The following is a 57,671-nucleotide window of genomic DNA, read 5'->3' on the forward strand; positions in this document are numbered from 1 at the left end:
CAGCTGACCAAGCTCACCCAGCAGGCGGACAAGGTCAAGGAACAGATGACGGCCGCCGGCTCGAAAGCCGACGCGGACTTCGAGCAGCTTGCCGAGCTGAACAAGAAGCTGCAGGAGATCAGCGCCGAGCAGGAAGAACTCGAGATGGAGTGGCTCGAGGCGTCCGAAGTCCTCGAGTAGCTTCCGCCCAGGAGCTAGGCGGGCTGGTTTGTGTGTGCGCGGCTTGCATAGGCCTGGACTTCAGCCCTGGTGGTGAGCCCCAGTTTCGCGAGAATACTCCCTACATGGTGTTCCACCGTGCGTTTGCTGATGAATAGCCGCGCCGCGATCTGGCTGTTGGACAAGCCGTCGGCGATAAGTTGCAGCACCTGGACTTCCCTCGTGGTCAGCTGGCCGCCGGCCCGGGGGGAGGTGCGGTAACGGTGCCCCAGGGCGCGGAGGACCTGGGCTGCTGCATCGGCGTCGTACCGAGCGCCAAGCTGCTGGAAGTCCCGCAAAGCGGTGAGCGCTTCCGCGGTGGCAAGCTCTGGTTGGTCTGCGGCCACGGCCCGGGCCAGGGCCAGGCGGCAGCGGGCCTGTTCGAGCGGCAGGCCGGCGGCACCGAAAGCCACCAGCGCCTTCTCCAGATGCTCGCGGGCAACAGTGCTCGCCCCGGCACCGGCGCCGTTAGTACGTTCGGTGGCCAAGCGGCACAGCCCCACGGTGTACTCAGCCAGCGCGACGTACTGGCCAAGGCCGGTCGCCGCGGCGATAACGCCCAGTTCGCAGCCGAGACCGGATGCTTCGTCCGGACGCCGTGCAGCCAAATGGACTTCGGCGAGGAGCGCTATTTCCGGTGCCACCAGGACAGATCCGGCGGCCGCCTGGAGACGCCGGCGCAGGACGGCCGCCGCGGACTCGGCATCGCCGTTCATCAGCCGAAGCCGGGCCAGCGGCTGGACCGCGGCGGGATCCGATTCGTAGCCGCGCAGCAGGGTTGCCGCTTCCGCGGCTCTGCCCTGGCGTAGCCGCAAATCAGCGAGACGCACTACCGCACCGCCGCGCAAAGCCCGGAAGCCGCCGTCGTAATCTTTGATGGCGCGCTCCAGCCGGTCCTCAGCCTCGGCCCAGCGGCCCGCGGCGGTAAGGATGCCGCCGTAATGCATTCCGCAGATTGCCGGTACCCAGGCCGCGTGCTGGCGGTGGCCGAAACCGGCAGCAACCTCCATCCATTGCTGGGCCCGCCTAACATCGAGGGTCAGCTCCGAGCAGAGCAGCATCTTGCAGTAGATTTCGCCGGCGGCTTGGTAGTCGCGGACCTCGCCGCTGGTGGCAGCGGCCGCGGCTTCATCAATGAGCCGCAAGCCCACGGCGATACGCCCGCCGAGGACCAGCGCCAGGCCCTCGTAGCTGCGGGCGCAGAATTCCAGGTCCGGGTCGCCCAAACGCCGGCCCAGTTCGGTGGCGGCCGCGGCATGGGCGCGCATCTCGGCAGGGTCGAGGGTGCCAAGGCACTGGGCCAGATGCACCCAACCGGCCTCCACGCAATCGCCCGCCTCGCTGATCAGGGAAGTAGCCCGCGCCAGCCAGCCGTCCGCGGCAGCCGCATTGGCGTAGACCGCATCGTAAAGGAAGCTGAGCTCGCGGGCGGCGATCAAAGCCGGAAGACGGGATTCACCGCGCCGGCGTAACAGGGTGAAGGCCTTTTCGTAGAGTCCGATGGCGGTCCCGAAGTCCCCGGCCCATTCAACGGCTTTGGCCAAGCCGTATGCGGTCTCGGCAGTCACCCCGTGCTCAAGCGCCTGCCTGAAGAATGACTGCGCTTCCCTCCAGTCCCCGCCGTTGAGTGCGGCGCGGCCGTCCTCAAGAAGCTGCTCCAGGGTGGAAGCCATGACCTATTTTACGTCCGGCCGGCGGAGAGGAAAGGGCTGGAAGATAGGTGCACGCACCGATGCAGGCGCGCCCGGATCGGCCGATCCTTAGAGCAATAAGGCTGAGCAATAAGCCAGACCAGACGAAAGGGTGAGGGTTATGGCCCATACAGAAAGCTTCCAGCTGGAAGAAGCAGCGGCCGAGGCTTACGAAGCAAAGTTCGTTCCGGCGATGTTCACGGAGTGGGCCCAGCGGATGGTGACCGTGGCTGGAGTATCGCCTGGCCAGCGGATTCTTGACGTTGCCTGCGGTACCGGCATTGTGGCCCGCACGGCGGCGGAGATAGCCGGTGCGGAAGCGGTGACCGGCGTGGACATCAACCCCGCCATGCTCGCCGTGGCTGCCAGAGTCCGGCCGGAGATCAGCTGGCTACAGGGTGATGCGGCCGCGCTGCCTGTGCCGGAGGGCGCCTTTGACGTCGTGCTTTGCCAGATGGCGCTGATGTTCTTTCCGGATGCTGTGGCGGCGCTGCGGGAGATGTGCAGGGCGGCGGTCGACGGCGGAACAGTTGCGGTTGCGGTGCCCGGGCGCCTGGCGGACCAGCCGGGCTACGGACCTTTCGTGGAGCTGGTCTCGCGCCATGCGGATTCCGGTGCCATGTCCCTCCTAGGCGTTTATTGGGCCTGCGGGAATCTGGAAAAGCTTGAGCGGCTCTTTGCTGAGGCGGGTTTGCACGGGGTGGAATCCCAGACGCACATCGGCGAGGCCAAGTACTCCTCGGCCGCGGATTTCGTGGCGGTTGAAGTAGAGAGCACACCGCTGATGGCGCGGTTGACCGAGGATCAGTTTGCCCGCATCCGTACGGAAGCGGCTGCCGTCCTGCAACCGTTCGCCGCGGCTGACGGTGCCCTGACAGTGCCGTTGCAGGGACACATTGTCGTTGGCCGCAAGGCTAAGGAGCGCAAGCGCTAGCAAGCCGGGAAGCCGCGGCGCGCGTTACGCCTACGGCGCGTGCCGCTACCCCTTTGGCGCGCCGCGGTTCTCCCAGAGCCCGGCCGACCGGATTGAAGCCTGGATCTTGGTGGCCGCGGAGTGCAGGGCGTCGCGCTCTTCGTCGGTCAGCGGGTCGAAAACGTTCTCGCGGACAAAACTTACGTGTCCGGGCGCGGCCTGCACAATGGCCTTGTGTCCGACGTCGGTCATCGAAATGTTGAATCCGCGGGCATCGGACTCGCATTCCGTCCGCGCCACCAGTCCCTTGGCCTCCATCCGCTTGAGCAGGTGGGAGAGCCGGCTTCGCTCCCAGTCCAGCGCCTGGGCGATGTCGCGAGCCCGCATGATCCCATCCGCGGCTTCGGAGAGCGCGGCGAGTACGGAGTACTCCACGCCCGAGAGTTCAGAGTCGCGGATCAGCTGGCGGTCCATGGCGGATTCGAAACCCCAGATCAGTTCGCGCAGCGCGCGCCAAACTTCCTGCTCGTGTCTATCGAGCCACCGCGTGTCCGAGCTCACTAAACTTCCCCCTCCAACTATGGTTGACAATTCAAGTGTCCCCTGTGCATGATTGACATGTCAACAAATCAATGACGTGTCAACAACCTGAAGGGGTTATCCACATGACCAAGATTGCAATCGTCACCGGCAGCACCCGTCCGGGCCGCAACAACAAGGGCGTTGCCGACTGGGTTCTGTCCCAGACCGCAGGCCGCACCGACGCCGAATTCGAACTTGTCGACATCGCAGACTTCAACCTCCCCTTGCTGGACGAGGCCTACCCGGCCATGTACCAGAACTACCAGAATGACCACACCAAGGCCTGGTCCGCCAAGATCAACGAATTCGATGGCTTCATCTTCGTTACCGGCGAGTACAACCATACTCTGACCCCGGCCCTGGCCAATGCACTGTCCTACCTGAACGTGGAGTTCAACAACAAGGCAGCCGGCATCGTGTCCTACGGTTCCATGGGTGGCGCCCGCGCCGCCGAGCACCTGCGCAACGTGCTCTCCGAGCTGCAGATCGCCCACGTCCGCAACCAGGTCATGTTCTCCCTGTTCACCGACTTCGAGAACTTCTCCGAGTTCAAGCCGACCGAGCAGAACGCCGGCACCCTGGCCCCGATGCTCGACCAGCTCATCCCGTGGACCCGCGCCATGGAGGCCGTCCGCGCCGAAGCAGCCGTCGCCGCCAACTAAGGCAAACCGCCCTCCGCACTGCCGGCCCTCTGGCCGGCAGTGCGGACCCCTTAAGCCGCAAGCGCTCCATCCCCCACCTGCCCATGAGGGGGAACGGAGCGCTTGTTCTTTTACTTGCCCCTTCCGGCGATCCGCGGCGCGGGTGCTGCCCGTGTCTTCATGCCCGCCGATTGGATACGATCAATGCATCAGAACGGGTAACGTCATGGTCGGGGAGGGCCGTGCCGCTTGCCGGCGGGGCTGAGGAAGAATCTGACGGGGAGGAACCACGCATGGGGCAAGGACCAGGACGGGGCGGTCCCGGACCGGCACCGGTAATCGACGCAACCGGGGCAACCCGCGCCAGCGGGCCAGCGGCGCGCGCGGCAGGGAAGGTGTCCCTGTGAATGAGCGGCAGGAAGCACGGCGGCGGCTGGTGCTGGCCGTGGGGGTGGTTCTGATCGTTTTCGGTATCGCGGCATTGGCCTGGGCCTTCGTGCTGCTCGGGCGTTGAGCCACCATGGAACTACCACGTGGAATTGGCCAACCGGCTACCCGCGCGCTGAACGGTGAGGGCATCACGAGTCTTGAGCAGGCGGCCACGCATACGGAGGCCCAATTGCTGGCACTGCACGGCGTGGGGCCCAAGGCCATCCGAGTGCTCCGCGAGGCATTCGCGGAGCACAATCTGGACTTTGACTAGTCCAGCGGCTCGGGGTCGCCCACGCCCAGCAGGTAGGACGCGATGGCCTCGTGGAAAACGTCCACCCGCCGGCTGCCCGGGACCAGGGATGAATTCCCCTCGAGCAGGCTGCGGAAGGCGAGGCCCTCGATCAGCGCCGTAAAGCCGCTGGCGAGCTTGGCCGGTTCCGTGGATCCCAGCGCTTCGAAAAGCTCCAGCGCCCGCGACTGCGAGAACAGCGCGTCCGAAATTGTTCCCCGGAAATCTTCGCGCTCGGAGAGCTCCAGGGCCAGGGCCACGCGCGCCTTGATGTGGTGCGGGCGGGTGGTCAGCTGGATGTCGAGGTACTGGGCAATCCGGGTGGCCACATGCTCAATGTCCATGCCTTCTTCGACGGTCCGCGGCGCTTCCAGGTTCGCGTTCTCGAAGTCCGCCACCGAACGCTCGCGCAGGTACTCCAAGGCGCCTGCCAGCAGTTCGTCCTTGGTCCGGAAGTAGTAGCTGGTGGAGCCGGTCGGCAGGTTCAGGTGCGCGTCCACGGCCCGGTGTGTCAGGGCCCGTAGGCCCTCGTGGGCGATAATTTCCGTGGTTGCTTCTGTCATCAGGGTCCGGCGCTGCGCCTTGTCGTCGTGCGCGGAGGTCGCCGGGCTGTGATGGACCTGCGGTAATGCTGCTTCCACGGGGGAGGCTCCTGATCGTTCGATGTACTCTACAGATGTAGAGTACCTTGTCTGAAGGGAAAGGAATGACGTGTTGAGGGGCAAGTCGCAGACCAAGCAGGAAATTCTGGCGCACTTTGCGCATCGTGCGGCAGCGGCTGGTTTCGCTCTCGACAAGTACCAGCTCCAAGCCATTCAGCAACTGGCGGAGGTGGCCGCCAGAACAGTTAATGCTTCCACCGCACACGCTCCCAACGTAGCCCTCGCACCGGCCTCCAGCAATAAGAGGCGCCGGAATCTCTACCTTTGGGGCCCAGTTGGCCGGGGCAAGAGCTGGCTGGTCAACGAGTTCTTCGCAGCGCTCCTGTTGGAAGGCAAGAAACGCTGGCATTTCCACGACTTCTTCCGCGAGCTGCATGCCCGCCGTCGCGAAGCGCAGGATTCGCCGTCGCGGCCGGCCGGTACCAGCGCCGTGGACGTGGCCATCGACTCGCTGCTGCAGGACTGCACCCTGCTGGTCCTGGACGAATTCCATGTGCACGATCCGGGCGACGGCCAGCTGCTGGCCCGTTTCCTGCGCGCACTTTTCTCCCGCGGCATCGCCCTGGTCACCACCTCCAACTACCCGCCGGGTTCCCTGATGCCCAACGGACTCTTCCACGATCTGTTCGCCCCCACCATCGCCCTGATCGAAAAACACATGCAGGTTGCCGGCGTCGCCGGTCCGGTGGACTACCGCTCCTTGCCTTCAAATAACGACGGCGGCCGTGAAGGTCCGCGGTTCAGCGACGGCAGCGTGATCAGCGCCGGAACCGACGACCTGGCCCGCGCGCTGGACGGCACAGGCCTGTCCATGCCGGAACCGCACGAGGCAGTGGAGCTGCGGCCTACCACGTGGCCGCTCCCGGCGCTGCGCGCCACGGAGGCGGAACTCTGGTTTGATTTCCGGCAGCTCTGCGAGACGCCCACCGCCACCCAGGACTACCTGGCGTTGGTTGAGCAGAGGCGGCACTGGGTGATCACCGCCGTTCCGTCCCGCGAGGAGATCAGCATGAACGGCTGGCAGCGCTTCAGCAACATTGTGGACATCCTCTACGACGCGGACATTCCGCTGACGCTGATCAGCGAAGCACCCCTGGATCTGAGCCCGTCGGAGAGTCCTTCCGCCGTCGATATCGCCCGCATCGCCAGCCGCCTCGGCCAGCTGAAGAGCGCCGTGACGACCAACTGAAGGCCGCAGCGTCAACCAGCTCAACGCCACGGCCCGCACGGTTGCGTAGACCGTCCGTTGCGCCGTCTGCTCATTCCAGCGATTCCTGGTTCACGTCCTCACGACGTCTGATCCCGGATTCGGGGCTCCGCGCTGCGGCGGCGCGAGAGTGCAACGCCGAACAGGCACACCGCCCCGCCGACCACGGCGATAAGCGTCGGCACTTCGCCCAGGAACAGAAGCCCGAGCACAATGGCGGCAGGCGGCACAAGGTAAGAGGAAACGATGAGCTGCCCGGCCGGCATCTTGGTCAGCGCGTACCCCCAGGTGCTGAACGCGAGGGCCGTCGGCACCACGCCGAGGTAGACGACGCCAAGGATGGACGCGGACGAAGCATCCTGCAGGTCAACAATGAGCTCACCGGTGAACGGCAGGGCGGTCACGACGCCGATCGCACAGGCCAGCCAGGTCACCTGCGCCGCGGGCACTCTGCGCAGGGCAGGTTTCTGGAGCAGCACGCCTACCGAATAGGTCAACGCCGCCACCAGCGCCCAGATGACGCCGGTTCCGCTGCCCGCTGCGCTGTCCGCACTCGTGCCGAAGCCGATCAGCAGTACTCCGATGAACGCGACGCCGGCGCCGATCGCGAGCCATTTCGGAATGCCTTCCCGAAGGAAAACGCCGGCACCCAGGGCGATCAGGATCGGGGCGAAGTTCACGATCATGGCAGTGGTTCCGCCGTCGAGCGTCTGTTCCGCAGTATTGAGGGCAACGTTGTATACGCCGAACCACATCACGCCGCAACCAATGATCAGCAGCCATTCCCGCGGACTCGGCTTCACCCACGCCCTGCCGATCAGACCGATGGCCAGGACGGCCGCGCCGACGCCCAGCCGCAGCAGGGTGAGGGAGCCGGGCGTGAAGTCCGTGCCCACACCGCGGATCACAATAAATGCGCTGGCCCAGGCGAGCACGGTCACCGCGACGGCAACCAGGACGAGCGGGGTCAGCGTTTCCGTCAGCGGTTTGACCGGCACGAAAGGCGTAGGGGAGCTCACGCCGTCAGGTTATCCGACTCCTCGGGACGGCACACCGGCCGGCGGCGAGGATGGCGGTTCCTTGCCGATAGTTGTCAGGTTGTTGCCGGGATTTCTTCGACCACGCTGGTGCCTCGTTCCGGGCGTGATTCCCACTGCCAAGTTTCGTGCAGCCGGATGCGCCCGTCGTCGAGTACTTCCAGCTTGCTCGCGCACACTCCGTTGGCGGTCTGCAGGTTGATGTTCAGATGCGAGTAGCGGAAATCCAACCGGTCGCCGTCGCGTGTTCCCACCAGATAACCGCGGACGACGGCGCCGCCGGAGTATTCCGCCCAGATCATCCTGCCGTCCTGGCGGTAGTGGAAGCTCGTGGTGCGCCCGACTTCGCCCGATGCGGTGTTGGCCACGGCGGCGAAAACTTTCCCGTCGATGACCGCCTCCACTGCCGCAGGATCGGGAGCCTCGGCCTCGTCGTCCTCCTCGGTGCCTTCCCCGGCCTCGCTGTCATCGCCGGCGTCGCTGTCTTCTCCGGACCCGGCCTGGGTGTCCTTCACCGCGTCGGCCGCTTCAGCGGGCTCGACCTCCGCGGCTCCGGCGTCCGGCACGGCGATGGCCGGCGGGTCCTCGACCGGAAAGAATCCTGCGTCCGATTCCATCTGGCCGTCGGGCAAATCCGAAAAACTGGTCGCTGAGACTGATTGAGACATGGATACAGAGTAGAGGTCATCACGAAAAGGTCACAATGACCGGGCGTGTTGAATCCCCCTAGGAATGGAATGTTTCACCTGATCTGGTCATCGGCAGCGTTCAAACAGTACTGTGCTTGATCACCTTCACTCCTACGGCCAAACCAACGACGGCGGTAATCACCGCCGCGACGACGCCCCACAAGGTGTCCCAGCCGAGCCCGCCGGCGAACAGTTCCCGCTCGGCGTTGACCATGTAGGTCAGCGGGTTGAACAGGCTCAGCACCTGCATCCAGCGCGGACCCGCTTCGATAGGCAGCATGATGCCGGAGAGGATCATCAGCGGGAACAGCAGTGTCTGCTGGACGCCCCAGAACACCCACTCCTTCCCCTGGGTGACCAGCGCCAGCGCGTAGGAGAGCGCGCCGAGGCCGATGCCGAAGACCCCGATCACCACCAGCCCGAAAAGCACGTGCAGCGGATAGAACACGAACCCGAACGGGATGGAGGCCAGCGCGATCACCAGGCCCTGCAGGACCAGCGGCGCCCATTCCTTCAGCGCGCGGCCGATCAGCAGCGAGGAACGGGACAGCGGCGTGGCCAGGATCCGCTCGTAGGAGCCGGTCATCAGCTCGTACTGCAGGTTCGAGCCGGTCATGGAGGTGCCGAACAGCGCGATCATGACGACGACGCCGGGCAGGAACCACTGCAGCGAGGACTCGCCGCCGAAGGCCTGCGCACCTACGGCCGCCCCGAGCAGCGGTCCGAAGAGGGCCAGGAACACCAGCGGCTGCACCAGCGAAAAGATCAGGGAGAACGGATCCCGGATGACCAGGAGCATTTCCCGCCAGAACACGTATTTGGTGTCCTGCAGGATCCGCCCGATCCCTGGTTTCCTCACGGCGGTGCCGGCTGCGGTGGCTTGCTGGAGCTGCATCAGACTTTGCCCCCTTCGCGCAGGCTGCGGCCGGTCAGTTCGAGGAAAACATCGTCCAGCGTGGGCGGTTTCAGCTCCAGCCGCAGGGCCGGCGCACCGGCATCGTTCATGTCCTTGAGCAGTCCTGGTGCCAGCCGTGCGCCGTCGGGGATCCGAAGGCGGAAGCGGATGACGCCGACTCTTCTATGTCTGTCAAGCGCTCTTCAGGCACGGGCTCGCGGCGTTGAGCGTGCGGTGGACGCGTCGGGCTAGGTAGCGTTTGATGCATCGGCGGATTTCCCGGTCGGTGCGTCCTTCTGTTCGCCGTTTCTCCACGTATCTCCGGGTCTCCTCGTCGTGGGTCATCTTGGTGAGAGCGACCATGTGGAGAGCGCGGTTCAGGTTTCTGTCTCCGCCTCGGTTCAGGCGGTGCCGGACGGTGTTTCCTGAGGAAGCGGGGATAGGATTCACGCCGGCCAGGGAGGCGTAGGCCGCCTCGTTCCGAACCCGTCCCTGATGGGACCAGGCGGTGAGGCAGGTCGCTGCAGTGACGGACCCAAAGCCCTTTTCATGCAGCAGGGGTGCGGCCTCGCTGATCTGTACCAGCTCGGTCACTTGCTTGTCATTGGCTTTGAGCTGGTCATCGAGTTCGAGGACACGTTTGGCCAACCGCGTTGCCTCGGTCCGGGCGATGGTCAGGGACAGTTCCTCCTCTCGGGCGCGCCACCGCGACGCTTCAGCGATCTGAGCTGCTGAGAGTGCCCTGCGGGCGTCCAATCCCAGATCATTGGTGCGCAGCAGTGCGGTGAGCGAGTTGACCGAACGGGTGCGCTCGGCGCTCATGGCGTCGCGGGCCGTGACCAGGATCCGCAAGGCCTGGCGCACCCCCTCGTTGAGCCTCGGGCGGCATAGCTTCGCCTGTGGCAGCGGCAACGCGGCTGCGGCAATGTGGTGCGCATCGAGGGCATCGGATTTGCCGACGCCGTGGCGTTTCTTCGCGTCCATTCGCGGAGCCTCGGCCACCGGGTAACCCTCGGCGGCGACAGCGCCGGCCAGGACGGCTCCGTAAGATGCGGCGCCTTCGATCACCCACAGCGTGTCAGCGTCTGCGTCGGTGCGGCGGGCCACCCACGCGATGGCCCTGTTGATGCCGGCAGACGTCGTTGGGAAGTCTCGGGTATCGATCAGCTCGCCGGTCCTGGCTGCAAGGATCGCGTAGACGTGATTGCGGGCGTGGGTGTCGACGCCCACGACAAACGGGTAGGAATGCGCGACGATAGAAATGGCGGTCACGGCACCTTTCCTCAGTGATGGAGATGGTCAGGCCGCTGTCGGCCGGTACCAGTCCGGGTAGGAAACACATCGGAACAGCACTGTGACGGGTCACGCGCCTCAAGGCGGCGGACAATCTTCTGATCAAGCTACCGAGGTGGGCCGGACAGGTCCGGCCGGCCCGCGCCACGGATGGACAAGTCGGCGGCAAGACACTTCATGGTCAACGTACGCTCGAGTCACATCCATGGCCGGCGGAACGGCCAGTACCCATCCTGCCAGCCAGTCCCAGACCAGCTACAAGAAAGTCTCACAGTCGTACGCTGTTTCTTCCAGCTCGCCTGCGGCCGCCGCCCGGCCGAGCAGTCCCCGCACCTCCGGCGCCGCGGCCGCCGAAACCTCCACGGCCAGCAGGTCGCCGGCCAGCTCCGCCTTGAGCCGGCCGGCCGTGTTGTCCGCAATGATCTCGCCGTGGTCGATGACGATGACCCGCTCGGACATCGTGTCCGCTTCCTCAAGATAATGCGTGGTGAGCACGATGGTGGTCCCGTGCTCATGTCGCATACGCATAATGTGCTCCCACAGATTCGCGCGGTTCTGCGGGTCCATGCCGGTGGACGGCTCGTCGAGGAACAGCAGTGTGGGGGAGTGCATCAGCCCCAGCGCCACATCCATGCGCCGCCGCTGGCCGCCGGAGAGCTTGATGACGGTGCGCTTCTTCAGGTCCTCGAGCTCCAGCGATTTGAGCAGCTGCTCCGCCCGTGCGCGCGCGTCGCTGGTGTTCATCCCGTAGAAGCGGCCCTGCATGATGAGCTCGTCAATGACGCGGTAGCTGTGCCCGCCGCCGTTGCCCTGCCCGATGTAGCCAATGCGCGAGCGCACACCTGCGGGATCGGCGATGACGTCAACCCCTGCCACCCGCGCTGTTCCCGAGGTAGGCGCCAGCAGTGTGGTGAGCATGCGCAAGGTGGTCGATTTACCCGCGCCGTTGGGCCCGAGGAACGCGACCAGTTCGCCGCGCTCGACGTCGATGTCCACGCCCTTGACGGCCTGGATCTTCTCTTTCTTCACGGTAAAGGTCTTGGTGAGCTTGCTCGTGTGGATCATTGGCGACCCCTGGTCGGTGTCATTCGCGATGTGAAAACGCTACGCCTGCGGCAGGAGCCAGTCCATGGGGTTGCCGCGTCATGTGGACATCTTCGGTCCGTGCCTCTGGCTCCGGCTGTCTGTGCAGGGCGATTAGAGTTGAACACCGTGATGCCCTTTCCGCACGCATCCATCCCTCTCCGCGTCCACCTCACCACCTATAAGGAACAGCCATGCCCGCCCCGGCCCCTGCCACGAAGCCCGCACCGACTCCCGATGAGCGGCAGTCCGTACTGCGCACGCTGAAGTCCCCGCGGCTGCTGAAGACCGAGGTGCTCGCCGGCCTGGTGGTCGCGCTCGCGCTGATTCCCGAGGCCATCGCGTTCTCGGTGATCGTGGGCGTGGATCCGCGCATGGGCCTGTTCGCGTCCTTCATCATGGCGGTGACCATCTCGTTCGTCGGCGGCCGGCCGGCGATGATCTCGGCGGCGACGGGCGCGGTGGCCCTGGTCATCGCCCCGGTGATGGCCAGCCACGGCGTGGAATACCTGATCGCCACGGTGATCCTCGGCGGCATTTTCCAGGTGCTGCTCGGCGTGCTGGGCGTGGCCAGGCTGATGCGCTTCATTCCGCGTTCGGTCATGGTCGGCTTCGTGAACGCGCTCGCGATCCTCGTGTTCGGTTCCCAAGTGCCGGAGCTGCTGGGCGTGCCGTGGCTCGTCTACCCCATCACCGCCGTCGGCCTTCTGATCGTCTTCGGTCTGCCCAGGCTAACGACGGCGGTGCCCGCGCCTTTGGTCGCGATCGTCGCCTTAACGCTGGTGACCGTGCTGGCCGCCATCCAGGTGCCCACCGTGGGAGACAAGGGGCAGCTGCCGGACAGTCTGCCCGGCCTGTTCATCCCCGACGTCCCGCTCACGCCGGACACCTTCCGGATCATCGCGCCGTACGCGCTGGCGATGGCCTTCGTCGGGCTGCTCGAATCCCTGCTGACCGCCAAGCTGGTGGACGACATCACCGACACCCGTTCCAGCAAGACGCGCGAGTCCTGGGGCCAGGGTGTGGCGAACATCGTCACAGGGTTCTTCGGCGGGATGGGCGGTTGCGCGGTGGTTGGCCAGACCATGATGAACGTGAAAGCGTCCGGCGCCCGCACCAGAATCTCCACCTTCCTGGCCGGCGCGCTGCTGTTGCTGCTGGTGGTCGTGCTTGGCGACGTGGTGGCGCTGATCCCGATGGCCGCGCTCGTCGCTGTGATGATCTACGTGTCCATCGCGACCTTCGACTGGCACTCCATCAAGCCGTCCACGCTCAAGCACATGCCCAAGTCCGAGACGGGAGTAATGGTGAGCACCGTCGTCGTCACCGTGTGGACGCACAATCTGGCCATCGGCGTCGGCGCCGGCGTGCTGGTCGCCATGGTCCTTTTCGCCCGCCGGGTGGCGCATTTCGTGACCGTGGAGCGGACCGTGCTCGAGGTCAACGGGGAGGAGACGGCTACCTACCGCGTGGACGGCGAGCTGTTCTTCGCTTCGTCCAACGACCTCTACACACAGTTCAACTACGCCACCGATCCGCAGCACATCATCATCGACATGCACGCCTCGCATCTGTGGGATGCCTCCACCATCGCCGCACTGGATTCCATCGCGGAGAAGTACCGCACGCTTGGAAAAACCTTGGAGATCATCGGGCTGAACGAAGCGTCCGTGCTGATGCGCGAGCGTCTGGCAGGCAAACTGAACGGCTAACGTCCCCGACGGCTGAGGCGCTACAGCCGGTGACCAGACCGTCGCATTTCGGAACGGTGCGTTTATCCAATAGTTATTGGCCCTCGTCTGCGGGCAGGAGTATTCTTTTCCTACCGGAAAGTTGCTTATGTACAACGTTCCGCCAGTGTTTTTTCTTTGGGGTTAAGTAATGTGCGCCGGCGGCTAATGCGCGCCCGTACATTCCAGACGTGGCCGGGTCCGATGACTACCCGTCCCGAAAAGAGGAATCCGCTTGCTTCAGCGGAATCAGTTCCTCGCACCGTCCGGTGCCGCATCCTCGGTGCGGCGCCGGACTTAATTAGGCACCGGACTTAAATAAACGAGAAGCCTCCAGCCAGTTGCGCTTCAGCCCGCGCTCCGGCCCGCGGCCCCAGTCCCCGTCTGTCGCCCGCGGCCCGCCCGGGACCCGCCCAGATGACCCGCGCGACTAATCTCGAAAAATGCCTTAGTCCCGGCGTCGGGGTATGGGTTTTTGATACGGAAATTGATAGCTTTAACCCCACAGGGCACGGCCCGTTTCAGCACTCCTGAATTGCGCATTGTTCGCTGCTATTACACCGCCGTGGGGCTGGCACCAGTCGCGCAGCCAGATCGGGATCCGTCCGCTGCTAAGCAGCCGGGCGTTATTACCGCGTTACAGCTTTTTCCAAAACACTGGTTACTTCTGTCTGCCGTCAGTATGCTGATTCTCAATGCAGGAACGCCGACGTTGGGGAATGTGTGGCAGGTGTGAGGCGTGAACCAGTTAAAGGATCTGTGCGCGGTCGTGTCTTGGGGGCGGCTGCAGTGCCTCCGGGCGCCAGGATCGAGCGGGCGTCGGAGCAGACCGGCCATCTTCCGGAGCCAGCAGGGCACGTCGTAGGAACGGTATCGGCTATCGGCCTGGCGCGCGACGGCGGCAACTCGGTTTCAGCTGTCGGCCTCCCGCCGCCGGCCAATGTTTTTGTGGGCCGGCTGCGCGAGATCGAGGAAGTCCGTTCCGCACTGCAGGACAGCCTGCAGGTGGGCGCGATGCTCGTGGGGGAGCCCGGCGTAGGCAAGACCGCGCTGGCACTGGAAGCGCTCAAGACCTTCGATGGCAACCACCATATTGTCCCGGTACGCGGCAGCGCCATCTCCGCCAACGTCCCCTATGCGGCACTGGGCTATCTGCTCAGTGAACTGCCCGAACACGTGCTGGACCACCCCGTGCTGGCAATGCAGGGGTTGTCCCGGCTCCTGACCGAACAGGCCGACGGCCGGACACCGGTCCTGCTGGTTGAGAACGCCCATGAACTGGATCCGATGTCCGTCATGGCCGTGACCCAAATGGCGGTCTCCGGCCAGGCGAAGGTGCTGATTCTCGCGCGCGAACTTACCGGGGCAGCCGAGGAGTTCATCCGGCTCTGGGCCGATGGCCATGTCCGGCGGATCGACCTTGCGCCCTTCACGTTAGAGGAGAGCGCCGGCTACCTCGAGGCCCTGCTCGGCGGGCGGGTGGCTCGCACCGCCGTCGCAACTCTTCACAGCTACACCTCCGGGAGCCCGGGATTCCTGCGTATGCTCGCGTCGGAGCAGCGCCACGCCGGCACCCTCGTTGAGCAGGACGGTAGCTGGGACCTGGTGGCGCCGCTGGTCAGCTCGGGCGAGATTGCGGAGGTCATCCGTGCCCGGCTGAACCGCTATGGCCCCGAGCAGCGCCGCATCATCGAGTTGCTGGCCTTCGCGGTGGAACTGCCGCTCGCGGCGCTGCAGCGGCTGGCCGCCCCGGAGGACCTTGACGTTCTGGAGGAACATGGCGTGATGCGGGTGCTCGCCACTTCGCCGCCGATCGTCCGGCTGCAAAACCAGCTCAGCGCCGAGACCGTGCGTGAATCCGTGCCACCGGCGCGCAGCCGGGAACTGCGGGAGGCCGTGGCTGCCACCATTGACTTCAACGCGATTCCGGGCGGCACGCTGATGGGCTTTGCCGCCTGGACCATCGATTGCGGCGTCGAACTCCCGCCCGAGGCCGCACTGCGGGCCGCCCAGCTGGCCAACCGGCTCTATGACCATGCCGGTGCCCTCCGCTTTGTCCGCAGCGTGCCGGACCACCGGAAGCGGCCCGAAATGGTGCTCCAGGAAGCCAACGCCCTGCGCAGCCTGGGCGAACTCAACGCCGCGGCGGAGGCACTGGAATTTGTGCTCGAGGCGGCCCGCGGAAACCTGCGGCTCTGGACCCTCCTGTGCGTCGAGCGGCACCGAGTGCTCCGCCGTCTCCCGGGGCGCGCCGGCGAAGCCCGCGCCGTGATCGAGCAGCTCAAGGCCGCCATTGGCAGGGACGGCCAGGCCGAACATGGCGGAACCACCAACAACGACGGCGGCCCCCCGCTGCGCTGGGAAGCGGTGCTGATCGAATCCGAGTACGCCACCTTCGAGGGCCGGCACGCACAGCTGCCCCGCGAGCTCGAAGACATTTACGGCGACGAAACCCTGCCGCTGGGCATGCGTCTCTACGCCGGCTGCCTGCTGGCCGAAGGCTGGTCCCTCACCGGGCGGAGCGAGGACGCGCTCGCCGTTGTCGCCTGGCTGGAAGCCGGCACCGCGAACCCCGATCTCTCGCCGGCCCTGCGGGACACCGTGCTGGTGCGGGCCTTTGAAATCTTCTTCAACTGCGGACTCTGGCACCGCGCCGCGGACCTGCTGTCGCCCCGACGCGGCACCGGTTTCGTCAGCCTGGCCCGCAGCTCCGGAACCGGGACCGGCGGGGAGTTGGCAGCCGGTCTGCTGCACGCCTCCAGCGGCCTGCCCGACGAGGCGCTGGACCATCTGCTGCCGGCGCTGAGCAAACTCCGGCGGCGCGATCCGGCCGGCGCGAAGCCCGCCGCGCTGGCGGCCGCCGCCTACTGCAGCGCGTTGCAGGGGGAGACCGCTCGCGCCCGCCACTACCTCGACGAGCTGGCTGCCATCGCAGAACAGCCGCCCTGGAACATCGGCGTGGTCGCGGCCTACTTCCGCCTCACTGCGCAGGCCCTGCTCGGCGGCCGGGACGCTGCGCTCGCCGAACTGAAAGGGCTTGCGCAGGAAGCAGCCGGCCGGGGTCTGGTGGCCCACAGCGCGCTCTTCCTGACCGCGGCCGCGAGGCTGGGGGACCGCGAAGCCGCCGTCGTCATCCTGGATCGGATTCCGGACACGGCGGGCCAGCTGGCCAGGGCCGGCAGGCTTTTCGCCGCGGGAATGCTCAACAACGACGGCGCCGCCTGGCTTCGGGCCGCGCAGCTTGCCCGCGGGGACGGCAACGAACTGCTCGCCTACGAGGCCGCCTCCGCCGCCCAGGCCGCGGCAACGGACCCGCTGACGGCCCGGCAGGCGCGGGAGCTGGCCAACACGAGCTACCGCAGGCTGCGCCGGCACCACGATCTGCACCGCAGCTTCGAAACGCTGAGCAGGTTCGAACAGGAACTGACCGTGGCCGCCGCGCGAGGCCGCAGCAGCGTGGAGCTCGGCGAGCAAATGAACCTCTCGCCGCGCACGGTGGACTGGCACCTGGGCAAGATCTACAGCAAGCTGCATGTCTCCAGCCGCACCGAGCTTGCCGAACTTCTTATCTGACTATGGAGGGATTCGGGAGCATCGGGCTGGTGGGGCGGGACCGGGACCTCGGCACGGTCCTGCACGCCATCCGGACCACCGGGGGAGCCCTGCTGGTGGCGGACCAGGGCCTGGGCAAAAGCGCGCTGGCCCGCGCCGCGATCGCGGAGCTGGGCAGCGAGATGACTCCGCTGCGGGTCTACGCCAGCCCCAGCCTCGCGCGCATTCCGTTCGGCGCGCTGGCCCCGTACCTGTCCTCCCTCCAGGTGGAGGGGAAGGACTCCGTGCTACCGGCCATGCGGTCCGTGCTCGCGTACATCCACCGGTTGTCTCCCGGCAAGGCGCCAGTGCTGATGGTCATCGACGACGTTCACGAACTCGACGAGTCCAGCTCCCTACTGGCGGCGCAGCTGGTGGCTTCCGGAGTGGTCAGGCTGCTGGCGATGAGCCGGGCCATCCAGGCGCCGCCGCCGGAAATCCAGTCGCTCGCCACGGACGGGCTGATCCTGCGGCACACCCTGCAGCCGCTGGATCGGGCGCAGGCCCACGAGCTCTGCCGCCAGGTGCTGCAGGGCGAAATCCTGCCCAGCATCAGCGAAGCCCTGGTCCAGTCCTCCGGCGGCAACCCGATGTTCCTGCTGGCGCTGCTGGCCCAGGTCCGCCGGGAGGGCACGCTGGTGGAACGCAACGGTGTCTGGCTGCTGGGCGGGGAGCCGCTGCCGCCGGATCTGCGCCTGACCGATCTGATCAAGGGCCACTTCAGCCGCTGTACGGAAACGGAGCGCGAGCTGTTGGAGACGGTGGCCTTGGCGGACCCGGTGCCGCTGCAGGTCCTGCTGCAGACCGGCGCAGGGGACCAGGTCGATGCGCTCGTGGAAGCCCGTCTGATCACCATCGGCGACGACGCCGAACAGCTGGTCCGCGTGGCACACCCGATCTACGCACAGGTGCTGCGGGCCATGGTGCCCGCCGGGCGCAGCCTGCGGATCCGCCGCGGCCTGGCCGCCTACCTTGGCCAGCAGGCCTCCCGGCCGTTCCGGGTGGAGACGCTGCTGCGCTCGGTGGACTGGTCGCTCGAGTGCGGCGTGCCGGTGCCAGACCAGCAGTTGCTGCAGGCCGCGCAGGTGGCCAACGGACTGTTCCACTCGCGCTTTGCCCTGCGCGCCGCCGGGGCGGTCAGGGATCCGACGTACCGGCCCGCTGCGCAGGTGGCCCTGGCCCGGGCACATTTCCACTCCGGCGACTATGAACGCGCCGGAGAAATGCTGGCCGGCGTGCTGGCCCGGGCCAGCGATCTGGGCACGGCCAAGCAGGCAGCGCTGCTGGCAGGCCAGCTGCATCTGCACCTTCATGGCGAGCCCGCCGGACTGTATGGCCTGGCCGACCAGTGGGCGCAGGCGGTGGAGCGCATTCAAGGCGCGAATCCGAAGCTGCGGGCGAGCCGCGCCGTCGTTATTGCGGAGCAGGGCTACCGCCTGATGCGCGTGCACGCCAAGCTCTCCGAAGGGCGGCTGGCCGAAGCCGAAGCCGAACTGCGCGGGCTGCAGGCTGCCTCGGACGGCTTCCCCGAGACCGAGCTGGTCATCAAGACCCTGCTGGGCGATGTGTATGCCGCCACCGGCCATCTCGTCAGCGGCGCGGCGCTGACCCGCGAGGCGCTGGCGCTGATGCGGCGGAATGAAAGCGAGCTGCTGGGGTACTACGAATACGTCCTGACCACGCATATCATGGCGTGCGTGCGGCTCGCCGAATGGGATGAGGTGCGGCACGAACTGGAGCGGTACGCCGGCAGCGGGCACCGAGGCCTGTTCTACTTCGGCGGCGCCGTCAGCTACGCCTACGCCATGCATGAGATCCTGCAGGGCCGTACGGCCAGCGGGCTGCAGATGCTCAACGCCGCCGTCGAGGGACTGCGCCAGTCCGACCTGGAGCACCTGCTGCCCATCGCCCTCGCCTCCGGGGCCTACGCCTCCGCCATGGCCGGATTGACCGCGCTCGCCGCGGAGTACCTGGCCGCGTACGCGGACGTGCCGTACAAATCCGTGCCGCAGCTGCAGCTGCTGAGCCAAGGGTACGTGGCCGCCGCTGGCTACCTCATTCAAAACAACGACGGCGGACTCGGGCAGCTGCGGGCGCTCAGCCGTGACGCCAGGAAGCGCGGCCTGGCCAGCACCGAGCTGGACCTGCGGCAGCTGAGCCTGCGGCTGGGCGACCTGACGGAACTGGACGAACTGGTCAAAGTTGCGGATCTGACCGAGGGAACGCCCGCCGCGCAACTGACGGCGTTCGCGCGGGCCCTACGCGACGAAGACCTGGACGCCGTACTGCGGCTCAGCCACGATCCCTCGGCCGGGCATGCCCTGCGGCTGACCTTGCAGAGCCTGCAGCAACGGGACCTGCTGCCCGAGCACACCGGCGGAGCCGCCAGCCGGCAGGACTTTCTGCAGCAGGTCAAACGGCAGCTGCAGAAACTGTCCCTGGTGCCGGAGAGCGTCGGCGGGCTGCATCCAGGCGGGGCGGGCGGACCCTCTGCTTTCGGTCTGCCTGCTGCCGGGGCCGGCTGGCCGATGGCAGGAACCAGCGGAGGCCAAGCCGGCACCGTTGCGGTGCAAGCCAGGCTGACCAGGCGCGAGCGGGAAATCGGCCGCCTGGTAGTGGAGGGGCTGGCCAACTCGGACATCGCCGCGCGGCTGAGCCTGTCGGTGCGCACCGTGGAGGGCCACATCTACCGCATGTTCGCCAAACTGCAGATCAGCAACCGCGAGGACCTTACCGCGGAGCACCTGGGCTGACACGGCGCTTGCGGACCGCCACCTGCAAAACCGAGTACTAGTACGGCCTTTCCGGCCGATGTGCCTCCCCGGCGGGAGCCAGCAGGCACCTGCACGTACCCACCTGAGTAGTCCGCGCGCCGTCGACAAGCTTTCTCCAAGTTTCCTGAGTACAGTCCGCCCGCCTCGCCGCGAAGAACCCGTAACGGCTACGCAAGACACGGCAGCGGCAAAAATTTAGGCTCGATAGCACGTAGCTTCAGCCGATTGGTCTCATCATGTTCAGCCCAACATCGGCGTGGTCTGACCTACCGCTCGCACCGGATGAGAAGACTCCGCACCGACTCACACACCTGCCGCCTTCCATGCCGCCGCTCCCAACCCCGGTAGGCAGCCACAGCGCGCTCGCCGAATCCCTGGCCAAATACCTGGCCGGCGCCCTCGCCGCGTCCCGGCCCGGCTGCGGCGCACTGCTGATCGGCGGCCCCGGTACCGGCAAGACGTTCCTGGCCCGCGACGTCCTCCACCGACTGCACGGCGAGGTCCACATCGAGTACCTCCGCGGCAGCCCCGCCATTGAACGTCTTCCCTACGGCGCGCTGAACGTGCTGCTAGCCGAGGTGCCCGAAGCGGAATTAGGTCACCCGCTGGCGGTCGTGCGCAGTGTGGCCAGTTTCCTGCACCGGCGATCGGGCGGCAAGCCCGTCCTGCTGTTTGTGGACAACGCGCACGCGATCGATCCGCTCGCTGCCACGGTCATTACCGCAATGGCCGACGACGGCGACGCCCGCCTTCTGGTGTGTGCCGACGATGCGCGACGCACTCCTGCCGGGCTCCTGCGCCTGTGGAAGGACGGCCGTCTAGTGCGGACAGACCTGGCGGACTTCGGCGTGGATGAAACCGCCGAATGGCTGAATGCGGTACTTGGCCCGGGGCTGACCCTCCTGGCGGTAAACGCACTCCATGAAGCCAGCGGCGGCAACCCGCGGCTGCTGCGCAGGCTTACCCGCGAATGGGTTGAATCGGGCCGGCTGGTCCGTTGCGACGCCGGATGGATCCTCACCGAGGCGTGGCCGATGGCAGGCACAGCCGAGTCAAGCAGGCCGAAGACGCCGGTGGAGCAGGAAAGCGCGGAGCAAACAGGCCCGGGACAGGCCGCACCCATTGCCACGAGTCCGGCTCCGGCGGTGCTCGCCGCTGCAAAGCAAGCGGTCTTCGACGGCCGCTACCGTGACGTTCCGGCGGGCGTAGTGGATCTCCTGCAGTCCAGGGACCCCACAGTGCGGCTGCGCGCTGGCGCCGTCCTCTGCGAGACCCAGGCGGCCACGGGCCGCGAAACCGCTGCCCTGGAGCTAGCCGCCGAACTGCTCGGCCCCGCTCACATGGCCGGGTCGAGCCAGCCGGGCAGGATCGCCCCTGGACTTGCCGATTCCAGTGTCAGGACTGCCTACCGGACAAGCGGGATTGCCCGCGGGCTCCGGCTGCTGGCGAACCAGCGGATGTGGGATGGCTTCGGCCTGATGTCCGCCGCCGCCGTGCCCCGAGCGGACTCCCGCAACTCCGGCCCGCCGCTCGTCCATGCCCGGATCTGGCTGTGGATCGAGATTGCAGAGGCGGTAGCCAGCGCGGATGCAGGCCTGGCGGACGAGGCGCGCGCCAAGCTGCGCCCGGTGCTGGTGCAACTCCAGGCCGGCCCCTCCGACAACGGCCAGCATGCGCTCGCCGCGGTGGCGGCCACCTACATCTCCGCCCTCGCCGGTGATGCGCAAGGTGCACGCGCCCAGCTCTGCCGGCTTCCCGCCGTCGTACTTGGAGCCGGCCACACGGGGCTGAGCTGGCAGCAGCAGGTCTGGATCCGCTACCTGGGCGCCATGGCCTCGGCCATCGCCGCCAGCCGTAGCGGGCGGGCCGCCGCCACCCCTGGCGGACCCGGCACGTCGATCCGAAGGGCGCCAGGCAACCGTGGCGAGGCCATCGCCCGGCTGCTGCAAGGCGCCGCCCAAGCCAACACACGCGGCGCGCTCGCGGACGAGCTGCTGCTCATCAGCGGCGCGGTCCGGCTCGGCGCCACCGGATCCGCCGCCCGGCTCGCCACGATCGCGGGCCATGTGCAGGGGGACTTTGCCCGGCTGTGCGGGCTCTTCGGCGAGGGCCTCGCGCGCGAGGACGCCGGACGGCTTTTCGCCGCGGCGGGCCAGGCCATGGCCCAGGGAAACCGGATCTTCGCCCAGGAGGCCGCCCGCGCCGGATTGACCATCGCGGCACGGCAGCGCGACACCTCGCTGATGCGCTCCGCGCTCAGTTTCATTCTTGCCGAACGCCGGCTGCCGGACTTCGCGCCCGGCGGCGGCACCCACGATGCCCTCAGTGGGCGTGAGCGCGAGATCGCTTCGCTGGCAGCAACAGGCGCTGGCAACGCGGTCATCGCGCGACGGCTGCACGTGTCCATCCGCACTGTGGAAGGCCACCTGCAGCAAATTTACCGGAAATTGCAGGTTGGCCCGCCGGCTGTCCCGGCCGGCCCGTTTGCCTAAGACAGCTGGGCGGTAACACAGCAGAAACACGGTTCATCATGAGTCACTCGATCACCGCGTGCGCGGGGGCCTTGGAAGAGGCAGGACACAACGGGGAAACAACTTTGGGGGAATTACGCTTCGGAGAAACGCACATTGGGGAATCACCATCAGGAAGTACGACGGCGGCTCCTCGCCATCCAGCTTTGGCAGGACTTCCAGCCTTGGCGGCACCTCCAACCTTGGCAGCACTGCCAGCACTGCCAGCCTTGGCAGGCCGAGAGCGAGCCACGGCCGCGGTCACGGCAATCCTGAGCAACGCGGCAATCCGCGGTGCGCTGATCGTCGGGGCACCGGGGATCGGAAAGACGGCCTTTCTTGGGCACATCGCCCAGGCGCTGAAGGCGGACTTCCGCTTCATCCGGCTGTCCGGCAGCGCGGCATCCTTGCTCGACGCACCGTTCGCGGCACTGGGTCCACTGCTTGGCGGCGAGGTTCCGCCGGCACCGGACACGCCGCAGGTTGAGGTCCTGCGGGCAACCTTGCGGTTCCTCTCCACGCACGCCGAAACGCCCGTGCTGCTGGTGGACGATGCCCACGAACTGGATCCCGACAGCGCCGGCATACTGGCGCAGCTGATCGTAAGCGGAGCCGTTCAAGCGCTGCTGGCCGCCCGGCCGGGAAACCCGCTTGATTCGGAGCTGGCGGCCTTGCGGCAGGACGGCTTGGTGGAACAGTGCGAACTGGCCCCGCTCACCGTGCCGGAAGTTCACGACGTCGTCCGGCATGTCCTCGGCGGCCCGGTGCTCCCGGCCGCCACACGGCTGCTCGCCCGGAACTCCGGCGGCCATCCACGGAACCTGCTGGCCTTGCTCGCGGAAAGCCGCCGCCTGAACCGGCTGGTCGAACACAACGGCAAGTGGCTGCCCACCGGCCGCTTCCCGGAAACCAGCGAGCTCCTGCAGGACATGCTCCGGGAGGACCTACAGCGGCTGGCTCCGGCGGAGCAGGACGCTGTCTACGCCGTGGCCCTCGCCGGTCCGCTGCGCTTGCGGCTGCTATCGCGGCTCGCCGGGGGCGGCCACTTCGAGCGGCTCCAGGCCGGGCGCCTTCTCGAGTTCGATTTCGAAGAGACGGATCAGGATGAGGACCCGGACTCGGACCAGAACCGGAATGCGCGCCCAGACCCGAACCGGAATACGGACCCAGATCAGACCCGGAAGGCGCGCCCAGACCAGAACCGGGCCGCCGCGGCGGAAGCACTGTCCCATTCCGGTCCGTTGATCCGGCTCGGACCGGCCTACCCCGCAGCCGCGGTACGCGGTGTTGCGCCCGCAAGTACCCGTCGGGAACTGTATGGCCGGTTCACGCAGATCCTCGCCGATGAACCGGAGCTGATGCCCGGCGGCGTGGAGCCGGCCAGATGGGCGCTCGATGCCCAGCTGCCGCTGAGCGAGAAGACGCTGCTGGCCACCGCACAGCAGGCAAACCGGCGGCACGACCTCGCGCTGGCGCTGCGGGCCGCGACGGTGATCGAGTCGCCGCGGTTGGCGCCCGCGGCGGAAGTGGAGATCGTCCGGATCTACCTGCACCAGGGGTACGCCGGCCGCGCGCTGGCTCGGTTGTCCAAGGTCCTCGCCACCTCTACCGACCCGGCCGTGCTCCGCGATGCGGTACTGCTGGGTCAGGAAGTTGTGGTGCGGACCGGTGCCGGGGCTGAGCAGTTGAGCCAGCTGCTCCGGAACTGGGATATCGCACTGACGCGCCGAATCCTGAAGCCGGAGGACCGCCGGTTCGACCGGCTGCTGCACCACCACGCGATGCAGCTGGAAGGCCGCTTCGCCGAAAGCATCCCGGGCCTGTGGCGGCTGGCAGTCGAGACCGAACCCGAACCCGACGCCGACCCAGCGCAGCAGCACCGGAATGGCCAGGACCGCGCGATCGCGGACGAGGGCCTGGTGGCCAAGACACTCCTCGCCGAGGCAGCACTGGTCACCGGCGACCGGCAGACCAGCACGGACATCGCCACCGCCGTGCTTCGCCACATGGAACGCGAACCGGACGCCGGGAACGTGCTGCAGGAAGGTCTGACCCTGCGCCTGATCCGCTGCCTGATCCAGGCCGGCCACCTCGCCGGCGCCGCCGCGCAACTGGAACGCTACGAAACGGACAGGCCCGAATCCCTGGTGGTCTTCGGCGGAACCATCGAGTTCCTGCACGGCTGGCTGGAGCTCAGGCAAGGGCGTGTGCGCGCCAGCCTGGACCGGCTGCTGCTGGCGGTGGACGCGTTGCGGATGCATGACCCACACCAGCTGCTCGGCTACGCGCTGGGCCTGGCCGCGGATGCAGCTGCCATGCTCAATGAACGGGACATCGTGGCCTCGTGCACCAGCGACTTCAACGAGCACCTGGCCCACCAACGAGGCAGCATCCACGAGACCATGCCTCTCACAGCCCAAGCGCGGATTGCCGCGGTCGGCGCCACCACGCAGGGCGTGACCGCTGCCGTTCAGGAGCTGACCGGTCTGGCGGTGCGTCTTGCCCAACTTTGCCGGGTGACCGAGGAAACCGAAGTCCACCTCCTGCTGCTGCGGCTCGGCGAACTGGGCGGGTTGCCCCGGCTGCGGGACCTCACCGCCGCACCGGCGGGCAGGGAAAACGGATTGCTGCACGCCTTCGCCCAGGCACTGCTGGATAAGGACGCGGACCGGATCCTTATCCTCGCCCGGGACGCGGCCGATGCAGGCTACCCGCTGATCGCCGCGGACGCCGCAGCCCACGGCGCCCGGTTCCTGGCGGGCGAGGGGCAACGTGACGGCCAACGCAACGGCAAGCGGGCCCGGCGGCGGGAGGCGGCCCGGCTGGTCCAGCAGCTGCAGCTGCCCGGCATGGTGGCCTCCCCGCTGGGCGAATCGTGTGCCCCCCGGGAGCTGACCTTTCGGGAGCGGGACGTCGCCACGCTCGTGGCGCAGGGCATGCGCAGCCGGGACATCGCGGCACGGCTGGGAGTTTCCGTGCGGACCGTGGAAGGCCATATCTACCGGATCTACGACAAACTGCACGTACGCACCCGAGGTGAGCTTGCCGCCGTCGTACTTAGTGGCCCGCAACAAGTGGAGCCCGCCGCGCTCGCCCCACGTGATGCCGTGCCCGCGATGCAAGTAGGCGGCGGGTAGAACGGGTAGGAACCACTCGTGCCGTGGCCGCCGCAGCTTCCTAGGCTGAGGAAATGGGGCAGGCGACGCCACGGCCAACCCGCTCCTGATCCGGACCGCGGCGGGAAAGCCCCCGCAGCTGCCGCGGTCCGGACCTGGCGGGACCGGCGGTGAACGAAGTCTTCTGAGACCGAGACTTTTGCCCCGTCGCTGCCGGCCCCGTCGCCTGCGGAAGCGTCAGGCCGCCGGGGAAAACGCGCAGGGGAACAAAAGGGGAACAGGGGAACAACGCGGGGAGCAGCACCGGGAACGCTGTTTGGGGCAGCGTCCGCTCAATCATTCGTGCCAGTCCTTTCACATCAGTCCATTTACAGAATGTCAGTCCATTCACAGATCAGACAGGGGATCAGATCATGACTCTGCAAGACCCGAGGCTCCGTCCGCCGGATTCGCTGACAGCCGCACCGCGCGTTGCCGGCAGGACTTTCAAGGCCCTGCCGGAAATGTACATCACGCCCGTCAGGAAGACCGATTTCGAGTTCGACGTCGCCATTGTCGGCCTGGGTTATGTGGGCCTGCCTACCTCGTTGGCGTTCCACGAAGCCGGTTACCGCGTGCTCGGCCTCGACGTCAGCGAGCTGCGGTTGCAGACCATCCGGCAGCAGCGTGCCGACCTGCTCGCCGGGGATCGTGAGCGGCTCTCGCGGGCCCTGGGCGATTCCGGCTACGAACTGACCTCCGATCCGGTCCAGCTGAAGCGGGCTGCCGCCGTCGTTATTGCGGTGCCGACCCCCGTGGACAGCTACCTGGTGCCGGACCTGGGCATCCTGCGCCGGGCGTGCGCCACCGTGGTGACCAGCGCCGTTCCGGGCCAGCTGCTGATGCTGACCTCCACCACCTACGTGGGCAGCACCAAGGACATGCTCGCGGATCCGCTGGCCGCCCGCGGGCTGCTGCCGGGCACCGATGTCCATGTTGCCTTCAGCCCGGAGCGCATCAATCCCGGCGTCGATACCTTCAGCCAGGAGGAAGTGCCGCGGGTGGTCGGCGGCGTCACGCCTGTCTGCGGGGAACATGCCGCCGCACTGCTGGGCAAATACGTGCCGAACGTGCACGTAGTGCCGACGGCGGAGGCCGCGGAGATGACCAAGCTGGTGGAGAACACTTTCCGGGCGGTCAACATTGCACTGGCCAACGAGTTCGCGGACATCTGTACCGCGCTGGGCATCCAGGTGATGGACGTTATCGACGCCGCGGACACCAAGCCGTTCGGATTCATGCGCTTCACCCCGGGGCCGGGCGTGGGCGGGCACTGCATCCCGTGCGATCCGCACTACCTGCTGTGGCAGCTGCGCCGGAACCGGTTGAACGCCCCGGTAATCGAGCAGGCCATGCATGGTATCGCCGCCCGCCCGCACCGGGTGGTGGACCGGACCAGGAAGATCCTTTCGGACACGGACCACGGACTGGCCGGGGCACGCATCCTGGTGGCCGGCGTGGCCTACAAGCCGGATGTGGAGGACCTGCGTGAATCGCCCGCGCTGGAGATCCTGGCCGGCCTGGCGGCGGAGGGAGCGGTTGTGGGCTACGTGGATCCGCTGATCGGCGAGCTTAACCACGAGGGACTGGAACTGCGCTCGGTTACCGACCCGAAGATGTTCGGCGCCCATGTGGTCATCATGCACACCGCGCACAGCAACTTCGACCTCGGCTGGCTGGCCGACGTGCCGACCGTCCTGGATACCACCTACCGGCTGCCGCTGACGGCCAACACCGTCCGGCTATAGCGCGACTGAACCATTTCACTGCACATTGGGGATCGGAAATGAAAACAGCAATCACCGGAGGCGCCGGGTTCATCGGCAGCCACTTGACCGAATATCTGCTCGCTTCGGGGGACGAGGTGGCCGTGCTGGATGACCTGTCCACCGGTTCGCTGGAGAACCTGGCCGACGTAAGGCGCCACCCGCGCTTCCGGTTCGTGGAAGGGAGCATTCTCGACCGGGCGGCGGTTGACCGCGTGGTCGCCGGTGCAGACCGGGTGTTCCACCTGGCCGCGGCAGTGGGCGTCAAGCTCATCGTCGAAGAGCCGCTGCGGAGCCTGCGCACCAACATCCACGGCACCGAGACAGTGCTGGATGCAACGCTCGACGCCGGTGCCATCCTGTTGCTGGCCTCCACCAGCGAGGTGTACGGCAAGAACGCGTCGGACTCGCTGCCCGAGGACTCCGACCGCATCCTGGGCTCGCCGCTGAAGTCCCGCTGGACCTACGCGGCGGCCAAGGGCATCGACGAAGCCTTTGCACACGCCTACTGGAAAGAGTTCGGCCTGCGCGTGGCCATCGTCCGGTTGTTCAACACGGTGGGACCGCGCCAGACCGGCCGTTACGGCATGGTGGTGCCGAACCTCGTGGGGCAGGCCCAACGTGGCGAGCCGCTGACCGTCTTCGGCGACGGCACCCAGTCCCGTTGCTTCTCTTACGTGGCGGATGTGGTACCCGCCCTGGTTCGGATCGCGGAGCACCCCGCAGCCTATGGCCAGGCATTCAACCTAGGCGGCACGTACGAGGTCTCCATCCTCGCCCTGGCCGAGCGGATCATCGACCAGCTGGAGAGCGGCAGCGACATCAGGCTGGTCCCGTACGACAAGGCCTACGCGCCGGGCTACGAAGACATGCGCCGGCGGGTTCCGGACAATTCGAAGGCCCGCGAGCTGGTGGGCTTCAACCCGAAAACCACCATCGCGGAGATCATCTCCAATGTGGCCATGTCCTGGCAGACCGTCATGAGGGCGCCCACTGCCGCCGTCACCGAACCGGCTGCACTCGCTGCCCGCTAGACCCGCAGCCGGGCCGCCGCTACACCACCGTGCCGGCCGCGGCGACGGTCCCACAGCTCGAAGGGCAGAGCCGTGGGACCGCTGGAGGAAAGGACTTAGATCATGGGTCTCAAACGCCGCTCTGTGCCTGCGGTTCCGGCCGCAGACACCCGCGGTTCAAAACGCTCGCTGCAGTGGCTGGCGGCACTGGTGCTGCTGGCGCTTCCGGCTGCCTTCCTGGTCTTCGGCGACCGGTGGCTGGACACCTCCGGCCCCGCCGCCAACGCAGAGTCGGCCGGGGTGCAGGCCTCCCCGCCCCAGCAGGACCCCGCCGCCGCCATCGATGTGCCGGACTACACGCCTGCCGATCCGATGGCGGCCCCGCCAGGACAAACGGTGGTATCCGTGACGTTCGACGACGGCTTCCGCGGCCAGGCGCGCGCCGCGGAGATCTTGGCGGACGCCGGCCTGCAGGGGACCTTCTACCTCAATTCCGGCAACCTCGGCTCGCCCCGCTACCTGACTTTGAAACAGGCCAAGGAAATTGCCCTGGCCGACCACGAAATCGGTGGGCACACCCTGTCCCATCCGGACATCCAGGACCTTGGTTTCCAGGAAGCGGCACGGCAGATCTGCCAGGACCGCGCCAACCTCGATGGCTGGGGCTTCGATGTCACCAACTTCGCCTTTCCTTTCGCCTCCAGCACGCCGGAACTCGAATCCCTGGTAAGCGAGTGCGGCTACAACAGCGCCCGCGGCCTCGGGGACACCGCCGGCGAAGGCTGCGAGGACTGTCCCGAAACCGAGTCGCTCCGTCCGGCCGACCCCTACCTGCTGAAGGCCCCCGAGCAGGTCGAAGCCGACTGGACGCTGCAGGACCTGCAGGACAAGGTCAGCCGCGCCGAGGACAACGGCGGCTGGGTCATCCTGACGTTCCACGGCATGTGCCCCTACGAGTGCACCAGCATTGACGTGGAAGAAGATCTCTTCACCGAGTTCGTCGACTGGCTGGCCAAGCGAAGCACCCCTGACCAGGCAACTGCTAACGACGTCGGGAACGGCCCGGGAGCAACGGCCCCGGATTCGGTCACGGTCGCCTCCGCAGGAAACAGCACCGTGGTCCGGACCGTCCAGCAAGTCATCGGCGGGCCCAACCGGGAACCAGCCGAAGTACCCGCGCCGGAGCCCCCTGCCGCAGGGGAGAACGCCCTGGTCAACGGCAACCTGAACCAGTGGCAGCGGGATGCAGCACCGTTCTGTTGGATGGAAGGCGGCTACGGCGACAACCGGGCCGAATTCAGCCGGAGCCGCGGACCGGACGGCTCCAACGCCGCGCAACTCGTGGTCTCGGACTACGTCGACGGGGACGCCAAGCTGATCACCCGGCAGGACCTCGGCGAGTGTGCCCCGGCTGTCGAGCCCGGGCACAGGTATTCCCTGCGTGCCGACTACAAAACGGAAACCAACGCGCAGTTCAGCGTCTACTACCGGGACGGGCAAGGCACCTGGCATTACTGGACCGCCAGCCCCTACCTTGATCCGGCCGACGACTTCGTCCACGCCGAATGGACTACACCACCGGTTCCGGCTCACACCACGGCCCTGACCTTCGGCATCGGACTCATCGGCGACGGCACTCTGGTCACCGACAACTACGCGCTCTACGACTCCAACGGAGCACCACCTGACCAATCACCGGCGCCCCAACCATCGGTCCAATCACCGGCCCAAGCACCGCCGGCCCAGTCCTCGCCGGCGCCGGCACCGTGAAGCAGCGGGCCACGACCGTGGTGGCAATCATGACGGGTCTCATTGCAGCCGGAACGCTCCTGACATCTTGCGTTCCCGCCGGCTCCACCGGCAACGAGCCCGACCTCGAGCCGGACCATCAAAAATACCCTTGGCACACGGACATCATCGCCACGACTTTCTGGGTGGGCGAGGTCTTCGACCCCAACGCACCCGATGGCAGCCAACTCCAGTCCGCTTACGACAGTTTCTGGCTGGAGAATTACGGAGGGTGCGACGGCGTCGCCGTCGATAATGTCTGCACCACCGAACCGCGTACCCCGGCCAACGGCTACTTCCCCACGCAGATGGTGCCCAAGCAGAACCCCTTTTACCTCGATCTGCCCTTCGACGACATCAACAATCCGCTCGCCTTCGCCATGCGCGGGAGCGTTATCCCGTGGGCTCAGGAGCCGGGTTATGCCGGCAAGGAAACGGACAAGTCCTTCAGCTACATGAAGAACCGTTGGGTCCGGATCAAGAAGGGTGATCGCACCTGTTACGGCCAGATCGAGGACGCCGGACCGGGGAAGTACGACGACGCCACTTACGTTTTCGGCAAAGGTGACCATAGGCCCGCGAACACCGAATTCAACGGCGCAGGCATGGACGTCTCGCCCGCGCTGAACGGCTGCCTGGGATTCAGCTCGCTCAACGGTGCGCAGGACAAGGTGGACTGGCAATTCGTCGACGAAGAGGACGTTCCCAACGGCCCGTGGCTCATGCGGACCACGACGCTCCAGGTCCAGCAAGGACAACGGAGCAGCTAGCACTGCCCGCAGCAGCGCAACCCGCAGCGGCACAGCTGACAACTAAATGAGGGGGAGAGATGGAACCGTGGACAATACTGCTGATCTGCCTGCTGGTACTGGGCCTCAGCACACCGTTATGGAGCAGTATCGGACTGCTGCGGCTCGTGGGGGAGTGGCAGAACAGGACCAAGCCACGGCAGCTGGCCGTCAAGGTTGATCCCGCCATCCGGCCGGCAGAAGTTGCGGTGCTGATCGCCGCCCACAATGAAGAACTCGTCATCAAGGCGACCATCGAAACCGCCGCCACCCTCGTGCCGGCGCACAATATCCACGTGATCTCCGACGGGTCGACCGATGCGACGGCGCAGATCGCCGGGCGTGCGGGGGTGAACGTTCTTGAGCTGAGTCCGAACCGGGGCAAGGCGGGAGCCTTGGCGGCAGGCATGGAGTACTACGATCTGGCCGGCAACTATAAGGCTGTGCTGCTGCTGGACGCCGACACCCGCCTGGCCCCGGACTACCTGGCAACGGGGCTGCCGCTCTTCAACGATCCGGAGGTGGTGGCCGTCGCGGGTCGGGCACGCTCCTTGCGCGACCGCTGGAAGCAAGGCGCCGTGGGCAGGGTTCTCCTGGCCTATCGGGAACGGCTGTACACGATCGTCCAGCTGCTGCTGAAGTACGGCCAGGCGGCCAGGCCCGCCAACGTGGTCACCATCGTGCCCGGCTTCGCCAGCATGTATCGGACCAGCGTTCTGGCCGATATCGACGTCGATGCCCCCGGGTTGCTGATCGAGGACTTCAACATGACGTTCGAGATCCACGCGAAGAGGCTCGGCCGCATCGATTTCCACCCCTCCGCGGCAATCGCCTACACCCAGGATCCGGACAACTTCCATGACTACGTCCGCCAGATCCGGCGCTGGAGCCTGGGGTTCTGGCAGACCGTCCGCCGCCATGGCCTCCACCTCGGCCGTTTCTGGGCAGCCCTGCTGCTGCACATTGTGGAACTGATCACCGCCAGCGTGGTTCTGGTGCTGGTCATTCCGGCGCTGCTGGCCGGTGCCCTGCTGGATGTGGTGATCCTGCGGCCACAGGATGTCCTGCTGGGCATTCTCCTGCCGGACTATCTGCTGACCGTGATCACCGCCTGTGTGCTGCGGCGGCCCGGCCTGCTGCTGCTTGGGCTGGTCTTTCCGCTGGTCCGCCTGATTGATGCCACGGTTTGCCTGGTTACCGCCGTGCAGGCCTGGACCCGGAAAACCAGCGGCGTGTGGATCAGTCCCGCGCGCCGCCTGCAGCCGAGTTAGCGCCGCCATGAGCGGACCACGCCGCCGCCTCTGCCAGAAGCGGGAGGATATGGTCGGTCAGCAGCGGTGCCAGATCGTCTCGTGCCTCCGCCTCATCGGGGTGCAGCCAAAGAACTTCTTCGATCTCGGCCGCCGCTACCGGAGCCTGGTTTGTCTCGCAGCTGAAGATGCCGGCATCGATGAACGTGTCCGTCTCATTGGCCGCGGCCCCGTACCAGCGACCCATGTCGGTCAGTTCCATTTCGGCCACCCGGATGCCCAGCTCCTCCTGGAGCTCCCGGACAGCCGCCGCTGCAAAGCTCTCGCCCGGCTCCAGCTTGCCGCCCGGCTGCATGAACTTGGAAGTGCCGCGCTTGCGGACCAGCAACAGCCGGCCGGCGTCGTCACGGATAACCAGGGCAGAAAGCGTCAGTACGGTAGGCACCAGCAAATCGTATCGCCGCTGCCTGCCCCTGTGCCGCTGCCCGCTCCTTTGCCAGGGAGCAGGTCATGACTGCCGAAGCCCGAGCCTCAACTTCCGGCAAGCCAGATCCCGTCCCGGGCACGCCAAGTCCCGCGCCTGCAGCTCTCGGTACGTCAACCCCGGACGCTCCCACTCGCGAAGATATGGGCCTGGAGTCTGCCTCCAGCGGCCGCGACCGCTACCTTGACCTGCTGCGCGCGATCGCCCTGGTCCGCATCGTGGCCTTTCACACCTTCTTCCAAGCGGTATGGCTGAGCGTGGTGTTCCCCTCCATGGGCGTGATGTTCGCGCTCGCAGGCTCGCTGATGGCCCGTTCCCTCCAGCGTCCGGCCGCCGACGTCCTGAAGAGCCGGGCTCGGCGGCTCCTGCTGCCCCTGTGGGCCTACAGCCTGACGGTGGTGACGGCTCTGGTGGTTCAAGGCTGGCGGCCGGAGCCAGGCGACACCGGTGGCTGGTGGCTCAGGATCCTGCTCTGGCTCGTCCCGATCGGCGACCCGCCCTTCCCCGAAAGCATCGGTTCCGATGCGGGCCTGACCGAGACTTCATGGGGGATGGAGTCGGCGGATATCCTCTGGTACATCCGGGCGTATTTCTGGTTTGTCCTGCTGTCGCCGCTGCTGCTCAAAGCGTTCAGGAGACTGCCGTGGGTCACCCTGATGGCACCGCTCGGACTCGTCGCCGTGCTGGGCCTGGAAATCGTCGTGATTCCCGGTGCCATAGACAGTCCCGCAACAGACTTCGCCACCTACGGAGCCTGCTGGATTCTTGGATTTGCCTATCATGACGGGCTCCTTCGCCGGGTGCCGTTCCGTATTGTTCTGACCGCGGCGCTGGCGATCATGGGTCTGGGGCTGCTCTGGGTTTGGTCACACCTTGAAGAGTTCGGCTGGGACCTGGGAGTCAACCCGCTGGGGCAGGCCTTATGGTCCTTCGGCGTCTGCGCGTTGCTGCTGCGGATCTCGCCCTCCTGGTCCCTGCTTCCGCGACCATTGCGGTTCCTGGACAAAGTCATCGCGCTGATTAACAACCGCGCCATCACCATGTACCTCTGGCACAACCTCGTGCTGATCGCATCGGTCCCACTGATCGACCTGCTCTGGAACTTACCGGTCCTCGAAGAAAACCTGCCGTGGCTCCTGGAAAGCGAACTGCTGCAGTTCATCGTCGTCTGGCCGCTGCTGGGACTGGTTTTCCTCGCCATCGGCTGGATCGAAGATGTGGCAGCCAAGCGGCGGCCTCGGTTATGGCCCACAGCAGCGCAAGGGAAAGGTTTGTCAGGAAAAGCGACAACGACGCCGTGAGCATGACCAGCCCCGCGCAAACGTGGATCAGGATTTCCGGCGGGGAACGCGGAAAGTAGTCCAGGCCGAGGACCAGGCCCAGGCACATGTCCAGACATAGTCAGGAGAGCGTTAGGTGCTTGCGGCGGCTTGGGCTGCGGCGAGCGCCTCGGAGATACCCGCGTGCCAGTACAGGTTGCGGCGCGCTCGTCGTTCCGGGTCGAGGTACGCCGGAGGAATGAACCAGGGGATGCCCTGCCTGACCTCGATTTCCCAGTTCCCGTTGTCCATGAGGGCATGGTGGAAGCTGCAAAGCAAGGTTCCGTTAACTACTTCCGTAGCTCCGCCATCCCACCAAGGCTTGATGTGGTGGGCTTCGGTCCAGACCGACGGTATGCAGCAGTCGGGGAAAGCGCAGCCTTTGTCCCTTGCGACAAGTGCCCGGCGCATCGCACGGTTGAAGAACCGGTGCTTCCGGCCGACGTCGAGAATTTCACCCTTCGAGCCGAGTACCACCGGAATGATGTCGGCGTCGCAGGCGATCCGCCGTGCAGTCTTAGGTGTGACCAGCCCGCCGAATACGGCATGGCCGCTGCCAGAGATTTCGCCGCAGAGTTCTTTGTATCCGATGGTGACCATGACCTGGGGGCGGTACCCGCCGGTGTCCGGTAGTTCGTCGGTTGCCAGCGCCAGTTTGCAGCCCGCAACGAGCCCGTCAAGCAGTTGCTGCTCTCTGGTGCGCGGGTCCTGCCATACTTGGCCGCTGTCTTGTCCGTTCTCCGGCTCAGCTCCGACAGCCTCAGGGTTCTCCGGGCAGGCACCATGGTCTGAAGGGGCGCGGTTTACTGCAATGCGCGGGTTGGTGGCTACGTTCATGACCGTGGCGATGTACTCATGCTGTTCGTCGGTAGCCGCGATTTCGAGTTTGTGGAGACCGTTGCGCTTGCCCTTGTAGAAGATGCCCTGCCGGGCCTTGAGCAATTCAGGAGACGGCTCGGCCCCGTCCTGATCCAGTGCTTCTTCCCAAGCGGCCACGAGTGTGAACAACACGTCTACGTTGGTCTCCTGGGCCTGACGGGTGAGGTTCTCCTCCATGGCGACCAGGGCTTCAGGCGCCGCAACCGGGCGCACACGGTCCACCGCATCCCGGATCATGGTGGCGGCCTTGCCGCTGATGGCTCCCTCGGCCAGCGCTTGGCCGAGATGTTCCAGCTTCGCTGCTCCCGGCTCGCCATTGAGCCGGCGCTGCGGCAAGATGTCCGCCGCGACCCGGAGCCGGCGACGCGCCTCCGTCCGGCTGATCCCGAGGCGTCCCCGAAGATAGTCGGCTGTGTCTTTGAATTCGGGGCGCGGCTTCTTCCGGCGAGCGCCGGTTGCTGCGTCGGAAGTTGTATCTGATGCTACGGAAGCGGACGCGTCCGCAGGCGCAGGAGGTTCCGACCAGCCAAGGCCGCTGCTGGACTCACCGAGAGCCGCAACGTTCTGGTCTTCCACCGCTCGGGCACCGACCAGCTGCAGAAATTCGACGACCTTGGCCAGTTCTTCGGTGAAGGCAACAGTGTCAGCGAGATCCCGACGGGACATCACCACCGAATCCTGGACAAACTCATCGGCTATCCGGAGGACTTCGGCGCGCAGGGCAACGAGGGAGCTGCCCGCCCCGTCCGTTTCCTCCAGCATCCCAATGGCCATACCTCAACGCTATTGGAACGCCTGTTCGAGGAAGAGGCTCCTTCGGGCTTATGTGGACAAGTACCGGCTGTGGAGGAGAAGCGCCGCCGGCAATGTAGATCCCGGGCCGGCGACCTCCTCACCACAGCACAGCCCGAGCAGGTCTCGGGCAGCGCGGCAACGTCTTTTAGGTGGCCCGCACCGTTCCGCCTTCCAGGTACTTCGCTACCGCGTCTTCGCTGACCCGGTAGCTCTGGCCGATCCGGACGGCAGGCAGCTTGCCGGTGTGGACCAGCCGGTAGATGGTCATTTTCGAGACGTTCAGGTGTCCGGCGACCTGGGCGACGGACAGGTATGTCTTGTTGCTGTCGATCTGGTTATCCATGTGGATCCCCTCCTAGTGTCAGCCGACGGTCAACGCCTTATTGAGGAAGGCGCTGATGACCCGGCCTGCAGTATTGGTGTACGACGACGACCCCTGCGCGCGTTTGGTAGAGGCCCGCGTGTTTTGGTGCGCCGGCTGGGCGCGCATGCGGTCGTTCAGGTAGAGCAAAGCCGCGAGGACCTCGGAGAGTTCGCCGTCGTCCTCTACGGTTTTCTGCAGCAGCCGGGCGTGGGCGTCACGCAGGGTTGGACCCGGCGTGCAGCCCAGCTCCCGGTCCAGCAGCCGACGGCACTTGTCGTAGGCCTGGAGGCCCTCGGCATAGCGGCCGGCAGACTCAAGCGTGGTGACAAGCGTGGACCACGCCCGTTCGTTCAGCGGCTCCGACGCCACCGCCTGCTCGGCCCAATGCACAGCGTCCTGCGTGCGTCCGAGATGCTCAGCGGTTTCGGCCGCCCGGATCTGCACCGACGTCACCAGGGACGCATGGTGGACACGAGCCTCGTCGGCCCACTCGGTCGCCAGTTCGTCCCCGAGCAGCGGCGCCGACGCGAGCTTCAGCGCCTGCGCCAGCAGGGGATAGGCCTCCGCCGGCGCGCTTTCGTCGGCCTGGGCGACCAACTGGTTGAACCGGACCAGATCCACCTCCACCAGGTCCGGATCGAGGACATAGCTGCCGGTTGCGGTGCGCAGCGGGCCGGTCTTGGCATCGCCGGGCTGCAAACTGCGCCGCAGCAGGCTGACGTAGCTTTCCAGTGTGGCTTGTGCTTTGCCCGGTGGCCTGCCGCCCCAGAGCAGTTCGATAAGCTCGCCTTTGGAAACGGGCGAGCCGAGTCTCAGCAGCAGAATTTCAAAGATCTGCCTGGCCTTCGGGCTGCCGAGGGTGGTTGACGTCAGGACGGTTTCGCCCCGACGGACTTCAAGGTTGCCGATCATCTGTACAGAAATGGGCGTGGCGTGCCCGGCGGTTAATTGCTCCACACATCCCCCTTGCATCTCGCATCCCCCAATGCGCGCATTCCCCACGAATGCTTCCTTCATCATGACTGGTAACAATTGAGTTTCAATGGTGCAGTTGGGGCATGTCGGGGGCCCAAAATTGGGGGTTGCCCGAATAAGGATTCTGAGGCAAAGGCAACGGAGGGTGACGGGATGACAGTGCTGATAGCGGGATGCGGCGACCTGGGTACGGAAGCGGGCCTGCGTTTCGCCGCGGCCGGCCACCGCGTGATCGGCTGGCGCCACTCGCCGGAGAAGCTGCCTGCGCAGCTGGAGGGCGCAGCCGTGGACCTCACCGGCCCGCTGCCCGAAATCCCTGCCGACACCGAGATTGTGGTCATGGCGACGGCTGCCGCCGAACGGACGGAGGCGGCCTACCGCAGCGCGTATGTTAATGCTCTCGCCAACCTGCTGGATGCAATAGAGCGCGACGGCGTCCGGCCGCGCCGGGTGTTGTTCGTGTCTTCCACCGCGGTGTATGGGGAGAACGACGGCGGCGAGGTCGACGAAACCACGCCGGCCCGGGCAACGTCGGCCACCGGCAGGATCCTGCGCGAGGCGGAAGAGTTGCTGCACGCCCGGCTGCCGTCCGCCATCGTGCTCCGGCTGGGCGGTATCTACGGTCCAGGACGCACACGGCTGATCGACCAGGTGAGGCAGGGGACCGCGGTCATTCCGGACCCGCCCCGGCTGACCAACCGGATCCACCGGGACGACGCCGCCGCCGCGATCGTGCACCTGACCACGGCTGTCGAAGCGCCGGAGCAGATCTACCTGGGGGTCGATTCCGAACCGGCCGAACTGGGAGAGGTGTTGCGCTTCCTGGCGGCCGAACTGGACGTGCCGGAACCGCCCAAAGCAGCGCCTGCACCCTCGGGACGAGCCAACACCGCCCGCGGCGGGGACAAGCGCTGCAGCAACAGCCGGCTTCTCGCCACCGGCTTCCGGTTCCGCTTTCCCTCGTTCCGCGAAGGCTACCGATCAGTCCTTGCCGGCGAGGGCGTGCGCCACCCCTGACGGCTCGATATGCGCGTGGCACGGCCCTGGAGAAAATCGCGCCGCTGGGACGTCTGAATTGTTGTGTATGCGGGTACAGGACAATAGACAGGCATTGAGGGGGAGTCCATGACACAGCAGGAATCCGATGTGAGCCGGGGAAGTCCGCGCACGATCCAGGAAGTGCTCAAGGCATTCTGCAGAGCTACATTCAGGACGGCTCGTACCAGTTCCACAAACTGCTGACCGACGGCGAAGTCGGGATGCTGGTCTGGACCGGCTCGACCGATGAGCTGGAAATTCACGACGGCGTGGACAGCTTTGTGGTCCGCGACGGCCGGATCACAGCCCAGACCATCCACTACTCCACCCGGCGCTGAGCCGCGAAGACGATGGTGCTGTGACCCATCCCACAGGCCGCGCCTAAAAGGCCTAGGATGGTGGGAATCGCGGTCCACGGGATCTGAAGCGGACAGCATGGTTCACGCAGTCTGGGAGGCAGAAGTGAAGAAGTTTTCTTTGACCGCAATCGGACGCCGTCATCTCGACACAGCACGGCGGGTGACCAGCGGCAGAAGCGCCAACACGGTCTACGGCGGGCATGAGCACGTCCTGCGTCAGACCGTGATCGCTCTCGCGGGCGGCCAGGAACTGAACGAGCATCTGAACCCGGGCGAGGCAACCGTCCTGGTCCTGAGCGGACGTATCCGCCTGTTCACCCAGACCGACAACTGGGACGGCCGGGACGGTGATCTGCTCGTGGTTCCACCGGGGCTGTATTCGGTCAGGGCCACGGAGGATTCGGTAGTCCTGCTGACCGTGGCCAAAACGGACCGGCTGCACCAGCATCGGGAAGATGAATCAGCGGTCGGGGAGGTGCCGGAGCCTGTGGCGGAAGGCGAGGCGCCGGTCTCGGGGTATGAGCTGGACGAGGCTGCAGCCCCGGCCCTGTCGGAGAAAAGCTAGCCGGACACCAGCTGACAAGTCGGGACGTCACTGCTCCAAGGCAGAGGTCAGTTCGCCGAGACTGGTAATCGTATAGTCCGGCGCTTCGAAGTAGCCCGGGTAGTCGGCGCCGCTGCGGTTGAGCCAAGCGGTCTGCAGGCCGGCCCGTTTGGCGCCGTGGATGTCCCAGGGGTGGACGGCCACCAGGATCATCTGGTCCGGGTCCGTTTCGCAGACCCACGCGGCGTAGTCGTAGGCCGCCCGGGCCGGTTTCCACGCGGGTGCGTCCTCCACGGAGAGCAGTTGTTCGAACTGTTCCAGCAGGCCGGCCGAGCCCAACAGGTTCCTTGCCACGTCCGCAGAACCGTTGCTCAGCGTGACCAGGCGCAGCCCGGCGCCGCGCAGAGCGCTGATGCCCTCGGCCACGTCGGGATGAAGCGACAGGGCGGAAAATCCGTCCATAATGTGCTGCACGGCCTCGTCGAGGTCACGGTTCAGCGGAGCGTCCTGGAGCACTCCGCGCAGGGATTCAGCGGCGATCCGGGCGAACTTTTCGTTGTTGCCCGCGGCGGCCAGGGCGAAGCCGTCGCGCAGCAGCCCGGCAAACCAGACCTTCGCCAGGAAAGCCGGCGCTCCAGCCTGGGTGAATTTGGCCGGCAGGCCAGAAAGGTCGGAGAGCGTTTCGTTGACGTCGAAAACCACAATGGACGGTTTCATGGCGACCCCTTTCTGCTGACGACTCCGCGGGAGACCGTACGGACGACCCTACGGGAGGGCGCCCGGGCCATCCAGAGGCCTGCTGGAATCTGCCAAAATGCTTGCGGCCCCGTGGGATAACTGTTAGGCCTAAGGTACTCGTAATACTCCTGCTATGAGCACATCAATCGGACCTGCGTTTGTGGTGAAGAAGGGACGTGCGGCAATGACGCGCAATAATCCTGAGGTTGAGGAAGCCGACGAGAACGATCTCGAGGTGGAGAAGCCCAAATCCTGGGCGGCCGGCATCCCCGGCGTCGTGCATTCCATGCAGCCGGCGCTGAAGCACATGGGTGTGGACCGCAGCCGGAAAACCCTGCTCGCGATGAACCAGAAGGACGGGTTCGACTGCATGAGCTGTGCGTGGCCGGATCCGGACCACCGCAAGCCCTTCGAGTACTGCGAGAACGGAGCCAAGGCCGTCACCTGGGAGGCCACTCCGGTCACCATCGCCACCGAGTTCTGGGCCGAGCACACCGTGGAAGAGCTGCGCGGCCGCAGCGAGTACTGGCTGGGCATGCAGGGCCGCCTGACCGAGCCGGTGTACAAGCCGGCCGGCGCGGACCACTACATCCCGGTCAGCTGGGATGACGCTTTCAAGATCATCGCCGCGAAGCTCAACGGCCTGGATTCGCCGGATGAGGCCGCCTTCTACACCAGCGGCCGCACATCCAACGAGGCCGCCTTCGCGTACCAACTGTTTGTCCGCGCCTACGGCACCAACAACCTGCCGGACTGTTCCAACATGTGCCACGAGTCCTCCGGCTGGGCCATGGGCCAGACCATCGGCGTGGGCAAGGCCACCGTGAAGTATGACGACTTCGGCAAGGCCGACCTGATCATCATCATGGGCCAGAATCCGGGCACCAACCACCCGCGCATGCTCACCGCCCTGGAGGAGTGCAAGGAAAACGGCGGCGAGATCGTCGCGGTCAACCCGCTGCCCGAGGCCGGCCTGCGCCGCTACAAGAACCCGCAGAAGGTCAAGGGCATCATCGGCCACGGCACCGAAATTGCTGACCAGTTCCTGCAGATCCGGCTCGGCGGGGACATGGCCTTGCTCCAGGCCCTCTCCAAGCGCGTGCTCGACGCCGAAGCCGCCAATCCCGGCACCGTGCTGGACCACGAATTCATCCAGGCCCACTGCGAGGGGCTCGAGGAGCTCAAGGCGCACCTGGACAAGCTGGACGAACGGGCCGTGCTGGAAGCCACCGGCCTGCGTACCGAGGAAATCGACGAGCTCGCGGCCCGCTACCTCAAAGCGGACAAGGTCATCATCACCTGGGCGATGGGGCTGACGCAGCAGAAGAAGGCGGTTTCCACCATCAAGGAGATCATCAATCTGCTGCTCCTGCGCGGCAACATCGGCAAGCCCGGCGCCGGCGCGTCACCCATCCGCGGCCACAGCAACGTGCAGGGTGACAGGACCATGGGTATCTGGGAACAGATGCCGCCGTCGTTCCTTGATTCAATTCAGGCCGAATTCGGCTTCGACCCGCCGCGGGAACACGGCGTGGACGCGGTCCAGGCCATAGCCAAAATGCGCGACGGCGGGATCAAGGTTTTCATCGCGCTCGGCGGCAACCTTGTGGCCGCCATTTCGGACACGGCCGCGGCGGAGGAGGCGATGGAGAACACGGAGATGATCGTCCAGATCTCCACCAAGCTCAACCGCTCGCACACGGTCATCGGCAAGGAGGCGCTGATTCTGCCCACCATGGGCCGCACCGAGATCGACCGGCAGGCCAGCGGCGAGCAGTTCGTTTCCGTGGAGGACACCGTCAGCGCGGTGCACCCGTCCTGGGGCCATGTGGAACCCGTAGCGCCGGGCCTGCTCTCCGAAGTCGCAATCGTCAGCAGGCTGGCGCGGGCGGTGCTGGGGGACAAGGTCAACGTGGACTGGGCCGGCTTCGAGCAGGACTATGACAAGATCCGCGAGCACATTTCCCACGTGGTGGTCGGCTGCGAGAACTACAACCAGCGCATCCGGCAGGAGGGCGGCTTTATGCTGGCTAACGGCCCGCGGGATTCGCGCACCTTCAACACGCCCACCGGCAAGGCCATGTTCAGCACCAATGACCTGGAGGCGCTGGACTGCCCGCCCGGCCGGCTGATCCTGCAGACCCTGCGCTCGCACGACCAGTTCAACACCACCATCTACGGCTACAACGACAGGTACCGCGGCATCAAGAAGGGCCGCCACGTGGTCTTCGTGAACCCGCAGGACCTGGTCTTGCTGGGTATCCACGACGGCGACCTGGTTGACGTCCACGGGGAGTACGACGACGGCCGGGAGCGTGTGCTGCGCAAGTTCCGTGTTGTTGCGTACCCCACTGCCCAAGGGTGTGCGGCGGCCTACTACCCGGAGGCGAACGTGCTGGTGCCGCTGGACAGCGTGGCGGAACTGAGCAACACGCCCGCCTCCAAACAAGTCATCGTCCGGCTCGAACCCGTGCCGGAGGAGCCCTCGCCGGACGGCGGAAAGCAGGAAGACACCGGAGCCAAAACCCTAGTAGGAGGCAAGGCGCCCGAAGTGGCCAACGCTCCTAGCGGACGCAAGACCCCCGATCCAGAGGTCGGCTGGACCGGTACCGGGCAATAACTACTCCCCAGTGACAGCGGCCTACGAACGGGCTGTTTCGGGCTTCGGCGCGCTCAAGTCGCGCGGAACTCGGCAAACGTGGCAAAATGATTTCTTGTGCCCCCGGCACGGTCCGCTCTGGTGTAATGGCAGCACCCCAGCCTTTGGAGCTGTGGAGTATAGGTTCGAATCCTATGGGCGGAACGAGGACCCTCCGGTAAACGGAGCAAGTCCCGGCAAGTAGCATGGCGTTAACCCTTGCTTAGCTTTGACACGGATTCAGTCCGGGTAGGAGTGCCACTTCGTGAGCCCCCAAGACAACAGTCCAGACAATGCAGTACCGGTGATCCAGCCGGCCGCAGTCATCGTTCTCGCCGCAGGCGCGGGCACCAGGATGAAGTCGCAGAAACCCAAGATCCTCCACGAAATCGGCGGGATTTCCATGGTCGGCCACGCGCTGGCCGCAGCCCGGGGCCTCGAGCCCAAGGTGCTGGCCGCCGTCGTACGCCATGAGCGCGACCGCGTGGCCGCCCATATCCAGGAGCTGGATCCGGACGCGCTGATCGTGGACCAGGACGAGATTCCCGGCACCGGCCGCGCGGTGGAAGCGGCGCTTGAAGCCCTTCCCGCGGACCTCGAGGGCACCGTTGTGGTGACTTATGGCGATGTTCCGTTGCTCACAACCGCCCTGCTGCAGGAGCTGGTCCGGACCCACACCGAGGACGGCAACGCGGTGACAGTGCTGACCGCGGTCCTCGACGACGCCGCCGGCTACGGGCGGATTGTCCGCACCTCGGACGGCACCGTGCAGGGCATCGTGGAGCACAAGGATGCCAGCGACGCGCAGCGCGAAATCCGCGAGATCAACTCAGGCATCTACGCCTTCGACGCGAAGGTCCTGCGCGATGCGCTCAAGGAGATCACCACGGACAATGCGCAGGGCGAGAAGTACCTCACGGACGTGCTGGGCCTGGCTAACGACGGCGGGGGCCGGGTAGCCGCGGTAGTCACCACCGACCGCTGGCAGGTTGAGGGCGCGAACGACCGCGTCCAGCTGGCGCAGCTCGGCGCGGAGCACAACAAGCGGGTGCTCGAGGCCGCCATGCGTTCCGGCGTGAGCATCGTCGACCCGGCCACCACCTGGATCGACTCCACGGTCACGTTCGGCACGGACGTCACGCTGCTGCCCGGCACCCAACTGCACGGCAGCACGCACGTGGCGAGCGACGCCGTCGTTGGTCCCGATTGCACCCTGACAAACGTCACGGTGGGCGAGGGTGCCAAGGTCATCCGCACGCACGGTTTGGACAGCCAGATCGGCCCGAAGGCGACGGTGGGTCCGTTCACCTACCTGCGCCCGGGCACGCAGCTGGGGGAGAAGGGCAAGATCGGCGCCTTCTACGAGACCAAGAACGTCATCATCGGCAAGGGCTCGAAACTGAGCCACCTCGGGTATGCCGGGGATGCCGAGATCGGCGAGAACTCCAACATCGGCTGCGGCAACATCACCGCCAATTACGACGGCGTGGCCAAGCACCGTACGATCATCGGCTCCGAGGTCCGCACCGGATCGAACACCGTCTTCGTTGCACCCGTTCAGGTGGGCGACGGCGCGTATTCGGGCGCGGGCGCGGTGATCCGCAAGGACGTTCCGGCCGGCGCGCTGGCGCTGAACGTCGCGGCCCAGCGCAATATCGAAGGCTGGGTCCAGCAGAACCGGGCCGGCACTTCAGCTGCAAAGGCGGCCGACGCCGCTGCTTCTTCCCAAACCCCCACCAATGCAGAAAGTGATCATTCATGACCGGAATTAAGGCCCAGGGCGAAAAGAGGCTGGTCCTCGCCTCAGGCAGGGCACACCCGGAACTCGCCAAAGAGATCGCCAAAGAGCTCGAGATCGATCTGCTTCCCACCAGCGCGTACGACTTCGCCAACGGCGAGATCTACGTCCGCTTCGAGGAAAGCGTCCGCGGCACCGACGTCTTTGTGATCCAGGCACACCCGGCCCCGATCAACGAATGGCTCATGGAGCACCTGATCATGGTGGACACGCTCAAGCGGGCCTCCGCCAAGCGCATCACCGTGATCGCCCCGTTCTACCCGTACGCCCGGCAGGACAAGAAGCACCGCGGCCGCGAGCCGATCTCCGCCCGCCTGGTGGCGGACATGTACAAGACCGCCGGCGCCGACCGCCTCATCTCGGTGGACCTGCACACTGCGCAGATCCAGGGCTTCTTCGACGGCCCGGTGGACCACCTGATGGCCATCCCGCTGCTGGCCGACTACGTCCGCACCCGCGTGGACCTGGACAACGTCACCGTGGTCTCCCCGGACACCGGCCGCGTCCGCGTTGCCGAGCAGTGGGCCGAGCGCCTCGGGGGCGCCCCGCTGGCCTTCGTGCACAAGTCCCGCGACGTCAATGTGCCCAACCAGGCCGTGGCCAAGACGGTTGTCGGCCAGGTCGAAGGCCGCGAATGCGTGCTGATCGACGACATGATCGACACCGGCGGCACCATCGCCGGCGCGGTCCAGGTGCTCATGAACGCCGGCGCCAAGGACGTCATCATCGCCTCCACCCACGCCGTGTTCTCGGATCCGGCGGCCCGCCGTCTGGCCGAGTCCGGCGCCCGCGAAGTGGTGGTCACCAACACGCTGCCGATCACCGCGGACAAGCAGTTCTCGCAGCTGACCGTGCTGTCCATCGCTCCGCTGATCGCCCGTGCCATCAGCGAAGTGTTCGAGGACGGTTCCGTCACCAGCCTCTTCGACGGCAAGGCCTAAACCTCAGTCCTAACCGGGCTAACTCCGCGGCGTCGGCCGGTCTCCTTGGGATCCGGCCGGCGCCGCGTCGTCGTTAGCTGCAGTTCTCTCGCCCAGGGACGTCTTGCGTAAGGGATCGGTGCGCCGCTGCACGGCCGAGGCCCACACCCACGTTGTGCGCCTGATGCCGGCGTCCTCCCAGGTCACCTGCACAGCCCGTGACGTCCAGCCGAACGCCTCACCCTGGACCAGTTCGGCGGCACCGGGAAAACGGATCCACGCCCACACCGGCACGCCCGGGACTACCCGGGTCACCTTGTGATGCTCAAGATCCAGTTCCTCGGCGGTCAGCGATACCGGCTCCGCACGCTTCGCGTAACGGGCTGCCACTCGCGCTGCAGCATCCCGATCCATAGTTAAAAGTAGAACACATCTTCGATAAAATGTGACAGAGAGAGGGTGACGGAACGTTGGTTCCGCCACCCTCTCTCTACAGCCTGGCCCCAAGAGGCCGGGACAAAGCCTACCGGCTGCTGCTGCCGTCTTCGTCTTCACCCAGCAGGGAAACGGGGAGGCGCAAGTCCACATCCACGTCAGCGCGGACGCGGAACCGGCGATGCTTCTCCCTCTCCTCATCCCGGGTGTCGGCAGTAGGCGAGGGCTCCGGCGAGTGCCGCTCCTCGGGGTCGGCAGCTTCGCTGGTCGGAGCCGGCTCGACGGGGGCCGCCGAATGGCTGGGTACGGTTGATCTTGTGGGTTCGGGCTCCTCAGGCACCGCTCGGGTGCTCTGCTTGGCCGGAGGGCTCGTAGCCGGACTTGTCGGTACAGCGGCGTCGGCGGTAGGCGAGGCTGTCGGCTCAGGTGAACCTGTGGTGGCCGCAGTGGCCTTGTCCGCCGCGTCCGTCGCAGTCGCTGTGGCCTTTTCAGCCGTATCCGTGGCAGCCGCAGTAGCGCCGGCAACCTTGTCTTTGGCGGCGCCGGTTGCTTCCCCGACGACGCCGGGAAGCGGTGCCGCAGCCTCGCCGGTGGAGTCTGCGGCGGACTGCGTGGTCATTGGAGCGGGTCGCTCGGTTGCGTCCCCTCCAAGAGTCGGCTGGGCCACACTACTCGGAGCGACCTTTATATCCTTCTGTGCGGCCGCTGTGCTGTCTGTTGTCGGCCGGCTGAACGTCGGCTCAGCTTCATTCAACGGCGCTGAAATGGGCCAGGCTTTAACGGATGTCTGCAGTTGGGGTCGGCCAGCGCTGGCTTCCTGGGATCCAGCCTGATTCAGGGGCAGGGCGGCCGCAGCGGCCACCGTGGCAACTACGGCCAGGCCGGTGAGTGCCCCGACGCTGCGGAAGGGGACAGCGGATGGGGCTTGGTCCTTGGCGCGGCGGCGGCCGCGGACGAGACTGGTGACACCATGCGACGAGACAGTGGGACCGGCGCGCCGGCGTCCACGAGAATGGTTCTTCACGGGATTCCTCTCTACACGCCTGCGAAGTTAGCTGTCGGATTCGAGACGGAGCATCTCGGCCCGGCCGGGACCGCAGCAGAACGCCGCGGACAACTAGCCGCACTTCACCCCAAGGCGCCGCTGGCGCCACTTCTGGTTCCTCCACCTCTGCCAGTGAATTTGAACGGACAGGTACGCTGGCAGAGCTCGGCGTGCGGACCCGGCCACAACCCTTGCCTAGGGCCATGGCGCGATTAAACGTATCGAGCGCGCTGAACCGTTACAAACTCGTGACATGTGTTTGTGGTCACTTATTGGAAGATGAATCTTTTCACCAACCTCTGGCGTGTCGGATTGTCGGAACTTAGGCTGAATTAGTCATCCCAGCGCATGCCACCTCCCCAAGGCACGGGATGGATGGACCTGGCCAGGGCAGCGTCTCTGGCCAGGTCCATCAACTTCCCGTCGTAGTGAAGCCGCGCCGGATTTCCTCGGTCATGCCTGCGGTGCTGTAATCAGGAGAGAAGCGCAATATCGGGGAGAATGAGTGAATCAGGGCAACGCCGACAGTCATCGTCACGCCGTTCGTACACTGTTGGCCGCCGCGGCGGTTTCGCTGCTGTCAGGGTGTGCGGCTTCGGCTTCCATCCCTACTTCATCGGCCGCCACCGGGTTCAACACAGGCGAAGCAAGCGAGAACACTTCGGCTCCGAGCCCTCAGCCACCAGGTCCTCCCGCTACCCTTACAGCGGTGACGCCCGCACCCGATGTAACCTCTATACCGGCTGCTCCCGACCTCACCGCGGAGGAGGCCGAAGCCGACCGGTTGGCGATGGAGCAATTTCTCGCCAACGCCTGGGACACCATGGATGCCAAGCGACTAAGCGACTTGGCAATCGGGGACTGTCTCTACTTCGATTACGATTACCAGGCCAAAACCACAGCCATCTTCACGGTTGACTGCACCACGCCGCATGAGGGCGAAGTGATGGCCACCTACCGGCACCCCGATTCCGAATATCCTGGACAGTACAACCTCGGCGGAAGCGTCGGGCCCGTTTTTGGCGAAGTAGCAGATGCAATGCGGGAAGCCGGGCAGTGGCCTACCACGACAAGCAAACATCTGAATCCTACCGAAGCTGATTGGGAAGCCGGCGAGCGGACCAGTATCGACTTGCTCCGCCACAATGCCAGTTCCGGCCTGTTGGAACGCGGCTACCTCGACACCGACCACGTGACGGTCACGGAAGTGCCTGACAGAGGAACCGCGTCCAGCGACCTTGCGAATACCTTGGAAAACCGCGCCGATCCGGCCGAAAGCAACGTTTATCCCTAGCGCCCACAGGTGCCCCTCGCTTAGGCTAACCGTACTTGGCAGCCACCACCGCCTCCGTTGCCGGCGGCTGTCAGGGCTCGACGGCAGCGGAGCGGGTTCTCAATGGCGAGAACCCTGGGGGGAAGCAGTTTTCTTTATGAGGGACTGCACGTGTGGCAGCCCGTGGGGGAGCGGGCTGCCGCAGCGTCCGCATGGGCGCTCACGGCAATAACGGACCAGGGGAGACGGTCCGCCACTCGCACCTGCACCGGCACCCGACGTGTGCCGGTCTTTTTTGGGGGAACAAGATGACAGACAAGCCAGCGCAGTCAGCGGCGTCCAATCCGAAACCGCCCAAGGAAGCGCGCCCGAAGAGACGTGATGCCATGAAGCGGCTGCGCGGAGGATTTGCCGTGGTGGCCGCTGGCACGCTCATGTCGGCCGGTCTGGCCCTGCCTGTTCTGGCTGACGACGGCGGAGCAGAGTCATCGGGATCAGCCGCCGAGATCGCGGGGCTGGCTGCGGCGGCCCCTGCCGAAGCCACGCTCGCCGGAACGGATGATCCGGCGGAGGGAACAGGCGAGGCCGCTGAAGTTGAAGCCGCGGAGGCACCCGAACCTGCTGAAGCGACAGCCGAACTGCCCGTTGAACCGGCTCCTGCCCCGGGTCAGGAGCCTGCCCCGGCACCGGCTGTGCAGGAAGCGGTGCCAGCCAACCAGCCCGCCGCGCCCCGGGCCGCGATCGCCGGCAGCGAGGATGACGCCGGGCACGACGACGAAGACGCCGAGGCCGAAGAAGAGACCGAGAACGAAGAGACCGAGAACGAAGAAGCCGAGCATGAAGAAGAAGGTGAAGACGAAGAAGAAACCGAGCCTGAAGAGGGCGACCACGAGGACGCAGCCGGCCCGATCGTCGCCACCAAGACGGCCAATGCGGTGGAGGCCCTCGGCGACGAGTCCGAAGGCCGCTGGTACATCAGCTACACCATCCAGGTAACCAACCAGCCCAACGGGGACGGCGACTACAAGGACGAAGAGGAGTACACTCTCTCGGACACGCTCTCCTTCGGCCACGGCATCGAGATCGAATCGGCCACCTGGAGCAATGGCAACACGGAAAGCCAATTCCAGGGCAACACGGCCGAGCTCGCCACCGAGGACGACGACGTCGAGCTGGGCGAAGGCAAGAGCCACTTCTACCACGTGTACGCCACGGTCAAGGTTGCAGACGGCACCCCGGAATACGAGCTGACCTGTAAGGACGGTTATTCCGGCGGCCTGCTGAACAAGATCTACCTGGACGGCAACTACGTCGATTCGGCCTGTGCCGATGTCCCGCACGCGCCCAAGTACCGCGCCAGCTTCGAAGTTGATAAGAAGTGGGTCATCGACGACGAAGAATTTGACCACGGCAGCCAGCCGTATGGCTTCGACGCCTGGCTCAAGCTCGGTCCGGACAGCGAGGAAATCGCGGACGCAGCATGGGATACGCAGTACACGGACTTCTACAAGGGCGACTACGTCTACCTCAAGGAGGAAGTCAAGGTTCCTGAAGGCTGCTTGGTGGACTACAGCGAGGGCCTCGGCGAGCGGGAACTCATGGACAAGGACAGCGCCTTCACAGTGGTGAACCACGTTGAATGTGAACAGAACCTGACGCTGGCCAAGGACATCGACCCCGAGGACTACTGGGACTACGCGGAGAAGTGGACGCTGACGGCCACCGCGGAGGGCGCCGAGGAGCCCACGCTCGAGGGCACCTCCTGGGTGAGCGGCAGCGTGGATCAGGACGTCACCTACACCCTCGCCGAGGAAGCGGACTTCGACGGCGAGGATGAGTTCTCCGCCGGCGACTGGGTCTGCGAACTGGTCTACGGCGAAGGCAAGGTCTCCCATGACGGCGACAAGATCACGCCGTCGTACGGCCAGGACATCCGCTGCGTCATCGAGAATTCGCTCGACCCTGAGGGGCTGCACGTCGACAAGACCGCCTACGAGGCGATCGACGTCGGTGCCGGCATCTGGGAAATCGAATACGAAGTCAGCGTGACCAACAATTCCAAGATCGCCTGGCGCGACTATGACCTGACCACCACGCTGAAGTTCGGCGACGGTATCCGGATCACCAACGCCGAATGGATTCGAGATAACGACGGCGAGGAAGGGGCGTGGGAGGATCCCGAAGAGGACGCTACAGCCACCTTGGCGGACGGCCGCGGCATTGAACCCGGCTCCACGGATCTCTACATCGTCTGGGCGCGCGTCGTCGTTGATTCCGATGCTTCGGAGGACCAGCTGGACTGCCGGCTGGAAGAAGATGAAGGAACGGGCCTGTTGAACGAAGCCCTGCTCAACGGCAAATACTCCGCCGAGGCCTGCGCCGAGGTCGAGGCCCCGGACGAGGAGAGCCCGGCCAAGCCGACCCCGGAACCGGAAGAACCGCCGGTCAGCCCCGAGGAACCGCCGGTTGCGCCGGCAGAACCGCCGGCACCGGGGGCAGCGGCACCGAACCCCGAACCGGCTCCCGTCGTCTACCCGCAAGCAGGTGGACTGGCCATGACCGGTACGGAATCCATGGGACTGGTTTCGGCGGCGCTGCTGCTGATGACAGCAGGAACCGCGGCCACCGTCTTCTCACGCCGTCGTAAGAAGGGCTAGGGAACACTTGTCCATCGGTCACGAATAACTTGAGGCCGTTGCCAGCATCCTTTGCCGGCAACGGCCTCAACTATGTCCGATGAAGGAGCGGTTTCGGAGCCAGCCGCGCGCTGCCGCAAGCCCTAGGATGAGCCTATGACGGTACCGGATGCAGTGATTGTCCAGCAGTCGGAATGGTGGAACATTCTTGAGGCTTTGGGCCCGCTGGCCACGTTGCTGGCGGCCGCCGTCGCGGGTTTCATTGCCTGGCAGGCCCTGAAGGAGCGGTCGCTGGCTGACCGTCGTTCCGAGTGGTGGTCGCGCGCGCAATGGGCGTTGGACGCTTCCCTGTCAGCTGACATGGAACGGAAGGCGACGGGACTTGGCGTGCTGGCGCTGCTGGCAAAAAGCCATCTGGCGACAGATGAGGAAATTGAAATCTTGGCCACCGCGGCAATCAGGCCGCTGCAGGAAGCGGCACTCCCCAAAGCCCTACCAGAGCGGGATAGCGAAGACCATTGCGTCAAGACCAACGCGGCGCGACTGTGCGTAACCACGGACAAGCGCCTGGGCAGGGCGACGCCGGAATGGGTTTCAGATCTCGCAGCATCGGGGCTTCCGCAGCCGGGTGCGGGTTCCGGGAAATAGGAACCCGCACCGGCAAAAGCGTTCAGGCTGCGGCGGTCGCCAGTTCCTTCGTTTCCTTTGGCGCGGGAACCGCCGTCAGGTGAAGGCGCCTGACCTCGTTGGCCGGAACCAGCTTCAGATACACGGGGTGCGCCGAGATGATCTTGCGGACCTCGTGGCAGAACGGGCGCACGGCCAGCCGCCTCTTGTGCGCATCGGCCAGGGCGTCGCGGATCAGGCGCTCGGCAAGGCCCTCGACCTCGCAGCTGTCGCTCACGGTGGTCCAGAGAAGCCACATCTCGCCATCCTGGATCTGGTAGTGCAGTGACGCGGCCACCGCTCCGTCCACATAGGCGTCGTATTGGGAAGCACCGAAATTATTGGTGATTACCTGCATGCCATCTCTCCTCTGTTCAAGAATTGATCCTGCTACAAGATGAAGCCAAGCATGCTTACTATCCCTCATGCAACACAGAGACCTGGTTTCTGGTCTTTCGAGGTCAAAATGCTGTTCCGACTAAGCGCGGACACGTCGATCGTGATAAAGACGTGACCCGGAATCTCAGGGCGCCGTATCCTCCTCCACGCCGCACCATTCCGCGATGAACAGGGCGATGGCCTTGGTGATCCGGCGGACGGACTCGATGTCCACCCGTTCGTCGAACCCATGGATCGCCTCGGAGACCGGACCGTAGACCAGGGTAGGAGTGTCGCCGTAGAGCGTGAACACCCGCCCGTCCAGGTAGCCCGGCGTGGTGAAGCTCCGCAGCTCCTCGCCGAACGCCTCCCGGTGCGCGCCGGCCAGCACGGCTTCGGCGTCGGAGCCTTCCTCCAGCACGTAGCCTTCGGAATAGAAGCCGGTCTTGGTGGCGGTCACCGGCAGCCCGGTGGAGTCGAGGCAATCCTGCAGTTCCTGCCAGGCCTCGTCCGCCGTCGTCCCTGGATAGATGGCCACGCGCACGTCGATCTCGCACCACGCCGGGACGCTGGAAGGCCAGTCGCCGCCGACGATTTTGCCGAAGTTGAAGTTGATCGGATGCTCGAGATCCTCGAAATAGCGGTGGGAACTGCGCTGCTCGTTCCACTTCTCCTCCAGCTTCCGCAGGCTGGACATCACTGTGTAGGCCGAGTCAATCGCGTTGAAGCCGGCGGACATTTCGCGCGGGTGCGTGGGCTCGCCGGCCACCCGGACCTTGAACCAGAGCACGCCCACGTTGGCCCTGACCAGCATGTTCTCTTCCGGTTCGGGAATGAGAACGGCATCGGCGGTGTAGCCGCGCAGCAGCGCCGCCAGCGACCCGTTGCCGGTGCACTCTTCCTCCACCACCGACTGGACGATGATCTCGGCGGTCGGCGCCAGCCCGGCGGCGCGGACGGCGTCGAGCGCGAAGAGGTTGGCCACCAGCCCGGCCTTCATATCGCCGGCGCCGCGCCCGTACAGCCAGCCGTCTTTCATCTCGGCGTGCCAGGGGGAGCGGGACCAGGTGTCCTCGGGCCCGGTGGGCACCACGTCCACATGGCCGTTCAGGATGAGCGAGCGCCCCGCCGTCGTCCTCGGTTTGTAGGTGCCGACCACGTTGACGCAGTTCTCGTAGGACACGGTGGACGGGCCGTAGCCGACGTGGTTGCGCAGTTCCTCCGAATCGATTTCCCAGCGGTCCATCTCCAGGCCGCGGGACTCCATCGCCCGGTAGAGCAGGTCCTGCGCGTCGGCCTCATCCGCGCGCAGCGAGGGTTCGGAGATCAGCTCGGCGGTGAACGCGAGCTGCTCATCGAAGGCGGTGTCGACGGCGGCGAGGATGCGCGCTCTGATGTCCGGATCCGGCATGGTTGCTCCTTCGGTCGAGGCTGGCGCGGGCGCGTTACTGGCCAAGGTACAGGATCCTTTCGAGCGGCTCACCGGCAGCAATCCGGCTGAGGATATTCGGTTCGGCGGCGTCGGATTCAACCGCTTGAAGAACGACGGCGGCGGCCACCTCGGGTGCCAGCACCACCACTCCGTTGTCGTCACCGAGGACTATGTCGCCCGGCCGCACCGTCGCACCGCCGACGCTGACCGGAATCCCGAACTCGGCCCGGCCGGAAGCGTGGCGCTTGGTGGTGAGGCAGGTGGTGCCGCGGGCAAACACGGGCAACGCCCCGCCGTCGTTCGCTGTATTGAGTTCCACCACATCGGTCACCGGGCCGTCCACCAGGATGCCGGCCGCGCCGCGGGCACGGGCGGCGGCACTGGTGACCGCTCCGACCGGAGCGTGCTGCCGGTCGCCGTCCATGTCCAGCACCAGCACCTCGCCGGGCTGCAGGCGCAGCAGCGCGTGGTTGACCGCCACCGCATCGGCGTCGGGAATCCGGGCCGTGGAAGCAACGCCCACCATCCGGACACCCGGCACGACCGCCCGGATCTCCGAGGAGCAGAATCCCTCTTCGAGGAAGTGGCCCAGGGTGGGGAAGCTGACGCGGCGCAGCCGGTCAAGCAGTTCGGGCAGCTCCGGCAGCGCGGCCGGCTCGGCCGGCTGGCCCGGGGTCCCTGTTGCCAGGGTTCCGGCGGCGGACATTTCCATCGGTTATTTCTCCTCCTGTGCGGGCACTACCGCCACACATTCGATCTCCAGGCTCACGCCCCACAAGCTGACGCACACCGAGGTGCGGGCCGGCTTGTGGGGGCCGAAGAATTCCTCGTAGACCGCGTTGTATTCGGCCAACTGGTCCGGTTGGGTCAGGTACGTGTTCACCTTGACCACGTGCTCCAGACCGGAGCCGGCTTCGACCAGCGCGGCCTCCAGGTTCCGGATGGTCTGGCGGACCTGCTCGGCGAACGTTTCCGGCTGGTCCTCCAGACTGGACTTGGCGGGCACCTGGCCGGCGGTGAAGACAAAGCCGTTGGCGACGACCGCCTGCGAGTACGGGCCCACCGGCTCGATCGAGCCGGGGGCCGCGTGGATGCGCCGGATGGTCACCGGGCAGCCTCTGCACTCTCAACCGTGCCGGCGGGGGCGTCCAGGTTTTCGCTGGACGGCGCTGCCTCCACGGCGTCGATGTTGCCGTAGCGGGTCTCGGTCAGCAGGTACAGCGCGATCAGGGACAGCGCGGCGGCGCCCATCACGTACCAGGCGATCGAGGAGCTCTGGCCGGTGGCGGCGAGCAGGGCCACCGTGATGGCCGGGGTGGCAGCCGAGCCCAGCAGGCCGGAGAGCATGTAGGACACGGACAGGCCGGAGTAGCGCACCTTGGAGCCGAACAGCTCGGCCAGGAAGGTGGCGATCGGACCGTAGTTGGCGGAGAATGCGAGCATCATCAGGCCGTAGCCCACGAACAACAGCGGCACGGATCCGGTGTCCATCAGCCAGAACATCGGGAAGGCCAGCAGTGCCTCGGCCGCCACACCGGCGAAGATGATCGGCTTGCGGCCCACGCGGTCGGAGAGCCGGCCGAAGAACGGGATGGCGACGAAGGCCAGGACGCAGGCGAACATGACGGCCCAGAGCATCGTGTCGCTGGAATGCCCCAGCTCGGTGGTGCCGTAGTTGACGCCGGACGCGACCAGCAGGGTGAAGGTGCTGCCGGTGGACAGGGTGGCGACGCCGCCGAGGATGACCTGCTTCCAGTACTTGCGCATCAGGTCGGCAAACGGAATCTTCGCCTTGGCACCGGTCTCGCGGACCTTCTGGAAGGACGGGGTCTCTTCGATGTTCAGCCGGATGTAGATGCCCACGCCCACCAAGATGGCGGAGAGCAGGAACGGCACGCGCCAGCCCCAGCTGAGCAGGTCGGCCTCGGACAGGTTGGCGGCCACGAGCAGGAAGGCCACGTTGGCAATCAGCGTACCCACGGGCACGCCGATCTGGACCATGGAGCCGTAGAAACCGCGCTTGTTTTCCGGCGCGTGCTCCACGGTCATCAGGACCGCGCCGCCCCATTCGCCGCCGAGGGCCAGGCCCTGGATCAGGCGCAGGGTCAGCAGCAGCAGGGGAGCGGCGATGCCGATGGTGGCGTAGTCCGGCACCAGGCCGATGGCGAAGGTGGCCGCGCCCATCGCGATCAGCGAGATCAGCAGCATGGACTTGCGGCCCACCCGGTCGCCGAAGTGTCCGAAGAGGATGGCGCCGACCATGCGGGCCAGGTAGGCGGAGGCGAAGGTGAGGAAGGAGAGGATGGTGCCGATGGCGCCGTCGAGCTCCGGGAAGAAGATCCGGTTGAAAACCAGCGCGGACGCCGTGCCGAAGAGGAACAGGTCGTACCATTCGACGGTGGTACCGATCACGCTGGCGGTGGAAATTTTGCGCATCTTTGCGCGGTCGAGTCGTGCACTTGTCGAAGCGCTTCGCGTGGCTGCAGAAGACATTCGTCAGCTCCAATGAGGAAAGGGATAAAGGTGCACCTGGCGTCTCTGATATTCGCCCTGCGGTGCGGTACAAGCTGGTTGTGCAAACCACTATCCCTGCGGCGTGGCGTGTGTCACAAGAAAGATCCACACACGATTAGCGGGCGCGCATTGGGCAGATGCACACCGGCTCCAGCCTCGCCCTTCCCTTCCCGCCAGCTCCTTCCTTTCAACCAACGACGACGGCGCGCCGCCCACTTGGGGCGGCGCGCTCACCTTCCGCTAGGGTCACGTGGCCGACGCCGGTTCACTTCTTGGCGGCCGTGAACAGCAGGTACTCCCATTCCATCTTGCCGTTGTCCAGGTTCGTGCGTGCCAGCTCCGCCAGTTCGTCATCCAGCGCCTGCACCCTCTCCGGACTGTCGGCGATGTTGCGGTACGCGGTGATGGTGGGGCCGTAACAGGTCTTGAAGAACTCACGGAACTCTTCCGGTGTGCCGAACCGGTCGACCATGAGCTTCTCCCGCTTCGCAACGACGTCTGTCACCCGGTCGCCCAGGAGCTCCCGTACGTGCTCCTCGTTGCCCCACAGCGGCGGCGGTTGTGCGCCGGGCGGTGGCGGCGGGGCGTACGGCTTCATGGTCTTGAACATTTGGCCGATGAAGCCCTCGGGTGTCCAGTTGATCAGCCCGATTCTGCCTCCGGGCCGGAGGACGCGGACCAGTTCGTCGGCGCTGGCCTGATGGTTGGGCGTGAACATGATCCCCACGCAGGAGATCGCGACGTCGAAGGAGCCGTCGTCGAACGGCAGGTTCTCGGCGTCGGCCTCCCTCCATTCCAAGGTCAGGCCGTCGCCTTCCGCTTGCCGGCGGCCGGCGTCCAGCAGCGCAGGTGTCAGGTCGGACGCCGTAACTTGAGCGCCGATCCTCGCTGCCGGGAGAGCTGCATTGCCCGAGCCTGCGGCAATGTCCAGCACATGCTCGCCGGGGCGAATCCCGCTGGCCACGACGAGTTCCGGGCCCAGCGCCGGTATAACTTCCGTGGCGACCGAGGGATAGTCGCCCAAGGCCCACATTGCACGGTGCTTCGCTTTGATTCCGTTGACAACATCTTCGCTCATGTCTTGCCCTTAGAAATTAGTAGCTCTTGAGGTGCCTCTTGTTGGTGGTTCTTCAAGGATCGATCCACACGCAGTCTGCGTCCAGTGCCAACTCTGAACCGGCTTCGCTTCAGAGTTTGTGCTGGTGCCAATAACGGAGCTGGCGTTTACTGGAAGAGGCATCGAAGGGCGGCGCGCCGTCTCGGTTTGGCCGAGACAACGGAACTTAAGCGGCAGACAAAGGGGGAACGGAATGAGCACGAAGAATGCTCCGGAAGGGAACGAAGTGGAACTGAGCCCTCAGGAACAGGAGCACTATGGGGCACTCGCTGCGTGGGCGGAAACTGCTGACATCGCACCGGATGCTCGCATAACCAAAGCCGAGGGCCCAGAAGCCGGACGCTCGTTGCTTGAAGCTGCTCTCGGATCTCCAGAGGCTGTGCGTCGTGCCGTTGGAAACCTTCCCTGAGCAAAGAAGACACTTTTCCTACCCGCTCGATCAGACCCAGGCGACGACGGCGCGGGCGGCCTGCACTGGGACCATCAAGTCGATCCCGGTCAGTTCTTTGAAGCGGCGCATCCGGTTCAGGATGGTGTTGCGGTGGCAATAGAGCTGGTCCGCCGTGGCGCTGACGCTGCCGTTGGCCAGGAAGGTGGAGACGGTTTCATGCAGCCGCTCCATTTCGTCCGGCCGGGCTGCGGCAAGCTGGGCGTCCAGCCCCGCGCCAAGCTGCACGCCGAGCGCGTCCATCCGCGCACGGGCCAGCCGGATCCAGTGCCGCTCAACGGTGATGGGAGCCTGGTCGTCCGGCGTGGCGAGGTCCGACAGAGCTGCCGCGATGCGGCCAGCGGCGGCCAGATCCACCAGACCGGCGTCGGCAGTAGCCAGGCCGCAGGGAATCGAAGAGAGACCCGCGCCACGAGCACCGGGCAAACCGGCGCCGCGCGGTTCGGGCCAGAACAGGTACGTGTACTCCTCGGCCTGGTGCAGGAACATGGACAGGCTGCGGTTCGGCGCAGCGGCCATCTTCCGGAGCTCGGACGCCGGCTGCCCCTTCGCGGCGGCGTTGGCGTAGGGCAGGTCCGGCTTCAGGTTGAAGGCCTTGGCAAAGCGGTCACGGGTTTCGGGCAGGCGTCCCTGCGCGCTGAAGAGGGCGGAAATGAATTCCTGCCGGACGCCGGCTTCCTCCTGTGCCATTTGCACACGCGCCACCAGATAACTGGAGTGCGTTGCCGTGGCGTAGTCGTCCACCACCCGCCAGACCTCTTCCGCCCGGTTGACGAGCAGGTCTTCGTCGTCGTTGTTCGAAATTTCCGGCAGCGTGGCCCAGATGATGGGGAACTCCAGACGGACGGCGGAGAAGAGGCCTCGGCCGGGAGCCCCTGGCGGGTGCAGCGGTTGCCTAG

45 protein-coding genes, 1 tRNA gene, 1 pseudogene and 1 riboswitch (1 of these 48 running past the window's edge) are annotated in these 57,671 nt (G+C 66.0%); of the genes and pseudogenes, 25 read left to right on the plus strand and 22 right to left on the minus strand.

The window, feature by feature from the left end:
* Positions 1 to 180 carry the end of an ABC-F family ATP-binding cassette domain-containing protein gene (locus tag AC20117_RS14080; protein WP_074699194.1) on the plus strand. The gene continues 1,716 nt to the left of window position 1, outside the view, so 180 of the gene's 1,896 nt are visible here — the last part of the coding sequence; its start codon lies beyond the left edge, outside the window; the stop codon is at positions 178 to 180.
* A 14-nt stretch (positions 181 to 194) separates the two neighbouring features.
* Here the strand turns inward: AC20117_RS14080 and AC20117_RS24170 are convergent, their stop codons facing one another.
* Positions 195 to 1,871: a response regulator transcription factor gene (locus AC20117_RS24170; RefSeq protein ID WP_074699193.1), complete on the minus strand. Its 1,677-nt coding sequence runs from the start codon at positions 1,869 to 1,871 to the stop codon at positions 195 to 197.
* Positions 1,872 to 2,010: 139 nt separating this feature from the next.
* Between AC20117_RS24170 and AC20117_RS14090 the strand changes: the two genes are divergently transcribed.
* On the plus strand, positions 2,011 to 2,823 hold the full coding sequence (locus AC20117_RS14090) for a class I SAM-dependent methyltransferase (protein ID WP_074699192.1): 813 nt from the start codon (positions 2,011 to 2,013) through the stop codon (positions 2,821 to 2,823).
* Positions 2,824 to 2,868: 45 nt separating this feature from the next.
* Here AC20117_RS14090 and AC20117_RS14095 read toward each other — a convergent pair whose 3' ends face one another.
* A complete protein-coding gene (locus AC20117_RS14095) occupies positions 2,869 to 3,363 on the minus strand; it encodes a MarR family winged helix-turn-helix transcriptional regulator (protein WP_074699191.1) in 495 nt (164 codons plus the stop codon).
* Between the two features lie 104 nt (positions 3,364 to 3,467).
* Here AC20117_RS14095 and AC20117_RS14100 point away from each other — a divergent pair, with 104 nt between their 5' ends.
* Positions 3,468 to 4,046, plus strand: coding sequence for an NADPH-dependent FMN reductase (locus tag AC20117_RS14100; RefSeq protein WP_074699190.1), 579 nt, complete (start codon positions 3,468 to 3,470; stop codon positions 4,044 to 4,046).
* Positions 4,047 to 4,545: 499 nt separating this feature from the next.
* A complete protein-coding gene (locus tag AC20117_RS14105; protein ID WP_179951886.1) occupies positions 4,546 to 4,728 on the plus strand; it encodes a helix-hairpin-helix domain-containing protein in 183 nt (60 codons plus the stop codon).
* Here the strand turns inward: AC20117_RS14105 and AC20117_RS14110 are convergent.
* Complete coding sequence (locus AC20117_RS14110) at positions 4,725 to 5,387, minus strand: TetR/AcrR family transcriptional regulator (protein WP_158300466.1); 663 nt, start codon at positions 5,385 to 5,387, stop codon at positions 4,725 to 4,727. The two genes, AC20117_RS14105 and AC20117_RS14110, sit on opposite strands and share 4 nt — an antisense overlap.
* Positions 5,388 to 5,457: 70 nt before the next feature.
* Between AC20117_RS14110 and zapE the strand changes: the two genes are divergently transcribed.
* Positions 5,458 to 6,597: a cell division protein ZapE gene (gene zapE / locus AC20117_RS14115; RefSeq protein WP_083339532.1), complete on the plus strand. Its 1,140-nt coding sequence runs from the start codon at positions 5,458 to 5,460 to the stop codon at positions 6,595 to 6,597.
* Between the two features lie 98 nt (positions 6,598 to 6,695).
* Here the strand turns inward: zapE and AC20117_RS14120 are convergent, their stop codons facing one another.
* The 5 genes and pseudogenes from AC20117_RS14120 to AC20117_RS14145 all read right to left on the minus strand — a co-directional run.
* The gene (locus tag AC20117_RS14120) at positions 6,696 to 7,634 is read right to left on the minus strand and encodes a DMT family transporter (RefSeq protein ID WP_236777310.1); all 939 of its coding nucleotides are present in this window, start codon (positions 7,632 to 7,634) and stop codon (positions 6,696 to 6,698) included.
* A 74-nt stretch (positions 7,635 to 7,708) separates the two neighbouring features.
* Positions 7,709 to 8,320 carry an avidin-fold protein gene (locus tag AC20117_RS23910; RefSeq protein ID WP_236777311.1) on the minus strand — a complete coding sequence of 204 codons (612 nt, stop codon included), beginning with the start codon at positions 8,318 to 8,320 and terminating at the stop codon, positions 7,709 to 7,711.
* A gap of 100 nt (positions 8,321 to 8,420) precedes the next feature.
* Positions 8,421 to 9,236: an ABC transporter permease gene (locus tag AC20117_RS14130; protein ID WP_074699189.1), complete on the minus strand. Its 816-nt coding sequence runs from the start codon at positions 9,234 to 9,236 to the stop codon at positions 8,421 to 8,423.
* Between the two features lie 192 nt (positions 9,237 to 9,428).
* A complete protein-coding gene (locus AC20117_RS14140; RefSeq protein ID WP_083339531.1) occupies positions 9,429 to 10,508 on the minus strand; it encodes an IS110 family RNA-guided transposase in 1,080 nt (359 codons plus the stop codon).
* 294 nt (positions 10,509 to 10,802) lie between these two features.
* Positions 10,803 to 11,594: pseudogene (locus AC20117_RS14145) on the minus strand (ABC transporter ATP-binding protein); the annotation flags it as partial.
* A 212-nt stretch (positions 11,595 to 11,806) separates the two neighbouring features.
* Between AC20117_RS14145 and AC20117_RS14150 the strand changes: the two are divergent.
* From AC20117_RS14150 to AC20117_RS14195, 10 genes are all read left to right on the plus strand, one after another.
* Positions 11,807 to 13,324, plus strand: a complete 1,518-nt coding sequence (locus tag AC20117_RS14150; RefSeq protein WP_074699188.1) for a SulP family inorganic anion transporter — start codon at positions 11,807 to 11,809, stop codon at positions 13,322 to 13,324.
* A 777-nt stretch (positions 13,325 to 14,101) separates the two neighbouring features.
* A complete protein-coding gene (locus AC20117_RS14155) occupies positions 14,102 to 16,915 on the plus strand; it encodes a helix-turn-helix transcriptional regulator (RefSeq protein WP_158300467.1) in 2,814 nt (937 codons plus the stop codon).
* Between the two features lie 2 nt (positions 16,916 to 16,917).
* Positions 16,918 to 19,686, plus strand: a complete 2,769-nt coding sequence (locus tag AC20117_RS23715; protein WP_074699185.1) for a helix-turn-helix transcriptional regulator — start codon at positions 16,918 to 16,920, stop codon at positions 19,684 to 19,686.
* Between the two features lie 344 nt (positions 19,687 to 20,030).
* Positions 20,031 to 22,199, plus strand: a complete 2,169-nt coding sequence (locus AC20117_RS14165; RefSeq protein WP_074699184.1) for a LuxR C-terminal-related transcriptional regulator — start codon at positions 20,031 to 20,033, stop codon at positions 22,197 to 22,199.
* A 221-nt stretch (positions 22,200 to 22,420) separates the two neighbouring features.
* Entirely contained in the window at positions 22,421 to 25,354 is a 2,934-nt protein-coding gene (locus AC20117_RS14170) for a LuxR family transcriptional regulator (protein ID WP_074699183.1), read from the plus strand.
* A 392-nt stretch (positions 25,355 to 25,746) separates the two neighbouring features.
* Positions 25,747 to 27,120: a nucleotide sugar dehydrogenase gene (locus tag AC20117_RS14175; protein WP_083339527.1), complete on the plus strand. Its 1,374-nt coding sequence runs from the start codon at positions 25,747 to 25,749 to the stop codon at positions 27,118 to 27,120.
* Positions 27,121 to 27,158: 38 nt separating this feature from the next.
* On the plus strand, positions 27,159 to 28,172 hold the full coding sequence (locus tag AC20117_RS14180; protein ID WP_074699182.1) for a dTDP-glucose 4,6-dehydratase: 1,014 nt from the start codon (positions 27,159 to 27,161) through the stop codon (positions 28,170 to 28,172).
* Between the two features lie 102 nt (positions 28,173 to 28,274).
* Complete coding sequence (locus AC20117_RS14185) at positions 28,275 to 29,921, plus strand: polysaccharide deacetylase family protein (protein ID WP_074699181.1); 1,647 nt, start codon at positions 28,275 to 28,277, stop codon at positions 29,919 to 29,921.
* A 29-nt stretch (positions 29,922 to 29,950) separates the two neighbouring features.
* Complete coding sequence (locus AC20117_RS14190; RefSeq protein WP_074702863.1) at positions 29,951 to 30,709, plus strand: hypothetical protein; 759 nt, start codon at positions 29,951 to 29,953, stop codon at positions 30,707 to 30,709.
* A 59-nt stretch (positions 30,710 to 30,768) separates the two neighbouring features.
* Complete coding sequence (locus AC20117_RS14195; RefSeq protein ID WP_074699180.1) at positions 30,769 to 31,998, plus strand: glycosyltransferase family 2 protein; 1,230 nt, start codon at positions 30,769 to 30,771, stop codon at positions 31,996 to 31,998.
* Here AC20117_RS14195 and AC20117_RS14200 read toward each other — a convergent pair.
* Positions 31,967 to 32,422 carry an NUDIX hydrolase gene (locus AC20117_RS14200; RefSeq protein WP_074702861.1) on the minus strand — a complete coding sequence of 152 codons (456 nt, stop codon included), beginning with the start codon at positions 32,420 to 32,422 and terminating at the stop codon, positions 31,967 to 31,969. The two genes, AC20117_RS14195 and AC20117_RS14200, sit on opposite strands and share 32 nt — an antisense overlap.
* A gap of 65 nt (positions 32,423 to 32,487) precedes the next feature.
* Between AC20117_RS14200 and AC20117_RS14205 the strand changes: the two genes are divergently transcribed.
* A complete protein-coding gene (locus tag AC20117_RS14205; protein WP_083339526.1) occupies positions 32,488 to 33,762 on the plus strand; it encodes an acyltransferase family protein in 1,275 nt (424 codons plus the stop codon).
* A 111-nt stretch (positions 33,763 to 33,873) separates the two neighbouring features.
* Here the strand turns inward: AC20117_RS14205 and AC20117_RS14210 are convergent, their stop codons facing one another.
* From AC20117_RS14210 to AC20117_RS14220, 3 genes are all read right to left on the minus strand, one after another.
* Positions 33,874 to 35,433, minus strand: a complete 1,560-nt coding sequence (locus AC20117_RS14210; protein ID WP_074699178.1) for an HNH endonuclease signature motif containing protein — start codon at positions 35,431 to 35,433, stop codon at positions 33,874 to 33,876.
* Positions 35,434 to 35,599: 166 nt separating this feature from the next.
* Complete coding sequence (locus AC20117_RS14215) at positions 35,600 to 35,797, minus strand: helix-turn-helix domain-containing protein (protein ID WP_074699177.1); 198 nt, start codon at positions 35,795 to 35,797, stop codon at positions 35,600 to 35,602.
* 18 nt (positions 35,798 to 35,815) lie between these two features.
* A complete protein-coding gene (locus AC20117_RS14220; protein WP_236777312.1) occupies positions 35,816 to 36,775 on the minus strand; it encodes an AfsR/SARP family transcriptional regulator in 960 nt (319 codons plus the stop codon).
* 171 nt (positions 36,776 to 36,946) lie between these two features.
* Here AC20117_RS14220 and AC20117_RS14225 point away from each other — a divergent pair, with 171 nt between their 5' ends.
* Together AC20117_RS14225 and AC20117_RS14230 are read left to right on the plus strand one after the other, a co-directional pair.
* Positions 36,947 to 37,810: an NAD-dependent epimerase/dehydratase family protein gene (locus tag AC20117_RS14225; protein ID WP_074699175.1), complete on the plus strand. Its 864-nt coding sequence runs from the start codon at positions 36,947 to 36,949 to the stop codon at positions 37,808 to 37,810.
* A 498-nt stretch (positions 37,811 to 38,308) separates the two neighbouring features.
* Positions 38,309 to 38,755, plus strand: a complete 447-nt coding sequence (locus AC20117_RS14230) for a cupin domain-containing protein (protein ID WP_335644124.1) — start codon at positions 38,309 to 38,311, stop codon at positions 38,753 to 38,755.
* 27 nt (positions 38,756 to 38,782) lie between these two features.
* Here the strand turns inward: AC20117_RS14230 and AC20117_RS14235 are convergent, their stop codons facing one another.
* On the minus strand, positions 38,783 to 39,451 hold the full coding sequence (locus AC20117_RS14235; RefSeq protein WP_074699173.1) for a haloacid dehalogenase type II: 669 nt from the start codon (positions 39,449 to 39,451) through the stop codon (positions 38,783 to 38,785).
* Between the two features lie 205 nt (positions 39,452 to 39,656).
* On the opposite strand from AC20117_RS14235, the gene AC20117_RS14240 reads away from it, so the two are divergent.
* The 4 genes from AC20117_RS14240 (at position 39,657) to AC20117_RS14255 (ending at position 44,849) form a co-directional block, all read left to right on the plus strand.
* A complete protein-coding gene (locus AC20117_RS14240) occupies positions 39,657 to 42,092 on the plus strand; it encodes an FdhF/YdeP family oxidoreductase (protein ID WP_083339525.1) in 2,436 nt (811 codons plus the stop codon).
* A 111-nt stretch (positions 42,093 to 42,203) separates the two neighbouring features.
* Positions 42,204 to 42,275 (plus strand) — tRNA-Gln (locus AC20117_RS14245).
* Between the two features lie 190 nt (positions 42,276 to 42,465).
* Positions 42,466 to 43,872, plus strand: a complete 1,407-nt coding sequence (gene glmU / locus AC20117_RS14250; protein ID WP_083339904.1) for a bifunctional UDP-N-acetylglucosamine diphosphorylase/glucosamine-1-phosphate N-acetyltransferase GlmU — start codon at positions 42,466 to 42,468, stop codon at positions 43,870 to 43,872.
* Positions 43,869 to 44,849: a ribose-phosphate diphosphokinase gene (locus tag AC20117_RS14255; RefSeq protein ID WP_074699172.1), complete on the plus strand. Its 981-nt coding sequence runs from the start codon at positions 43,869 to 43,871 to the stop codon at positions 44,847 to 44,849. Before glmU ends, AC20117_RS14255 begins: the two co-directional genes overlap by 4 nt.
* An 18-nt stretch (positions 44,850 to 44,867) precedes the next feature.
* On the opposite strand, the gene AC20117_RS14260 is transcribed toward AC20117_RS14255, so the two are convergent.
* Positions 44,868 to 45,242, minus strand: coding sequence for a hypothetical protein (locus tag AC20117_RS14260; RefSeq protein ID WP_074699171.1), 375 nt, complete (start codon positions 45,240 to 45,242; stop codon positions 44,868 to 44,870).
* A gap of 109 nt (positions 45,243 to 45,351) precedes the next feature.
* Entirely contained in the window at positions 45,352 to 46,287 is a 936-nt protein-coding gene (locus tag AC20117_RS23350) for a hypothetical protein (protein WP_139186727.1), read from the minus strand.
* A 2-nt stretch (positions 46,288 to 46,289) separates the two neighbouring features.
* A riboswitch (cyclic di-AMP (ydaO/yuaA leader) is annotated at positions 46,290 to 46,463 on the minus strand.
* A gap of 554 nt (positions 46,464 to 47,017) precedes the next feature.
* Here AC20117_RS23350 and AC20117_RS14270 point away from each other — a divergent pair.
* From AC20117_RS14270 to AC20117_RS14280, 3 genes are all read left to right on the plus strand, one after another.
* Complete coding sequence (locus AC20117_RS14270) at positions 47,018 to 47,602, plus strand: hypothetical protein (RefSeq protein WP_139186726.1); 585 nt, start codon at positions 47,018 to 47,020, stop codon at positions 47,600 to 47,602.
* A 287-nt stretch (positions 47,603 to 47,889) separates the two neighbouring features.
* Positions 47,890 to 50,238 carry a hypothetical protein gene (locus tag AC20117_RS14275; protein ID WP_139186725.1) on the plus strand — a complete coding sequence of 783 codons (2,349 nt, stop codon included), beginning with the start codon at positions 47,890 to 47,892 and terminating at the stop codon, positions 50,236 to 50,238.
* A gap of 135 nt (positions 50,239 to 50,373) precedes the next feature.
* The gene (locus AC20117_RS14280; RefSeq protein ID WP_074699167.1) at positions 50,374 to 50,865 is read left to right on the plus strand and encodes a hypothetical protein; all 492 of its coding nucleotides are present in this window, start codon (positions 50,374 to 50,376) and stop codon (positions 50,863 to 50,865) included.
* 22 nt (positions 50,866 to 50,887) lie between these two features.
* Here AC20117_RS14280 and AC20117_RS14285 read toward each other — a convergent pair whose 3' ends face one another.
* The 7 genes from AC20117_RS14285 to AC20117_RS14315 all read right to left on the minus strand — a co-directional run bounded on the left by AC20117_RS14285 (position 50,888) and on the right by AC20117_RS14315 (position 57,519).
* Complete coding sequence (locus AC20117_RS14285; RefSeq protein WP_074699166.1) at positions 50,888 to 51,241, minus strand: GNAT family N-acetyltransferase; 354 nt, start codon at positions 51,239 to 51,241, stop codon at positions 50,888 to 50,890.
* A 165-nt stretch (positions 51,242 to 51,406) separates the two neighbouring features.
* Positions 51,407 to 52,672: an ArgE/DapE family deacylase gene (locus AC20117_RS14290; RefSeq protein WP_074699165.1), complete on the minus strand. Its 1,266-nt coding sequence runs from the start codon at positions 52,670 to 52,672 to the stop codon at positions 51,407 to 51,409.
* A 34-nt stretch (positions 52,673 to 52,706) separates the two neighbouring features.
* Positions 52,707 to 53,405, minus strand: a complete 699-nt coding sequence (locus AC20117_RS14295; protein ID WP_236777313.1) for an RraA family protein — start codon at positions 53,403 to 53,405, stop codon at positions 52,707 to 52,709.
* Between the two features lie 3 nt (positions 53,406 to 53,408).
* On the minus strand, positions 53,409 to 53,801 hold the full coding sequence (locus AC20117_RS14300) for a RidA family protein (protein WP_211482273.1): 393 nt from the start codon (positions 53,799 to 53,801) through the stop codon (positions 53,409 to 53,411).
* On the minus strand, positions 53,798 to 55,129 hold the full coding sequence (locus AC20117_RS14305; protein WP_101632604.1) for an MFS transporter: 1,332 nt from the start codon (positions 55,127 to 55,129) through the stop codon (positions 53,798 to 53,800). The genes AC20117_RS14300 and AC20117_RS14305 overlap by 4 nt, the downstream gene beginning before the upstream one ends.
* A 343-nt stretch (positions 55,130 to 55,472) precedes the next feature.
* Positions 55,473 to 56,285: a class I SAM-dependent methyltransferase gene (locus AC20117_RS14310; RefSeq protein WP_074699163.1), complete on the minus strand. Its 813-nt coding sequence runs from the start codon at positions 56,283 to 56,285 to the stop codon at positions 55,473 to 55,475.
* Between the two features lie 478 nt (positions 56,286 to 56,763).
* Positions 56,764 to 57,519, minus strand: coding sequence for a helix-turn-helix domain-containing protein (locus tag AC20117_RS14315; protein WP_074699162.1), 756 nt, complete (start codon positions 57,517 to 57,519; stop codon positions 56,764 to 56,766).
* Between the last annotated feature and the right edge of the window lie 152 nt (positions 57,520 to 57,671).

The sequence above is a fragment of the Arthrobacter crystallopoietes genome (assembly GCF_002849715.1).
Taxonomy (GTDB): domain Bacteria; phylum Actinomycetota; class Actinomycetes; order Actinomycetales; family Micrococcaceae; genus Crystallibacter; species Crystallibacter crystallopoietes.

Bases quoted from the DNA above. Each gene is read 5' to 3' on its own strand.
- AC20117_RS14260 (WP_074699171.1), bottom strand. From the start codon at position 45,242: ATGGATCGGGATGCTGCAGCGCGAGTGGCAGCCCGTTACGCGAAGCGT.
- AC20117_RS14240 (WP_083339525.1), top strand. From the start codon at position 39,657: ATGACGCGCAATAATCCTGAGGTTGAGGAAGCCGACGAGAACGATCTC.
- AC20117_RS23910 (WP_236777311.1), bottom strand. From the start codon at position 8,320: ATGTCTCAATCAGTCTCAGCGACCAGTTTTTCGGATTTGCCCGACGGC.
- AC20117_RS14090 (WP_074699192.1), top strand. From the start codon at position 2,011: ATGGCCCATACAGAAAGCTTCCAGCTGGAAGAAGCAGCGGCCGAGGCT.
- AC20117_RS14130 (WP_074699189.1), bottom strand. From the start codon at position 9,236: ATGCAGCTCCAGCAAGCCACCGCAGCCGGCACCGCCGTGAGGAAACCA.
- AC20117_RS14305 (WP_101632604.1), bottom strand. From the start codon at position 55,129: ATGCGCAAAATTTCCACCGCCAGCGTGATCGGTACCACCGTCGAATGG.
- AC20117_RS14185 (WP_074699181.1), top strand. From the start codon at position 28,275: ATGGGTCTCAAACGCCGCTCTGTGCCTGCGGTTCCGGCCGCAGACACC.
- glmU (WP_083339904.1), top strand. From the start codon at position 42,466: ATGAAGTCGCAGAAACCCAAGATCCTCCACGAAATCGGCGGGATTTCC.
- AC20117_RS14150 (WP_074699188.1), top strand. From the start codon at position 11,807: ATGCCCGCCCCGGCCCCTGCCACGAAGCCCGCACCGACTCCCGATGAG.
- AC20117_RS14290 (WP_074699165.1), bottom strand. From the start codon at position 52,672: ATGCCGGATCCGGACATCAGAGCGCGCATCCTCGCCGCCGTCGACACC.
- AC20117_RS24170 (WP_074699193.1), bottom strand. From the start codon at position 1,871: ATGGCTTCCACCCTGGAGCAGCTTCTTGAGGACGGCCGCGCCGCACTC.
- AC20117_RS14255 (WP_074699172.1), top strand. From the start codon at position 43,869: ATGACCGGAATTAAGGCCCAGGGCGAAAAGAGGCTGGTCCTCGCCTCA.
- AC20117_RS14210 (WP_074699178.1), bottom strand. From the start codon at position 35,433: ATGGCCATTGGGATGCTGGAGGAAACGGACGGGGCGGGCAGCTCCCTC.
- AC20117_RS14285 (WP_074699166.1), bottom strand. From the start codon at position 51,241: ATGCAGGTAATCACCAATAATTTCGGTGCTTCCCAATACGACGCCTAT.
- AC20117_RS14190 (WP_074702863.1), top strand. From the start codon at position 29,951: ATGACGGGTCTCATTGCAGCCGGAACGCTCCTGACATCTTGCGTTCCC.
- AC20117_RS14225 (WP_074699175.1), top strand. From the start codon at position 36,947: ATGACAGTGCTGATAGCGGGATGCGGCGACCTGGGTACGGAAGCGGGC.
- AC20117_RS14235 (WP_074699173.1), bottom strand. From the start codon at position 39,451: ATGAAACCGTCCATTGTGGTTTTCGACGTCAACGAAACGCTCTCCGAC.
- AC20117_RS14180 (WP_074699182.1), top strand. From the start codon at position 27,159: ATGAAAACAGCAATCACCGGAGGCGCCGGGTTCATCGGCAGCCACTTG.
- AC20117_RS14310 (WP_074699163.1), bottom strand. From the start codon at position 56,285: ATGAGCGAAGATGTTGTCAACGGAATCAAAGCGAAGCACCGTGCAATG.
- AC20117_RS14165 (WP_074699184.1), top strand. From the start codon at position 20,031: ATGCCGCCGCTCCCAACCCCGGTAGGCAGCCACAGCGCGCTCGCCGAA.
- AC20117_RS14100 (WP_074699190.1), top strand. From the start codon at position 3,468: ATGACCAAGATTGCAATCGTCACCGGCAGCACCCGTCCGGGCCGCAAC.
- AC20117_RS14215 (WP_074699177.1), bottom strand. From the start codon at position 35,797: ATGGATAACCAGATCGACAGCAACAAGACATACCTGTCCGTCGCCCAG.
- AC20117_RS14275 (WP_139186725.1), top strand. From the start codon at position 47,890: ATGACAGACAAGCCAGCGCAGTCAGCGGCGTCCAATCCGAAACCGCCC.
- AC20117_RS14205 (WP_083339526.1), top strand. From the start codon at position 32,488: ATGACTGCCGAAGCCCGAGCCTCAACTTCCGGCAAGCCAGATCCCGTC.
- AC20117_RS14280 (WP_074699167.1), top strand. From the start codon at position 50,374: ATGACGGTACCGGATGCAGTGATTGTCCAGCAGTCGGAATGGTGGAAC.
- AC20117_RS14105 (WP_179951886.1), top strand. From the start codon at position 4,546: ATGGAACTACCACGTGGAATTGGCCAACCGGCTACCCGCGCGCTGAAC.
- AC20117_RS23715 (WP_074699185.1), top strand. From the start codon at position 16,918: ATGGAGGGATTCGGGAGCATCGGGCTGGTGGGGCGGGACCGGGACCTC.
- AC20117_RS14175 (WP_083339527.1), top strand. From the start codon at position 25,747: ATGACTCTGCAAGACCCGAGGCTCCGTCCGCCGGATTCGCTGACAGCC.
- AC20117_RS14295 (WP_236777313.1), bottom strand. From the start codon at position 53,405: ATGGAAATGTCCGCCGCCGGAACCCTGGCAACAGGGACCCCGGGCCAG.
- AC20117_RS14195 (WP_074699180.1), top strand. From the start codon at position 30,769: ATGGAACCGTGGACAATACTGCTGATCTGCCTGCTGGTACTGGGCCTC.